We start from the raw sequence: 57,671 nt of genomic DNA, 5'->3' as shown, positions 1-57,671 counted from the left end.
ATCGAAGCGGACTGCACACGGAGAAGCCCTGGTTCCGCACCGTTGGACGCGGGTTCGATTCCCGCCATCTCCACGTCCCCGAGGGGGCAGGTACTCGCGAGCACGGCGAGCGCCTGCCCCCTCGTCGTCTTCCCCCTTCAGGACGCCGCCCGCCGGGGCGGCAGCAGGGTGAGCATCAGGGCCGCCGCGGCCGCCGTCACCGGGATGCCGTAGGCCGCCGCGGCCGACGTGTGCTCGACCGTCCAGCCGCCCGCCGCGCTGCCGCAGGCGATGCCGCCGAGCAGGCCCGTCACCGCGAGGGTCATGCCCTCGTTCAGGCGGCCCTCGGGGGTGCGCTGCTGGACCAGCGTCATGGTGGTGACCATGGTCGGGGCGGTGGCCATCCCGGCGATCAGCAGGGTGAGCGCCAGCAGCGGCAGGGAGCCGGTGAGCGAGGCCGCGAGCAGCGGCAGCGTCAGCAGGGCCGTCATCGCCGCGACGCACCACGGCAGCCGGTGTCCGGCGGGTCCGGCCGGTTTCATCGCGCCGTACAGCAGGCCGGCCGCGCAGGAACCGGCCGCCTGGAGTCCGAGGACCACGCCGGCCGCCGCGCGATGGCCCTGTGCGTCCGCGAACGCGATGGTGACGACCTCCATGGCCCCGAACACCCCGCCCATCGCGAGGCACACGACCAGCAGCGGCGGGATGCCCGGGGCGCGGAGGGGGGCCTTGGCGGTGGGGCGCGGCCCGGCCGCCGGGGGCTCGGTCGAACGCTGGGCGGTGAACAGCAGCATGCCGCTCACCAGCAGCACCACCCCGACGAGCGTGCCCGCCTGCGGGAACAACGCCGTGCACAGGAAGGCCGCGAGGATGGGCCCGAGCATGAAGCACAGCTCGTCCGCCGCCTGCTCGAAGGAGTTCGCGGTGTGCAGCCCGTCGGCGTCGCCCTTCAGCAGGTGGTTCCAGCGGGCGCGGGCCATGCCGCCGGTGTTGGGGGTCGTCGCGGTGGCGGCGTAGGAGGCGAACAGGGTCCAGGCGGGCGCGCCGTGGCGCACGCACAGCAGCAGGGCGAGCGAGCCCAGCGCGGCGATCAGGGTGGCGGGCACGGCGACCCGCGCCTGCCCGTGCCGGTCCACGAGCCGCGCGGTCCACGGGGCGACCAGGGCGGTGGCCGCCAGTCCCGTCGCGGTGACGGCGCCCGCCAGGGCGTACGAACCGCGGGTGCCGGCGATCATCACGACGGCGCTCACGCTGAACATGCCCATGGGCAGCCGCGCCATGAGGTTCCCGATCGTGAACGCGCGGGCGCCGGGTGTGGCGAGAAGCCGCCGGTACGGGCCGGGCGGCCGGCGCCGGCCGCGCGGGCGGAAGTCGGCGACGACCAGGGCGTCGGCGGTGACGGCGGGGAAGGCGACGGGAGGGGCCTGCGGGGAAGGGCGTTCGAAGGTGGGTTGCGGCATGCACCTACCGTGGCCCGGCGGCGATCAAGGGGTCCAACACCTACTCCGTCGCCATTCACGCACCCCTGTTGTAAGTTCACCGGATGCCCGCACCCGCCCACCTCGATCCCCGCCTGCTGCGCGCCTTCGTCACCGTCGCCGAGGACCTCCACTTCACCCGCGCCGCCGCCCGGCTCTACGTCGCCCAGCAGGCCCTCAGCCGGGACGTACGGCGCCTGGAGCGGGAGTTGGGCGCCGAGCTGTTCGTCCGGACCACCCGGCAGGTGACGCTGACCGCCGACGGCGAGCGGCTGCTGCCGTACGCCCGGCGCGTCCTCCAGGCGCAGGACGAACTCCTGGCCGCCGTCGGACAGGCCCGCCCGCTGCTGGTCGACCTCAACTCCCCGGGGCTGGTCACCGGCCGCCTCGTCCTGGAACGGGCGCGCGAACTCGCCCCCGGCCAGGAGCTGATGGCGCGCTACGAGAGCGGACTGACGTACGCCGCCGCCGAAGTGATCGCGGGCCGGATCGACGCCGCCTTCGGCCGGTTCGCGGGCCTGCCCCCGGCGCTGCGGGCCGGACTCGGCCACCAGCCCGTGCGCCACGAGCCGATGGCGGTCGTCCTGCCGGAGGACCATCCGCTGGCCGGGCTGGACGAGGTGCCGCTCTCCGCGCTCGCCGGGGAGCGGGTGTACGCCGGGGCCGGCAACCCGCGCACGCCGGAGTGGACCGACCTCGCGCACCGTCTGTTCGAGGGACGCGGCATCGACGTGGCGCCACCCCTTCCGCTGGCGATGGGGGAGGAGGAGTTCCAGCGGATCATGGACAGGACGCGGCATCCGATCCTGGCGGTGGTGGGCTTTCCGGCCATGGCGTCGACCGTCGTGCGCCCGCTGGTCGATCCCGTGCCGCTGTCGCCGGTCTCACTGGTCTGGCGAAAAGGACTCGTGCACCCCGCGCTGGACGCGTTGCGCCGGGCGGCGGCGCAGGTCGCGGCCGAAAACGACTGGCTCCGGGCCCCCGCCGGGGGATGGATTCCGGCCGCCGACAGCACTGTGATGTCCGCCCACAATTGACACGCGGCCACCACGGATCCTCCGCGTGCGCTACATTCTCTGCCTGAGCACGGTGTGATACAGGGGGCGCTCGAACCTGGTGGGGGCCGGTTCTACCGACGAGTGCTCGGAGTCGTATGCGCACCCGGAAGTGTCCCGTGGGGGGAAGTGCGCACGCGTGAAGAATTGGCAAAAAGACGCCCAACCGGAGTGGCCCGAGGCCGAGTCCGGGGGTCGTGATCTCTCGGAGGCAAGACCCGATGCTGACGCCACCGAGGTGCTTCCGCCGACCCGCTCCTTCCCACCCGCGGGAGGGTCTCCGATGACCGCGCCGGCGTCCGGCGGGTCCGGTCCGGGATGGTTCGGAAGCGGTCCGGGTGACGGCGCGCGCCGCCAGGGGAGTGCCGGCAACGGCGGGCCGGAGATACCCGGCTCCCGAATAGGCCGGGAGTACCAGGGCCCCGACGCCTTCGGCCGGCAGCCGCGCATAACCTGGGGCAACACCGACGCGGCCGCCCCGGCGACCCCGGCGACCCCGGCGGCTCCGGCGACCCCGGTCGCCCCCACCGCCCCGATATCCCCGGCCACCCCGATACCCTCGGCCACCCCGATGGCCCCGGACGCCCCGATGGCCCCGGCCACCCAGGTCGCTCCGACCACCCCGCCCCCTCCCGTCCCCCTCCTCCGCGACCCCTGGCAGGAGACCCCGGGCGAGGAAGAGCCCGTGGACGGCGCCGCCCCGGACGCCCCGCACACCCACGACCCGCACGAGGTGACGGTCCAGCTCGACGCCGTCCTGCTCGGCGACGGTGTGCTCCACCGGGCCGACGGCGGGCACCGCGGAACGGGCCGGGAGACCTCCGACGGGCCGGTCTTCGTCGACTCCTCCGGCCGCCGCAGCCGCCTCTACCGCCGCCTCGGCATACTCGTCGGCGTCGCCTGCGCGATCTACGCCGTCGTCATCGTCTCCACCCTGATGTCCGGCAACTCCAACGCCCCCTGGCTGCCCGTACCGGGCCAGGAGGAGGGCAAGCCCGCCGGCCAGGTCGACACCACCCCGCTGCCCTCGCGGTCCGGCCCGCCCGACGCCACCGGCACCGGCGCCCCGCAGACCGGCCCCACCGACGGCACCGGCGTGACCGGCACCCCGGGCGCCGGAGCCCCCGCGCCCGGCAGCACCGCCGGCACGGCGCCGGGGCCCGGCGCGACCGCCGACTCCGGCGTGACGGAGACCGGAACCGACAAGAAGCCGGGCGGCGGGGGAACGACGGACCCGGATCCCACCGTGACGACCCAGGCCCCGCCGCCCGTCACCACCGCCCCGTCCGCGTCGACGGACGACGGCGACACCCCGGTCGACCCGACCGCGCCCACCGGCGGTGCCACCACGGGCTCCGACCCGGGCGTGAGCGGCGCCGACGCCAACGGCTCCCGCGACACGACCCCCCTCGCGGGGGCCGCCGACGCGCCCCTCGCCGCCGGTCCGGGCAGCACCTCCACGTCCACGACCCTGTCCCCGGAGACCACCCTCTGATGGCATCCCGCACCCGCCGCCGTCACGGGGCGGCGCGCAGTCCCCGTGCGGGCGTCCGCCGCCTGCCCCTGCGCCTGCTGCTTCCCCTGCTCCTCCTGGTCGCCCTGGCGGCGATGCTCATGCTGCGCGGCTACGTGCACAGCGAGATCCTCGCCGACCACCGCGTCCAGGCCCCCGCGCCGACCACCCACGTGCCCAAGAAGATCCTGGAGGGCGGCCCGGTCATCGACGTCCGGGGCGGCCGCACCGAGAGCCTGAGCGTGCCCGACCACCGGCTCGTCCTCACCTTCGACGACGGCCCGGACCCGACCTGGACCCCGAGGGTGCTGGACGTGCTCAAGAAGCACGACGCCCACGCGGTCTTCTTCGTGACCGGCACCATGGCCTCCCGCTACCCGGAACTCGTCCAGCGCATGGTCGACGAGGGCCACGAGGTCGGCCTGCACACCTTCAACCACCCCGACCTCTCCCTGCAGTCCAAGAAGCGCATCGACTGGGAGCTGTCGCAGAACCAGCTGGCGATCACCGGCGCGGCCGGCGTCCGCACCTCGCTCTTCCGCCCGCCCTACTCCTCCTTCGCCGACGCCATGGACGACAAGTCCTGGCCGGTCACCGAGTACATAGGCAGCCGCGGCTACATCACCGTCGTCAACAACACGGACAGCGAGGACTGGAAGAAGCCCGGCGTCGACGAGATCATCCGCCGGGCCACCCCGCACGGAGGCAAGGGCGCCATCGTCCTGATGCACGACTCCGGCGGCGACCGCCACCAGACCGTCCGCGCCCTGAACAGGTTCCTGCCCGACCTCAAGGCGAAGGGCTACGAGTTCGACAACCTCACCGAGGCCCTGGACGCGCCCAGCGCCATGAGCCCGGTGACCGGCGCCGAACTGTGGAAGGGCAGGGCGTGGGTCTTCCTCGTCCAGGCATCCGAGAAGCTCACCGACGTCCTGGTGGTGGGCCTGGCGATCGTCGGCACGCTGGTCATCGGCCGCTTCCTGCTGATGCTGCTGCTCTCCGGTGTCCACGCCCGCCGGGTCCGCCGCAAGGGCTTCGGCTGGGGACCGCCGGTCACCGGACCGGTGACGGTGCTGGTCCCGGCGTACAACGAGGCCAAGTGCATCGAGAACACGGTCCGTTCCCTCATGGAGAGCGACCACCCGATCGAGATCATCGTCATCGACGACGGCTCCACCGACGGCACCGCCCGTATCGTGGAGGGCCTGGGCCTGCCGGGCGTCCGGGTGATACGCCAGCACAACGCGGGCAAGCCCGCCGCCCTCAACCGGGGCCTGGCCAACGCCCGGTACGACATCGTCGTGATGATGGACGGCGACACCGTCTTCGAACCGTCCACCGTCCGCGAACTCGTCCAGCCCTTCGGCGACCCGAGGGTGGGCGCCGTCGCCGGCAACGCGAAGGTCGGCAACAAGGACAGCCTCATCGGCGCCTGGCAGCACATCGAGTACGTGATGGGCTTCAACCTGGACCGCCGGATGTACGACATCCTCGGCTGCATGCCGACCATCCCCGGGGCCGTCGGCGCCTTCCGCCGCTCCGCGCTCGCGCCCATCGGCGGCATGAGCGACGACACGCTCGCCGAGGACACCGACGTCACCATGGCGCTGCACCGGGCCGGCTGGCGGGTCGTCTACGCCGAGGACGCCCGCGCCTGGACCGAGGCCCCGGAGTCCGTCAGCCAGCTGTGGTCCCAGCGCTACCGCTGGTCGTACGGCACCATGCAGGCCATCTGGAAGCACCGCCGCGCGGTGATCGAGAAGGGCCCCTCGGGCCGCTTCGGCCGCGTGGGCCTGCCCTTCGTCTCCCTCTTCATGGTGCTCGCCCCGCTGCTCGCCCCGCTCATCGACGTGTTCCTGCTCTACGGCATCGTCTTCGGCCCGACCCAGAAGACGATCGTCGCCTGGCTGGGCGTCCTGGCCATCCAGGCGGTCTGCGCGGCCTACGCCTTCCGGCTGGACCGGGAGCGGCTGACCCCGCTCATCTCGCTGCCGCTCCAGCAGATCCTCTACCGCCAGATCATGTACGTGGTGCTGCTCCAGTCCTGGATCACCGCCCTCACCGGCGGCCGGCTGCGCTGGCAGAAGCTGCGCCGCAGCGGCGGCGTGTCCGCGCCGCCCGGCGGCGGGGCCCCCGGCGTGCCCGCCCCGCGCGCGGGCGCCCTGGACGGGAGGCCCGTCGGATGACCACCCCGCCCTACGACCCCGCCCCTGCCTTCCCCGACCCGACCGCGACGCCCCGGAAAGCCCCGTACGTGACCGCACCACCCCCGTACGCCCCCGTCGGCGCGGACACCGCCACCGCCCCGCCCGTGCCGCCCCAGCAGCAGGTCCGGCGGGCGCCCGTCCGGGACCGGTACTTCGACCTGCTGCGGGCCGTGGCGCTCTTCCGCGTGGTGCTCTACCACCTGACGGGCTGGGCGTGGCTGCCCGTGCTGTTCCCGTCCATGGGCGTGATGTTCGCCCTGGCCGGCAACCTGATGGCCCGTTCCCTCAAGCGCCCCGCCGTGCAGGTCGTCCGCGGCCGCATGCGCCGCCTGCTGCCGCCGCTGTGGCTGCTCGGCGCGGTGGGCGTGACCGGCATGCTGCTCCAGGGCTGGGGACCGAACGACGACGGGCACCCGGGGTGGTGGTGGCTCCACCTCACCTTCTGGATCCTGCCGCTGAGCGACCCGCCGTACGCCGAGGGCCTGTCCGGCATCCACGGGCTCCTGGGAGACAACTGGGCCTCGGACCTCGCCGGGCCGCTCTGGTACATCCGTGCCTACCTCTGGTACGTCCTGCTCTCCCCGCTGCTGCTGCGCGCGCTGCGTGCGCTGCCGTGGCCGACGATCCTGGCGCCGATCGCGCTCTCGGCCGCCTTCCAGTTCGGCTACCTCGAACTGCCGGGCGAGCGGATCCCCTCCGCCCTCACCGACTTCAGCACCTTCGGGGCCTGCTGGATCCTGGGCATGGCCCACCAGGAAGGCGTCCTGAAGCGGCTGCCGCGCTACGTCGTGCCGTCGGTGGCCCCGCTGATCGGTGCGCTCGGCCTCTGGTACGCCTTCGGGGAGGGCTTCAAGTCCGGCTACGACCTGGACTCCATCCCCTTCGCCCAGGCCGTCTGGTCCTTCGCCACGGTGCTGCTGCTCCTGCACGTCAGCCCGTCGTGGACCGAGTGGCCGCGCCGGCTGCGCCGCTGGGACCGGGTGGTCACCCTGCTCAACTCCCGGGCGGTGACGATCTACCTGTGGCACAACGTGTGCATCCTGATCGCGGCCACCGTGTGGGACCGGCTGTGGGGCTTCGACGTCATGTACGAGCACTTCACCTGGCTCCTGGAGAGCCCCTGGCCGGTCCTGGTCCTCGCCTGGCTGCTCATCGGGAGCTGCGTCGTCTGGTTCGGCTGGATGGAGGACGTGGCCGCCAAGCGCAAGCCGCAGCTGTGGCCGGACGGCGCCAAGAGCGCCCCGCGCGGGCGGCCGAGGGCGCGGGCGGCACACCGGGGCTGACGGCCGTCGTACCGGCGTGCGAGACTGCACCGGTTGCGCGAGTGAACACGGTGGCGTGAGCCGGTCAGGGGGAACAGGCGGGATGAGCAAGCGGCAGACGCAGAAGATGCTGCGGTTGATGGCGAGCGGCGAGCCGGTCGAGCTGACCAGCCCGATGGCGTCCGTGAAGAAGCTCGCCAAGCTCGCCTTCGTCGCCCAGCAGTTCGGCTACGAGTACGCCGACGTCCGCCAGGGCGGCGGGAGCAACAGCTCGCTCAGGATGCTGCTCGTGCCCGACCCGAGCCCGCAGGCCCGCGCCCGCGCCGCGCAGAACTGGGCGCAGTACCCGAACGCGGGCGACGGGGTCTCGGTGCCGCCGCTCGTGCCCGACGCCTTCGAACTCCTCAAGGCACGGATCAACTTCGACCTCACCGGCAAGAGCGCCGAGAAGCGGATGGGGTACGGCGCGCTCGGCGTCACCATCGGCTGTGTGGTCCTCGCCTACCGCTCGGGCGCTTCGTCCGACGCCTTCGTCGCGGCCGCGGTCATCTGGCTGGCCCTCCTCGCCATCCTGGGCGTCGGCTTCCTCGTCACCCGCAAACGCAACGCGAAATTCGCGGCCCGGCTGCAGGCGGCCGGATTCGTCCCGACGGCCGACGAGACCGGGCGGGTGCGGTACCTGCCGCCCGGCGGGCAGTTCCCGGGCCACGGGAACCCGTTCGGCGGGGCGCCGGCGGGCCAGGCCGCGCCGGGTGGCTACGGCACCCCTGGCGGCTACGGCACCCCTGGCGGCTACGGCGCCCCCGGCGGTCACGGTGCCCCCGGCGGTTACGCGCAGCCGGTCCCCGCCCCGTACGCCCAGCCCCAGCAGCCGTACCCCCAGCAGCCCTACGCGCCGCCCCAGGGCGGGCAGCAGCCGTACCCGCCCCAGGCGTACCCGCAGCAGCAGCCGTACCCTCCGCAGCCCGCGCCCCCGCAGCAGCCCCACCCCCAGCAGAACCCCCACTGGCAGCCCCAGCACCCCCAGGGCTGACCGGCGCGACCTCTCATCCGGCACCGGTGCCGGGTGAGAGCAACGTTCCCTTCCGGTCATCCACAGCCCCACCGGCCCGAAACGCGCCCTTCCTACCGTCGGGGCAATCGAGCTGTGGAGCACCGTGGAGGCGTCATGACATACCGAGGCGGCCGCTGGATCGAGTACTGGGATCCGGAGGACGAGACGTTCTGGAAGGAGACGGGGGAGCGGACCGCCCGGCGGAACCTGTTCTTCTCCGTGCTCTCCGAGCACATCGGGTTCTCCGTCTGGACGCTCTGGTCCGTGCTGGTCCTCTTCATGGGGCCGGAGTACGGGCTGACGCCCGCCGACAAGTTCCTGCTGACGTCCGTGGTGACCCTCGTCGGCGCCGTCGTACGGGTGCCCTACACCTTCGCCGTCGCCGTCTTCGGCGGGCGGAACTGGACGATCATCTCCGCCGGGCTCCTGCTGGTGCCGACCGTCGCGGCCTTCACCGTCATGGAGCCGGGAACGTCCTTCTCCACCTTCCTCCTGGTCGGGATGCTGGCCGGCATCGGCGGCGGCAACTTCGCCTCCTCCATGACCAACATCAACGCCTTCTTCCCGCTGCGGAGGAAGGGGTGGGCGCTCGGTCTCAACGCCGGGGGCGGGAACATCGGTGTGCCGGTCATCCAGCTGGCCGCGCTCGCGATCATCGGGGCGAGCGGCGGGCCGCGGGTGCTGCTCGGCATCTACATCCCGCTGATCCTGGTGGCCGCGGTCCTCGCCGCCTGCTTCATGGACAACCTCGCCTCCGTGAAGAACGACACCGGGGCCGCGAAGGACGCCGCGCGGGACGCGCACACCTGGATCATGTCCGTGCTGTACATCGGCACGTTCGGCTCCTTCATCGGGTACAGCTTCGCCTTCGGGCAGGTGCTGACGACCCAGTTCGGGCGGACCCCGCTCCAGGCGGCCTACCTGACCTTCATCGGCCCGCTGCTCGGCTCCCTGATCCGGCCACTGGGCGGCAGGCTCGCCGACCGGTACGGGGGCGCCAGGATCACCCTGTGGAACTTCGTCGCGATGGCAGCCGCCACCGCGGTGCTGGTCGCCGCCAGCATGGCGAAGTCGCTCGGGCTGTTCGTGGCCGTGTTCGTGGTGCTGTTCGTGCTCAGCGGGCTCGGCAACGGGTCGACGTTCAAGATGATCCCCGGCATCTTCCAGAACAAGGCGCTGGGCAAGGGGCTGACGGGCGAGGCGGCGGTGGCCCACGGGCGGCGCCTCTCCGGTGCCTCCATGGGACTGATCGGCGCGGTGGGCGCGCTCGGCGGCGTCGCCATCAACCTCGCCTTCCGGCAGTCGTTCCTCTCCTCCGGCTCGGGCACCGGGGCCTTCGTCGCCTTCCTCGCCTTCTACGCGGTGTGTTTCGCGGTCACCTGGGCGGTATACCTTCGCCGTCCGGCGCCGCGGGTGCCGGACGGCCCGGCGGACCCGGCGGACACGAAGGCCCAGCTCAGCTACGCCGAGGTGTGACGTAACACTGGTGACATGAAGCGGAACCGAGCCTGTCACGCACCGTTGACAGGCTCGGTCGGCACGCGAGTACGCAGATGGGCGTGAGGATCGGAGCGCGGCGAGCGATGGACGACGAACAGCAGCGACCTGACCACGGGCCCCTGGCCGGATTCACCGTGGGTGTGACCGCCGCCCGCCGGGCCGACGAACTGGGTGCCCTGCTCCAGCGGCGCGGTGCCGCCGTCCAGCACGCACCGGCGCTGCGGATCGTGCCGCTGGCCGACGACAGTGAGCTGATGGCCGCGACCAAGCAGCTCATCGACCAGGCACCGGACGTCGTCGTCGCCACCACCGCCATCGGGTTCCGGGGCTGGGTCGAGGCAGCCGACGGCTGGGGACTCGGCGACGCCCTGCTGGAGCGGCTGGGCGCGGTCGAACTCCTCGCGCGCGGGCCCAAGGTCAAGGGCGCCGTCCGGGCGGCGGGACTGACCGAGCGGTGGTCGCCGTCGTCGGAGTCCATGGCCGAGGTGCTCGACCGGCTCCTGGAGGAGGGCGTCGACGGCCGCCGGATCGCCGTACAGCTGCACGGCGAGCCGCTGCCGGGGTTCGTGGAGGCGCTGCGGGAGGGGGGTGCCGAGGTCGTCGGCGTGCCCGTGTACCGGTGGCTGCCGCCGGAGGACCTCGGGCCCGTGGACCGGCTGCTGGACGCCGCCGTGTCGCGGGGCGTGGACGCCGTGACGTTCACCAGCGCGCCCGCCGCGTCCTCGCTCCTCGGCCGCGCCGAGGAGCGCGGTCTGCTGCCCGAACTGCTCGCCGCGTTCGGCCACGACGTGCTGCCCGCCTGCGTCGGACCGGTCACCGCGGTGCCGCTCCAGGCGCACGGTGTCGACACCGTCGCGCCCGAACGCTTCCGGCTCGGCCCGCTCGTCCAGCTGCTGTGCCAGGAACTCCCGGGGCGGTCCCGGGCCCTGCCGGTGGCCGGGTTCCGGCTGGAGATCCGGGGACACGCGGTGCTCGTCGACGGGGAGCTGCGGACCGTACCGCCGGCCGGCATGTCCCTGCTGCGGGCGCTGTCCCGGCGGCCGGGCTGGGTGGTGTCCCGCGCGGAACTCCTGCGCGCCCTGCCCGGCACCGGCCGCGACGAACACGCCGTCGAGACGGCGATGGCCCGCCTGCGCACGTCCCTCGGCGCTCCGAAGCTGATCCAGACGGTGGTCAAGCGCGGCTACCGCCTGGCCCTGGACCCGGCGACGGACGCCAAGTACACGACAGAGGACGGGTGACGGGGCACGCCACGAGCACGGGGCCACGGGCACGGGGCCACAGGCGACCGGCCCCCCCGGGCCCCCGGGACCGGCCCCCCGGGACCAGCCCCCGGGACCGGCGCCCCCCCCGGGCCCCCGGGACCAGCCCCCGGGACCGGCCCCCCCGGGACCAGCCCCCGGGACCGGCCCCCCCGGGACCAGCCCCCGGGACCGGCCCCCCCGGGACCAGCCCCCCCCGGGACCGGCCCCCCCCGGGGACCGGCCCCCCCGGGACCGGCCCCCCCCGGGACCGGCCCCCCCCGGGACCAGCCCCCGGGACCGGCCCCCCCGGGAGGGGCCCCCGGGAACGGCCCCCCGGGACCGCCCCCCCCGGGAAAGGCCCCCCGGGAAGGGCCGCGTGCGTCCGGCGATGGTGAGGGGCCATCGGGCTTGGGCGTCCGCTCGCGGTGAGGGCGCACGGGGTGCGAGGCGCCAGGTGACGGGTCACGGGGTGCGGGTGTCCGGCCAGGGTGACGGGGCACAGGCCGCGGACCTCCCCGCACGGATACGGGCCACGGCCTCGAGCCCCACCGTTCGGCCACGGCCTCGAGCCCCACCGTTCGGCCACAGGCCCGGCCACGAGGCCCCGGCGTTCGGCCGCGGGCCACGGCCCACTTCCAGGCCACGGGCCACACGAGGGCCACAGGCCACACCCAGGGCCGCGGGCACGCCATGCGCGGTGTGCCGGACGCCGCCCCCGTGCGCGGGCGCGCGCGTACGCGTCCACGCCTCACCGGTACGAGGGGTTCCGGGCGCGAGTGCGGGCAGGCACTGTAGAGGGAGCGGTCCACCTGCTCCCCTTCCCAGCCCGTGTCCCGGCGGGCCACCTCCAGGCGGTGACAGGAACATGGCAATGAGTACGGCCACCGACCCGTACGAGCTGCGCTTCGACACCGGGCGGATCTGCCTTGACCTCATCGCCACCACCCACCCCGTCGAACGCCTCGGCTCCGTGGCGGTACTGCGCGCCTGGATCGCCGGCTCCGGGCTCGTCCCGCCCGGCACCCCGCTGGCCCACGCCGACGCCACCTGGCTGACCGGCTTTCGCGAACTGCGCCGCGAGACCGCCCGGTTGGTGCGCGCCCGGCCGACCCCCCGCACCCGCCGCTACGACCTCGCGCTGGCCCGCGTCAACGACCTGGCCCTGGCCGCGCCCCCGGCCCCGCGCGCGGTGCACGGCGAGGACGGCGCGCTGACCCGTGAGCTGACCGGGCCGCCCCAGTGCGCGGCGCTGCTCGGCGCCCTCGCCCGGGACGCCGTGGAACTGCTCACCGACCCCGTGGCGCGGGCCGGCCTCAGGCAGTGCGAGGGCGACAACTGCCCGATCCTCTACGTGGACACCTCCCGCGGGCACCGCAGGCGCTGGTGCTCCAGCGAGGTCTGCGGGAACCGCGAGCGGGTCGCCCGGCACCGCCGCCGCGCCGCCCTCGCCCGATAAGTTCCGCCACGCCCCGTTCGTGACACCGTCCCGAGAAAACTGTCATCTCACTTTGAACACCCCGCACTTCGCGTCCGTACCGAATGGGCGAGCGACCGACTGGGGGAACCCCCGGACATCGGAGGTGGGCGTGCGCAAGGATTCCGTCGTGGCCAATGAACGTGGTGCGAGGGCCCGACATCGCATGTCCCAGTCGTCCTCGGAACCCGACGAGGAGCTGATGCGCGCGCTCTACCGCGAGCACGCCGGCCCCTTGCTGGCCTATGTGCTGCGGCTGGTCGCGGGGGACCGGCAGCGCGCCGAGGACGTCGTCCAGGAGACGCTCATCCGTGCCTGGAAGAACGCCGGTCAGCTCAACCGTGCGACCGGATCGGTACGCCCCTGGCTGGTGACGGTCGCCCGGCGCATCGTCATCGACGGCCACCGCAGCCGGCAGGCCCGGCCGCAGGAGGTCGATCCGTCGCCGCTGGAGGTCATCCCCGCGGAGGACGAGATCGACAAGGCGCTGTGGCTGATGACGCTGTCGGACGCGCTCGACGACCTGACCCCGGCTCACCGTGAGGTCCTCGTCGAGACGTACTTCAAGGGGCGTACCGTCAATGAGGCGGCGCAGACACTGGGCATACCCAGCGGCACCGTTCGCTCCCGGGTGTTCTACGCCCTGCGTTCGATGAAGCTGGCACTGGAGGAGCGGGGGGTGACGGCGTGATGAGCGGGTACGGGGGAGTTCAGGGATTCGGTCCGGGGGATACGGGTAATTCTGTCCCCATGGAGGGATCACCGGCGCCGAACGAACACGAGACCGTCGGCGCCTATGCCCTCGGGATCCTCGACGACGCGGAGGCAACCGCTTTCGAGGCACATCTCGCCACCTGCGAGTGGTGCGCCCAGCAACTCGACGAGCTGGCCGGGATGGAACCGATGATGGCCGCGCTCGCGGACCTGCCCGGCGCCGGTACGCCGGCCATCGCCGAGTCGCTCACCGCCCGGCCGAGCCCACGGCTGTCCGAGAAGCTCGTCGACGAGGTCGCCGAGCGCCGCGCGAGCAAGCGCCGGCGCAACTTCTACCTGGTGGGCACCGCCGCCGCGCTGATCATCGGCGGCCCGTTCGCCGCCGTGGCGACCACGGGCGGCGGCGGTGGCGACGACGACGGCGGGCGCAAGACCGAGGCCTCGCAGGAGCAGACCGGCAGCCCCGCCGAGTCCGCCTTCGCCGCGATGCCCGACCGGGTCACCGCCACCGACCCGGCCACCGAGGTCAGCGCCACCGTGGCCCTGGAGAAGAAGGCCTGGGGCACCGAGGCGGTCCTGGAGCTGAAGAACGTCAAGGGGCCCGAGAAGTGCTCCCTGATCGCCGTCGGCAAGAACGGCGAGCGCGAGACGCTCAGCTCCTGGACGGTGCCCGACTGGGGCTACGGCATCCCGGACGCCACCACGGAGAAGGCCAAGAAGCCGCTCTACGTGCACGGCGGCGCCGCCTTCGACCCCAACCAGATCGACCACTTCGAGGTCATGACCTTCGACGGCGAACGGCTGGTCGAGGTGGACGCGTAGCCGGGTTCCCAGGCGTGCCGTGGCTTCCGGGCCCCCCTTCGCGTACCTTTGACGGCTGCCCAGCACGTCAGAAGGGGGCCCGGTGGCCGCACAGGCTCAACAGGATTCAGCGGTCGGCTCGGTGCACGACCCCGTACGGGAGGACTCCGTACGGGACCGAGAGATCAGCGTGGAACAGGCACACCTCGACCGGGTGTACCGCCGCCTGGAGGAGAAGATCCACGAGGCCGAGTTCCTCATGCACGACGCCGCCCAGCGCGGTCACGTCGGCACGCCCGGCGCGCTGGCCGAGCGCGACGCGCAGGTCTTCCGGGCCGGCATCCACCTCAACCGCCTGAACAACGAGTTCGAGGACTTCCTGTTCGGCCGCATCGACCTGCTCCTCGGCAAGGACGGCAAGAAGGGCCCGGACGGCGCGTACACGGCGGTCGAGCCCGCCGAGGGCGCCCTCGGACCCGACAACACCGCCGACATCGCCGAGACCCTGCACATCGGCCGCATCGGCGTCCTGGACGCGGAGTACGCGCCGCTGGTCATCGACTGGCGGGCGCCCGCCGCGGCCCCCTTCTACCGGTCCACGCCGGTCGATCCGGGCCGGGTCGTGCGCCGCCGGGTGATCCGTTCCAAGGGGCGGCGCGTCCTCGGCGTCGAGGACGACCTCATGCGGCCCGAGGTCACGGCCCGGCTGGCCGGCGAGGAACTGGCCGTGGTGGGCGACGGCGCCCTGATGGCCGCGCTCGGCCAGGCCCGCACGCACACCATGCGGGACATCGTGGCCTCCATCCAGGCCGAGCAGGACCGCGTGATCCGCGCCCCCGCCGCCTCCGTGACCTACGTCGAGGGCGGCCCCGGCACCGGCAAGACCGCCGTCGCCCTGCACCGCGCGGCGTACCTGCTCTACCAGGACCGGCGCCGGTACGCGGGCGGCATCCTGATCGTCTCGCCGACCCCGCTCCTGGTGGCGTACACCGAGGGCGTGCTGCCCTCCCTCGGCGAGGAGGGCCAGGTCGCCATCCGGGCGATCGGCTCCCTGGCCGACGACGCGGCGGCCGGCGAGGCCACGCTGTACGACTCCCCGGCCACCGCCCGCGTCAAGGGGTCCTCGCGGATGCTCCGGGTGCTGCGCAACGCCGCGCGCGGCGCGCTGGAGCCGGCCGACTCGCCGACCCTGCTGAGGGTCGTCGCGTTCAACCGCCGACTCGAACTGGAGGCCGAGGAACTGGCCTCCGTCCGCCGCACCGTCCTCGGCGGCACCGCCCCGGTCAACCTGCTGCGCCCCCGCGCCCGCCGGCTGCTCCTGGACGCCCTGTGGGAGAAGTCCGGTGCCGGGACCCGGCACAGCGACCCGGAGCTGGCCGCCGAGCTGCGTTCCTCCTTCGACGAGGACGTCAGCTCCGAGGACTCCTTCACCGAGTTCCTGGACGCCTGGTGGCCGGAGCTGACCCCGGGCGCCGTCCTGGCGGCGATGGCGGACGAGCGGCGCCTCGGCCGCTGGGCCCGGCGCGTCCTGAACCCGGGCGAGGTCCGCAAGGTGGCCCGATCGCTGCGGCGCGAGGGCCGCTCCGTGCACGACGTCGCCCTGCTCGACGAACTCCAGGCGATCGTCGGCACCCCGGCCCGCCCCCGCAAGCGGCGCGAGGCGGACCCGCTGGACCAGCTGACCGGCCTGGACGAGCTGATGCCGCAGCGCGAGGAGACCCAGTGGGAGCGCGCCGAGCGGCTGGCGCAGGAACGCACCGAGTACGCGCACGTCATCGTGGACGAGGCGCAGGACCTCACCCCGATGCAGTGGCGGATGGTGGGCCGCCGCGGCCGGCACGCCACCTGGACCGTCGTGGGCGATCCGGCCCAGTCCTCCTGGTCCGACCCCGACGAGGCGGCCCAGGCCCGCGACGAGGCGCTGGGCTCACGGCCGCGTCGCCGCTTCGAGCTGACGGTGAACTACCGCAACCCGGCGGAGATCGCCGAACTGGCGGCCAAGGTGCTCGCCCTCGCCATGCCGGGCGCCACCTCGCCGTCGGCCGTGCGTTCGACCGGCGTGGAGCCGCGCTTCGTCGTCGCGGAGGACTCCCTCTTCGACACCGTCCGCGCGGAGGCGGCCCGGCTGCTCGGCCTCGTGGACGGCACCGTCGGCGTCGTGGTCGCCATGAACCGGCGCGAGGAGGCCAGGCGCCGGCTGGCCGGGCTCGGCGACCGGGTGGTGGCGCTCGGCAGCCTGGAGGCGAAGGGGCTCGAGTACGACGCCACGGTCGTCGTCTCCCCGGCCGAGATCGCCGACGAGTCCCCCGCCGGGCTGCGGGTCCTGTACGTCGCCCTGACCCGGGCCACCCAGCAGCTCACGGTGGTCTCCTGCGAGCGGGACGAGCCCGACGCCCGAGGGGTGCCGGACCTGCTGCGCGACTGAGGCGGACGTACGAGAGGCCCGCGCCGTTGACTGGCGCGGGCCTCTCGTCTCTTCGCTCAGGTGGCACCGACCCGCCATGCTCGCCTCGCGGCAAGTGGTCGCTCGTAGCGACGATGGTTGGGCCCGGGGGCTTGGATCGAGCCGGTGCCACGTCCAAGGTAACAAACGATCCCCGCAAGGCAATTCCCGTCCCGCGGGTTCCTTGGCGGGCCGCTCGGCGTGTTGCGGTGGCCTCTTTCCTCGACGCGCAACTTCTCGTATGGTGGAAGTTGTTTTCCGAAAGAGGGTCGCGAACACAAAGTTCGCAATCCGGGGCGGCTACCGCGTACTCGGTGGTAGGTGCGACGATCGGACGGCACAACCCAGTTACACGGTGAAAGCAGAGGAAGTCGGCCATGGCAACGGCGCCCAGCGTCTCCTACTCGATGACGGTCCGGCTGGAGGTGCCCGCGGGCGGAACCGCCGTCTCGCAGCTCACCACCGCGGTGGAGTCCGCCGGCGGATCCGTCACCGGCCTCGACGTCACGGCCTCCGGCCACGACAAGCTCCGCATCGACGTCACCATCGCCGCGGGCTCGACCTCGCACGCCGACGAGATCGTGGAGCAGCTGCGGGGCATCGACGGCGTCAGCCTGGGCAAGGTCTCGGACCGTACCTTCCTGATGCACCTCGGCGGCAAGATCGAGATGGCGTCGAAGCACCCCATCCGCAACCGTGACGACCTCTCCATGGTCTACACGCCGGGCGTGGCCCGCGTCTGCATGGCGATCGCCGAGAACCCCGAGGACGCCCGCCGCCTGACCATCAAGCGCAACTCCGTTGCGGTCGTGACGGACGGCTCCGCCGTGCTGGGCCTGGGCAACATCGGGCCGAAGGCCGCGCTGCCGGTGATGGAGGGCAAGGCGGCGCTGTTCAAGCGGTTCGCCGGCATCGACGCCTGGCCGCTCTGCCTGGACACCCAGGACACCGACGCGATCGTCGAGATCGTCAAGGCCATTGCCCCGGGCTTCGCGGGCATCAACCTGGAGGACATCTCCGCGCCCCGCTGCTTCGAGATCGAGGCCCGGCTGCGCGAGGCCCTGGACATCCCCGTCTTCCACGACGACCAGCACGGCACCGCCATCGTCGTCCTCGCCGCCCTGACCAACGCCCTGCGTGTGGTGAACAAGGGCATCGAGAACGTACGGGTCGTCATGTCCGGCGCCGGCGCCGCCGGTACGGCCATCCTCAAGCTGCTGCTCGCGGCCGGGGTGAAGAACGCCGTCGTCGCCGACATCCACGGCGTCGTGCACGCCGGACGCGCCGACCTGGTCGACGCCGCGCCCGAGTCGGCGCTGCGGTGGATCGCCGACAACACCAACCCCGAGGGTCTCACCGGCACCCTCAAGGAGGCCGTGCACGGCGCGGACGTCTTCATCGGCGTGTCGGCCCCCAACGTCCTGGACGGCGACGACGTGGCCGCCATGGCGGACGGCGCGATCGTCTTCGCGCTCGCGAACCCGGACCCCGAGGTGGACCCGGCCGTCGCCCGTCAGACCGCGGCGGTCGTCGCCACCGGGCGCTCGGACTTCCCGAACCAGATCAACAACGTGCTGGTCTTCCCGGGCGTGTTCCGCGGTCTGCTGGACGCCCAGTCGCGCACGGTCAACACCGAGATGATGCTGGCCGCCGCGCACGCCCTGGCGGACGTCGTCACCGAGGACGAGATCAACCCGAACTACATCATTCCGAGCGTCTTCAACGACAAGGTCGCCGGTGCCGTCGCGGGCGCCGTGCGCGAGGCGGCGAAGTCCGCCCAAGGGGTGGCGTAGGTTCCCCGGGCGGGGGCAGACGGCCTGTGGCGTGGTGGTGAGGATCACCACCACGGGCGGCTCCACCGGCGCGTCGCGCGGCGGCACGCCTCGGACGGCCCTCTAGTGTGGCGCAAGGCTCAGGCCCTCTCATCGTGTGACTCCCAAGGGTGTTCTCACGACTCCTGGGGGTGCCGGATTGGCTTTACCGCCGCAGGTGGAGGCAGGATGCCTCCCTGGGCGCGAGGGTCCGACGACCGACCCGGGTCCGGGGAGTGTCAGAGGCCCCTGGCAGCATCGGCATCGCTGTGCCCAACATGCGGCTCCGCCGCGTGGCACGCCTCAACGGCAAGAAGAACACGGGAGTAACAACATGAACCGCAGTGAGCTGGTGGCCGCGCTGGCCGACCGCGCCGAGGTGACCCGCAAGGACGCCGACGCCGTGCTGGCCGCGTTCGCCGACGTCGTCGGCGACATCGTCTCCAAGGGCGACGAGAAGGTCACGATCCCCGGCTTCCTGACCTTCGAGCGCACCCACCGTGCCGCTCGCACCGCCCGCAACCCGCAGACCGGCGAGCCGATCCAGATCCCGGCCGGCTACAGCGTCAAGGTCTCCGCGGGCAGCAAGCTCAAGGAAGCCGCCAAGGGCAAGTAAGCGCTCCGCCCGGAGTGCCGGGTGACTGCGGGCCGTCGTACGACCGCGGGCCGGTCGTGGCTGGTCGCGCAGTTCCCCGCGCCCCTTCGGGGCGCACAGCACAACGCCGATGGGGCGGTCACCCGGACTCCGGGTGACCGCCCCATCGGCATGGCTCGCGCTGTCTAGCCGAGTGCCTTGCCCGGCAGCTCCACCTTCGCGCCCAGCTCCACGAGCTTCTCCATGAAGTTCTCGTAGCCGCGGTTGATCAGGTCGATGCCGTGGACCCGGGAGGTGCCCTGGGCCGCGAGGGCGGCGATCAGGTACGAGAAGCCGCCGCGGAGGTCGGGGATGACCAGGTCGGCGCCCTCCAGCTTGGTCGGTCCGGAGACGACCGCCGAGTGGAGGAAGTTGCGCTGGCCGAAGCGGCAGTCGGAGCCGCCCAGGCACTCGCGGTAGAGCTGGATGTGGGCACCCATCTGGTTGAGCGCGGAGGTGAAGCCCAGCCGGGACTCGTAGACCGTCTCGTGGACGATGGACAGGCCCGTCGCCTGCGTCAGCGCGACCACCAGGGGCTGCTGCCAGTCCGTCTGGAAGCCGGGGTGCACGTCCGTCTCCAGGGCGATGGACTTGAGCCTGCCGCCCGGGTGCCAGAAGCGGATGCCCTCGTCCTCGATCTCGAAGGCGCCGCCCACCTTCCGGAAGGTGTTGAGGAACGTCATCATCGACCGCTGCTGGGCGCCGCGGACGTAGACGTCGCCCTCGGTCGCCAGCGCCGCCGACGCCCAGGACGCGGCCTCCAGGCGGTCCGACAGGGCGCGGTGGGTGTAGCCGCCCAGCTCGTCCACGCCGGTGACGCGGATCGTGCGGTCGGTGTCCATCGCGATTATCGCGCCCATTTTCTGCAGGACGCAGATCAGGTCCTCGATCTCCGGTTCGACCGCCGCGTTGGACAGCTCCGTGACGCCCTCGGCCAGCACGGCCGTGAGCAGCACCTGCTCGGTCGCGCCGACGGACGGGTAGGGCAGCCGGATCTTGGTGCCGCGCAGCCGCTGCGGGGCCTCCAGGTACTGGCCGTCCGCCCGCTTCTCGATCTTCGCGCCGAACTGCCGCAGCACGTCGAAGTGGAAGTCGATGGGCCGGCCGCCGATGTCACAGCCGCCCAGGCCCGGGATGAAGGCGTGGCCGAGACGGTGCAGCAGCGGGCCGCAGAACAGGATCGGGATGCGCGACGAACCCGCGTGGGCATCGATGTCGGCGACGTTCGCGCTCTCCACGTGCGTCGGGTCCATCACCAGCTCGCCGGGCTCGTCGCCCGGACGGACCGTCACCCCGTGCAGTTGCAGCAGTCCGCGTACGACCCGCACGTCGCGGATGTCCGGCACGTTGCGCAGCCGGCTCGGCGCACTGCCCAGCAGGGCGGCCACCATGGCCTTCGGCACGAGGTTCTTCGCACCGCGGACCCGGATCTCGCCCTCCAGCGGGGTTCCGCCGTGGACAAGCAGTACGTCATCAGCGCCGTTGACGGTCATGAATCTCGCGTTCCGTGGGTTCGGGCAGGGGCCAGAAGGGAAAGGGTAATCGCCTTGTACCCCCCTTCTGTAAGCCTGTGCATGGTCGGGCTACGTCATGGATTCGTCACAACACGCGGCGTTCCCCGGCGCGCACGGGGGGTCACGGCCGTGGAGCGTGCGCGGGGTGCGTGTTCACCCCCGTGCCCCCGATTGCCTCCCCACGGGAGGGGAACATGCGGGATCATGTCAGGCATGACCGAGGTGTCCTCGCTCACGGGGCGGCTGCTCGTGGCAACGCCCGCCCTGGCGGACCCGAACTTCGAGCGTGCGGTGGTGCTCCTTCTCGACCACGACGAGGAGGGCTCCCTCGGTGTCGTCCTCAACCGTCCCACACCGGTCGGCGTGGGCGACATCCTGGAGGACTGGGCGGACCTGGCCGGCGAACCGGGCGTGGTCTTCCAGGGCGGCCCGGTGTCGCTCGACTCGGCCCTCGGGGTCGCCGTCGTCCCGGGCGGGGCGTCCGGCGAGCGCGTGCCGCTGGGCTGGCGCCGGGTGCACGGCGCGATCGGCCTGGTCGACCTGGAGGCGCCGCCGGAGCTGCTGGCGCCCGCCGTGGGCGCCCTGCGCATCTTCGCGGGGTACGCCGGCTGGGGGCCGGGCCAGCTGGAGGACGAGCTGGCGGAGGGTGCCTGGTACGTGGTCGAGTCCGAACCCGGCGACATCTCCTCCCCCTTCCCGGAGCGGCTGTGGCGCGAGGTCCTGCGCCGCCAGCGGGGCGACCTGGCGATGGTGGCCACGTATCCGGACGACCCGTCGCTCAACTGAAGCGTGTGAGCTTCAGTACCCTTGGCGTCTATGAGCACTCTCGAGCCCGAGCGCGGGACTGGTACGGGGACCCTCGTTGAGCCGACGCCGCAGACGTCCCACGGCGACGGCGACCACGAGCGCTTCGCCCATTACGTCCAGAAGGACAAGATCATGGCGAGCGCCCTCGACGGCACTCCCGTCGTGGCGCTGTGCGGCAAGGTCTGGGTGCCGGGCCGCGACCCCAAGAAGTACCCGGTCTGCCCCATGTGCAAGGAGATCTACGAGTCCATGAGCGGCGGCGGGGACGAGGGCAAGGGCGGCGACAAGAAGTAGCGGTCCCCCCCCCCGCAGAGACTGCCCCGAAGGCCCCCGGAGTGTGCCCGCGCGCACTCCGGGGGCCTTTGTGCGTTCCGGGTGCGGTGCCCCCGCGTCACTAACTGGTTCAGACCTCTTGTGGACATGTTCATGTACTCCCTACCCTCCTGACTGTTGTGCAGAGCGAAACCGTCATTGCATATGTTGCAACGCACGTCCGGAGGAAACACTCCATGAAGCTCGCCCCACGCCTGGCCCTCCTGCTCGCCGTCGCCGTCGTCTCCGCGACCGCCTGCGCCCCCCAGACATCCGACAACTCCTCTTCCGGCAAGGACGAGAAGAGCGGCACGCTCCGGGTCTGGCTCTTCCAGGAAGTCGACACCAAGCCCAAGGAGAAGGTCGTCGACGCGGTCCTCGCCGAGTTCGAGAAGGCACACGCGGACACCGACGTCACGGTCGAGTACATCCCCGTGGAGACCCGCGCCCAGCGCATCAAGGCCGCCTTCAACGACCCCAAGAGCGCCCCGGACGTCATCGAGTTCGGCAACACCGACACGGCCGGCTACGTGAAGGACGGCGGACTCGCCGACGTGACCGAGGAGTTCGGGGACTGGGACGAGGCCAAGGACACCGACCCCACCGCCCGCCAGTCGGTCACCGTCGACGGCAAGGTCTACGGCGCCCCCTACTTCGTCGGCGTCCGCGCCCTCTACTACCGCACCGACGTCTTCGAGGAGCTGAACCTCGACGTCCCCCGGACGCTGGCGGAGGTGGCGTCCACCGCGAAGCAGGTCAGGGCGGCCGAGCCCGGCCTGTACGGCCTCGCGGTCGGCGGCGCCTACACCTACGGCGCGATGCCCTTCATCTGGGCCAACGGCGGCGAACTCGCCACCGGCAAGGGCGGCTCGTACGCCTCGGCGATCGACAGCGCCGCCGCCCGCAAGGGCATCGAGGCGTACACGTCCCTGTTCGGCGACGACAACTGCCCGGCCGCCAAGTGCGCCGGCATGGGCGGCAACGACACCGTCACCGCCTTCGCCTCCGGCAAGGCGGCCATGGCGATCGGCGGCGACTTCAGCCACCAGGCCGTGGAGGCCGGCAAGGTGAAGGGCAAGTACGCGGTCGTGCCGCTGCCCGGCGTCGAGCCCGGCTCCATAGCCCCGGCCTTCGCGGGCGGCAACAACATCGGCGTCCTCAAGAGCACCTCGCACCGCACCCTCGCCGTCGACCTGATGAAGCGGCTCGCGTCGAAGAAGGCGCAGGCCGAACTGTTCGACGCGATGGGCTTCCTGCCGACCTTCACGGACGTGCGGCAGCAGGTGGCGAAGGAGGAGCCGTTCGTCAAGCCGTTCGTCGAGACGCTCGGCGCCGGTACGAAGTTCGTTCCGGCTTCGCCGGCCTGGGCGACGATCGACTCCTCGCAGGTGTTGCCGACGATGTTCCAGGAGGTCGTGAGCGGCAAGAAGGACGTGGGCGCTGCCGCTGGGGACGCGGCTCGGAAGATGGACGACGCGTTTGGCTCCGCCGGATGACGGTTTCGCCTCACAGCTCGGGTGGTGCTGTTCGGGGGCGGGTGCGAGTGCGTCGGGGTACTTCGCGCAGTTCCCCGCGCCCCTTCGGGGGCGCGTCCAGGACCCCTTGGATCTATCTCGCGCCCGCTCTCGTCGTCCTCGGCGGGCTGCTCGTCTACCCCGTCTACCAGCTCGGGCTGATCTCCTTTCTGGAGTACACGCAGGCGCAGGTGTCCGGTGGGGAGGCGACCACCTTCCGGGGGTTCGGGAACTACGCGGAGCTGTTCGGGGACGGGGAGTTCTGGCGTGTGCTGCTCGCCACCGTCGTGTTCGCCGCCGCCTGCGTGGTGTCCACGCTCGCCGTGGGGTGTGCGCTGGCCGTGCTGCTCACGCGGGTGCGGGCCGTGCCGCGGCTCGTGCTGATGCTGGCCGCCCTCGGCGCGTGGGCGACCCCGGCGGTGACCGGGTCGACCGTGTGGCTGCTGCTGTTCGACCCGGACTTCGGGCCGGTCAACCGGATGCTGGGGCTCGGCGACCACTCCTGGACGTACGGGCGCTACAGCGCCTTCCTGCTCGTCCTGCTCGAAGTGGTCTGGTGCTCCTTCCCGTTCGTCATGGTGACCGTCTACGCCGGGATCCGGGCCGTGCCCGCGGAGGTGCTGGAGGCGGCCGCGCTGGACGGCGCCTCGCAGTGGCGGATCTGGCGCTCGGTGCTGGCGCCGATGCTCCGGCCGATCCTGGTGGTCGTCACCATCCAGTCGGTCATCTGGGACTTCAAGGTCTTCACCCAGATCTACGTCATGACGAACGGCGGCGGCATCGCCGGCCAGAACCTGGTCCTCAACGTCTACGCCTACCAGAAGGCGTTCGCGTCCTCGCAGTACAGCCTCGGCTCGGCGATCGGCGTCGTGATGCTGCTGATCCTGCTCGCCGTGACGCTGGTCTACCTGCGGCTGCTGCGCCGCCAGGGGGAGGAACTGTGAATCTTCCACCGCGTCTTGTGCGTCTCCCGCGCGCGCGTGTGCGCCGTCCGTGGCGGCTGGCGGCCGAGGCGTCGGCGCTGCTGATCGCGGTCGTGGTGGCCTTCCCGCTCTACTGGATGGTGCTCAGCGCCTTCAAACCGGCCGGTGAGATCGAGTCGACCGAGCCGCGGCCGTGGACGCTGACGCCCACGCTGGATTCCTTCCGGCGGGTCTTCGGGCAGCAGGAATTCGGCCGTTACTTTCTCAACAGTCTGCTCGTGGCGGGCACCGTCGTGGTCGCCTCGGCGCTGATCGCGTTCCTCGCGGCGACGGCGGTGACGCGATTCCGGTTCCGTTTCCGGACCACCCTGCTGATCATGTTCCTGGTGGCCCAGATGGTGCCCGTGGAGGCGCTCACGATCCCGCTGTTCTTCCTCATGCGGGACGCCGGTCAGCTGAACACCCTGGGGTCGCTGATCCTGCCCCACATCGCCTTCTCGCTGCCCTTCGCGATCTGGATGCTGCGGGGCTTCGTGAAAGCGGTGCCGGAAGCCCTGGAGGAGGCGGCCTACATGGACGGGGCGAGCCGGTCGCGATTCCTCTGGCAGATCCTTTTCCCGCTGGTCTTCCCGGGCCTGGTGGCGACCAGTGTCTTCTCCTTCATCTCGACCTGGAACGACTTCCTGTTCGCCAAGTCGTTCATCATCAGCGACACCTCGCAGTCGACGCTGCCGATGGCGCTGCTGGTCTTCTACAAGCCGGACGATCCCGACTGGGGCGGCGTCATGGCCGCGTCCACGGTGATGACGATTCCGGTGCTGGTCTTCTTCGTACTCGCGCAACGACGACTCGTCTCCGGCCTCGGCGGAGCGGTAAAGGACTGAAGTGACGGACGTGACGGACGTGATTCCCCAGCCCGTGCAAGTGACGTCCGGCGAGGGCGGCTTCTTCACCCTCGGCCCGGACACCAGGGTGAGGGCGGACGAGGGCACCGGATCCACCGAGCGGTGGCTGCGCGCCACGCTGGGCGCGGCCACCGGCCTGCCGCTGGCCCCCGGTACGGCGGACGACGGTGTGGTCCGCCTGTCCCTCGACGCCGCACTGCCCGACGAGGGCTACCGCCTCGACGTCACGCCGGCCGGCGTGCGGCTGACCGGCGGCGGTCCGGCCGGCCTCTTCTGGGGCGCCCAGACGCTGCGGCAGCTGCTCGGCCCCGACGCCTTCCGGCGCGCGCCGCTGCCCGACCGCCGGTGGCGGCTGCCGGCGGTCCGTATCGAGGACGCGCCCCGCTTCCGCTGGCGCGGGCTGATGCTGGACGTCGCCCGGCACTTCATGCCGAAGGACGGCGTCCTGCGCTACCTGGACCTGATGGCCGCCCACAAACTCAACGTCCTGCACTTCCACCTGACGGACGACCAGGGCTGGCGCGTCGAGATCAGGCGGCACCCGAAGCTCACCGAGACCGGCTCCTGGCGGGCCCGCACCAAATACGGCCACCGTGCCTCGCCGTTGTGGGAGGACAAACCCCACGGCGGCTACTACACCCAGGAGGACATCCGGGAGATCGTCGCCTACGCCGCCGAACGGCACATCACCGTCGTCCCCGAAATCGACGTACCGGGGCACTCGCAGGCCGCCATCGCCGCGTATCCGGAACTCGGCAACACAGATGTGATCGACACCACCGCCCTCTCCGTCTGGGACACCTGGGGCGTCTCCCCGAACGTCCTCGCCCCCACCGAGAACACACTGCGCTTCTACGAGGGCGTGTTCGAGGAACTCCTGGAGCTTTTCCCCTCGGAGTTCATCCACATCGGCGGTGACGAATGCCCCAAGGAGCAGTGGCGGCGTTCGGCGACCGCGCAGGCCCGCATCGAGGAACTCGCCCTCGCCAACGAGGACGAACTGCAGGCCTGGTTCATCCAGCACTTCGACACCTGGCTGAGCGAACGCGGACGCCGGCTCATCGGCTGGGACGAGATCCTGGAGGGCGGACTCGCCAAGGGCGCGGCCGTGGCCTCCTGGCGCGGGTACGCGGGCGGGATCGCCGCCGCACGCGCGGGACACGACGTGGTGATGTGCCCCGAGCAGCAGGTGTACCTGGACCACCGGCAGCATGCCGGCGCGGACGAGCCGGTGCCGATCGGCTTCGTGCGCACCCTGGAGGACGTGTACCGGTTCGAACCGGTTCCCGCGGAACTGACACCGGACGAGTCCGGACATGTGATCGGCACCCAGGCGAACGTGTGGACCGAGGTGATGGAGAACCAGGCACGCGTCGACTACCAGACCTTCCCGAGGCTGGCCGCCTTCGCCGAGGTGTCCTGGAGCGCCCTGCCCGGCCCGGCCGACCGGGACTTCGGCGCCTTCGAGGAGCGGATGGCCGCCCACTACCGGCGACTTGACGCCCTGGGCGTCGGCTACCGGCCGCCCGGCGGCCCGCTGCCCTGGCAGCGGCGGCCCGGCGTGCTCGGCCGGCCGCTCGACGGGCCACCGCCGAACAAGTAAGGAGAACAAGTAAGGAGAAAGCCCCTTAACGTCACCTGAGAGTGGCAACTCGCACGCATCGCGCGTAGTTCCGATCACCGGAGATCCACCGGTAAAACGCCCTCCTTGTGGACGAGTCGGGCGAATGCCTCCTAGCGGACCCCTGCGTTCGGGCCCTGCAAAGATGTGCCAGAGTTGCCACGTCCGCCCTGTCAGGTCGTACCGTACGGCCACATGGGCGGGACCAGGTGGGACAGCGGGAAGGGGCAGTCGGTTTGACCACGCACGCACCGCAGGCGGCGCAGGCCGTCACGCTGCCCACGACTCTGGACGAGGCCGTGGCGGCGCTGGCCGCCATGCCCGCCGCCGTGCCCGTCGCGGGCGGCACCGACCTGATGGCCGCGGTCAACTCCGGCCAGCTCAGGCCCGCCGCGCTGGTGGGTCTCGGCCGGATCAGCGAGATCCGCGGCTGGCAGTACCAGGACGGCCACGCGCTGCTCGGCGCCGGCCTCACGCACGCCCGCATGGGCCGCCCCGACTTCGCCGCGCTCATCCCGGCGCTCGCCGCCGCCGCGCGGGCGGCCGGACCGCCGCAGATCCGCAACGCCGGCACCCTGGGCGGAAACATCGCCTCGGCCGCCCCCACCGGGGACGCGCTGCCGGTGCTGGCCGCCCTGGAGGCCACGCTGATCATCGCGGGCCCGGACGGCGCCCGGCGGGAGATGCCGGTCTCGCACCTGCTGGCCGGCATGGAGATGCTCCGCGCGGGCGAGCTGATCGGCTACGTGCGCATCCCGTTGCTGCATGCGCCGCAGGTCTTCCTGAAGGCCACCGGCCGCACCGGACCGGGCCGCGCCACGGCCTCCGTGGCGCTGGTCCTCGACCCCGCCCGGCGCGGGGTGCGCTGTGCCGTGGGCGCCATCGCGCCGATGCCGCTGCGGCCCCTGGAGGCCGAGCAGTGGGTGGCCTCGCTCATCGACTGGGACAACGGCCGCGCGATCCTCCCGGAGGCGCTGCACGGCTTCGGCGAGTACGTCGCCGCCGCCTGCATCCCCGACGCGGCCCCGGCCGAGGACGGCTCCGTGGCGCAGCTCCCGCCCGCCGTACTGCACCTGCGGCGCACTGTCGCCGCGCTGGCCCGACGAGCACTGGGGAGGGCGCTGTCGTGACCGACGACCAGAACGGCGACCGGCACGGGGACCGGTACGACGACCAGCACGACGGCCAGTACGGCGACCAGCGCGACGGCCGGCACGGAGAGGGCACGCCCCCGAGCGGGGGCCGCTGGGACCCGCTGCCCCAGGGCGACTACGACGACGGGGCCACCGCCTTCGTGAAGCTTCCCGAGGGCGGCGTGGACGCGCTCTTCGCCTCCTCGGACAGCCCGCTGGCCGCACCCGGCCACGGCTACGTGCCGCCGCAGATCACGGTCACGCCCGCCACCGGCACCGACCCGGCCGCCACCGGCTCCTGGACCATGCCGTCCGCCCCCGTGGACGGCACCCAGTGGCAGCTGCCGGACACCGGACAGGAGCACGCCGCTCAGCAGGGCCATGCCGACTACCCGCCGCCGCACGACCCCTACGGCGGAGCCGCGCCCTACGACGCGAACGCCGGGCAGGGCGACGGCGAACGGTTCACCTACCGCCCCGGCGCCACCGGCCAGTGGGACTTCTCCGAGGCCGCGCCCCCCGAGGACGCGCAGCCGGGGTCCGGCCAGGACGTGACCGGGCAGTGGTCCATCCCCGTCGCCGGCGGCGACCTTCCGGACGAGTCGGGCGAGTTCACCACCTCGTCCCTGGCCGAGCAGTGGGGCACCGGCGCTCCGGCCACCCTGCCGGGCGGCGCCCCCGCGCCCTGGGCGCCCCAGCCCGCCGGGCAGCCGTGGGGCGACGACACGGCGGAGGGCGGCCCCGGCACGGGCGAGCAGCTGACGTCCAGTACGTCGCGCCCGCCCCGGCACCCGGCCGATCCGTACGCCCATGCACCCGCCGTACCCGCCGTACCGGCCGAACCCGCCGAGGAGACGGACCCCGTGGCACCGGCGGCCGAAGCCACGGCGACCGACGGTCCGGATGGTGCCGAGGAGGCCCCTGAGGGCCCCGCTGAGCGCTCGGAGGGCGCCGCGGAGGGCGGGACCGCGGAATCCGTGCCGGAGACCGCGGAGGAGCCCGTGACGGGCCCGGCCGCCACGACCGGCGACCGGACCGAACCGGCCGACGGAGCCGACCCCGCCGAGGCCGCGAGCGACACGCCCGCCCACGTACACACCGACGACGTACCGGCCGCCGTCCCGCCCGCAGCCGACGAACACCCCCCGGCCGCCGCGCACGACGAGCACCCCCTCGCCTCGTACGTGCTGCGGGTCAACGGCGCCGACCGGCCCGTCACCGACGCCTGGATCGGCGAGTCGCTGCTCTACGTGCTGCGGGAGCGGCTCGGCCTCGCGGGCGCCAAGGACGGCTGCTCGCAGGGCGAGTGCGGCGCCTGCAACGTGCAGGTCGACGGACGTCTCGTCGCCTCCTGCCTGGTCCCGTCCGTGACCGCGGCCGGCAGCGAGGTGCGCACCGTCGAGGGCCTGGCCGCCGACGGACAGCCGTCGGACGTGCAGCGGGCGCTCGCCCGGCGGGGCGCCGTGCAGTGCGGCTTCTGCGTGCCCGGCATGGCGATGACCGTGCACAACCTCCTGGAGGGCAACCCGGCGCCGACCGACCTGGAGGCCCGCCAGGCCCTGTGCGGCAACCTGTGCCGCTGCTCCGGGTACCGCGGTGTCCTGGAGGCGGTCCAGGAGGTCGTCGCCGAACGCGAGGCACACGCCGGCGCCGACGCGCACACCGGCGCGGACGGCGACGAGCCCCGCATCCCGCACCAGGCCGGCCCGGGCGCGGGCGGCGTCAACGCGTCGGCCTTCGAACCCCAGCCACCGCCCGGCGCGCCGGACCCGGCAGCGGGACCCCACGACCGGTCCTTCGGTGACCACGGCCAGGACGGAGGCCACGCGTGAGCAACGACACCGCGACCGCGGAGGCCGCGGGACCCGCCGAGGCGGCACCCCCCGTCGCCGAGCCGATCCCGCACGGCCTCGGCGTGTCCCTGCCGCCCGCCGACGCCCGCGCCAAGACGGAGGGCACCTTCCCGTACGCCGCCGACCTGTGGGCCGAGGGCCTGCTGTGGGCGGCCGTACTGCGCTCACCGCACCCGCACGCGCGCATCGTGTCCATCGACACCACCCACGCGCGGGAGATGCCCGGCGTCCGCGCGGTCGTCACCCACGAGGACGTGCCCGGCACCGTGCTGCACGGACGCGGCCGGGCCGACCGCCCGGTCTTCGCCTCCGAGGTGGTACGCCACCACGGCGAGCCCCTCGCCGCCGTCGCCGCCGACCACCCCGACACCGCGCGGATGGCCGCCGCCGCCGTCATCGTCGAGTACGAGGTGCTCGACCCGGTGACCGACCCCGAGCAGGCCTTCGAGGCCGAACCGCTGCACCCCGACGGCAACCTGATCCGCCACATCCCGCTGCACCACGGCGACCCGGACGCGGCCGGCGAGATCGTCGTCGAGGGCCTCTACCGCATCGGCCGCCAGGACCCGGCGCCTATAGGAGCCGAGGCCGGCCTGGCCGTGCCGCGCCCGGACGGCGGCGTGGAGCTGTACCTGGCCTCCACCGACCCGCACGGCGACCGGGACGCGGCCGCCGAGTGCTACGGCCTCACGCCCGAGCAGGTGAAGATCGTCGTCACCGGGGTGCCCGGCGCCACCGCCGACCGCGAGGACCAGGGATTCCAGCTCCCCCTCGGCCTGCTCGCGCTGAAGACCGGCTGCCCGGTGAAACTCACCGCCACGCGCGAGGAGTCCTTCCTCGGCCACGCCCACCGGCACCCCACCCTCCTGCGCTACCGCCACCACGCCGACGCCGAGGGCCGGGTGGTGAAGGTCGAGGCGCAGATCCTGCTCGACGCGGGCGCCTACGCCGACACCTCGTCGGACGCCCTGGCCGCAGCGGTGGCCTTCGCCTGCGGGCCGTACGTCGTCCCGAACGCCTTCATCGAGGGCTGGGCCGTACGCACCAACAACCCGCCCTCCGGCCACGTGCGCGGCGAGGGCGCCATGCAGGTCTGCGCCGCCTACGAGGCGCAGATGGACAAGATCGCCAAGAAGCTCGGCCTCGACCCGGCCGAGGTGCGCCTGCGCAACGTCCTGGCCACCGGGGACGTGCTCCCCACCGGCCAGACGGTCACCTGTCCCGCCCCCGTCGCCGAACTCCTCCAGGCCGTCCGCGACTTCCCCCTCCCCGCCCTCCCCAAGGACACGCCCGAGGACGAGTGGCTGCTGCCCGGCGGCCCCGAGGGCGCGGGCGAACCGGGCGCGGTGCGCCGGGGCGTGGGCTACGGCATCGGCATGGTGCACATGCTCGGCGCCGAGGGCGCGGACGAGGTCTCCACCGCCACCGTGAAGGTCCAGGACGGCGTGGCGACGGTGCTGTGCGCCGCGGTCGAGACCGGCCAGGGCTTCACCACGCTCGCCCGGCAGATCGTGCAGGACACCCTCGGTGTCGACGAGGTGCAGGTGGCGCCCGTCGACACCGACCAGCCCCCGGCCGGGGCGGGCTGCCGCGGCCGCCACACCTGGGTGTCGGGCGGCGCGGTGGAACGGGCGGCCAAGATGGTCCGCACCCAGCTCCTCCAGCCCCTGGCGCACCAGTTCGGGATGTCGACCGAACTGCTCCAGATCGCCGACGGCAAGATCACCTCGTACGACGGCGTGCTGTCGACGACGGTCGCCGAGGCGCTGCACGGCAAGGAACTGTGGGCCACCGCCCAGTGCCGCCCGCACCCCACCGAACCGCTGGACGAGACCGGCCAGGGCGACGCTTTCGTCGGCATGTCCTTCTGCGCGATCCGCGCGGTGGTCGACGTGGACATCGAGATCGGCTCGGTACGGGTCGTGGAGCTGGCCGTGGCGCAGGACGTCGGCCGGGTGCTCAATCCGGCCCAGCTCACCGCCCGGATCGAGGCGGGCGTCACGCAGGGCGTCGGCATCGCGCTCACGGAGAACCTCCGCACCCCGCGCGGCCTGATCCGCCACCCCGACCTGACGGGCTACGCTCTGCCGACCGCGCTCGACACCCCGGACATCCGGATCGTGAAGCTCGTCGAGGAGCGCGACGTGGTCGCCCCCTTCGGCGCGAAGGCGGTCAGCGCGGTGCCGGTGGTGGCCTCCCCGGCCGCCGTCGCCTCCGCCGTGCGCGCGGCCACGGGCCGCCCGGTGAACCGGCTCCCGATCCGGCCCCAGGCCGCGGTGGTCACGGCGAACTGACCCCCTTCCCGAGGTCCTTCGCCCGGGAGGCAACGCGCGCGGCACGGAACGCGTCCTACGTGAGGGGACGGACGGGCCCCGTGCGACGGGGCGTTGTCAGTGGCGGGCCCTAGGCTGCGAAGCGGTGGGGACGACTGCCGCTCCCACCGCGCATGAGCACACCCGGGGGAGACGATGCAGGCGGTCACGAAGGACCCGAAGGACCCGAAGGACCCGAAGGACCCGACGGCCACGACGGCCACGACGGACGCGACTGAGGCACCACAGCGCCTGCCGTCCCTGCCGTCTCTGCTGACCCTCGCCCGCCTCACGACGGCCTCGGCGCGGGAGCCCTCCCGCTGCCCGGTGCCGCCAGGGCGCGAGACGCCGCTGTTCTGGACGTCGGCGGCGCTGATCGGCTCTCTGCTCCTGTCGGCGGGCCGGCGCACGACGTCCGGCCTCGCCCTGGACCTGCCCCACCGGCTGCTGACCCGCGAGTTCGGCCGGGGCCGGGTCGCCCGCTTCGAGGACATCGACTTCCCGCCGTCCCTCACCCACGAGCCCACCCGCCGCTTCCTGCGGGAGACGGGCCTGCCGGAGGACACCTGCCAGCTCGCCGCGGACACCGACGGGATGGCACTGCCGACCCTCGCCGAGTACTACGGCACTCAGTCCCCGGACGGACCGCCCGCCCACCTCGTCCGGCTGGGCCGGCTCCCCGACGGCGCCGACGTGGTGGTCGACGGCGCCACGGGCGCGGTATCGACCTGGCACCCGTCCGACACGGACGACCCACGCCCCCTCACCCCGGACGTCTCGACCCTCGTCTTCAGCGTCTGGCTGCTGCACCGCGCCTCAGCCCTGGACACAGCACAGGAAGGGTGCTGAACCACTCGGGCCGACCCCGTCGGTCGTACGACCAAGGTCCCGGTCCGGTACCGCCTCCCGACAGGGGTCAAGTGGTGCTGTGGCCCTTACGCTGGCGACCATGACCGCCCCCGAGCCCCGCGACACCGATGTCGCCGTCCCCGCCGCGCCCGCAGGCGCCCCCGCCGCTCCCTCCGTTCCCGACGAGACCGTGCTGAGCCGCGCCTACCGGGCGCTGAGTATCGGCATCGTCTCCGTCATCGTGCTGATCGCCTTCGAGGCGACGGCGGTCGGTACGGCGATGCCGGTGGCGGCGCGGGAGCTGGACGGGGTGTCGCTGTACGCGTTCGCGTTCTCGGGGTACTTCACGACGAGTCTGTTCGGGATGGTGCTCTCCGGCCAGTGGTCGGACCGGCGAGGCCCGCTGGCCCCGCTGACCACCGGTATCGCCTCCTTCGCGGTCGGGCTGGTGCTCTCCGGGACGGCCGGCGCGATGTGGCTGTTCATCCTCGGGCGGGCCGTGCAGGGGCTCGGCGGCGGCCTGGTGATCGTCGCCCTGTACGTCGTCGTCGGACGGGCCTACCCGGAGCGACTGCGGCCCGCGATCATGGCGGCGTTCGCGGCGGGCTGGGTCGTCCCGTCGATCGTCGGCCCGCTCGCCTCCGGCGCGGTGACCGAGCAGCTCGGCTGGCGCTGGGTGTTCGTCGGTATCCCGGTGCTGGTCGTCGTCCCGCTGGCGCTCGCGCTGCCGCAGATACGCGCCCGCGCGTCCGGTGCCGTCGACGGCGGGAACGCGCCCGCCTCCTTCGACGGCCGCCGCATCCGGCTCGCCCTCGCCATCTCACTGGGCGCGGGTCTGCTCCAGTACGCCGCCCAGGACCTGCGCTGGGTCTCGCTCCTGCCCGGCGCGGCGGGCGTCGCGCTGCTCGTCCCGGCCGTCCTCGGCCTGCTGCCGCGCGGCACCTACCGGGCGGTGCGCGGGCTGCCCTCCGTGGTGCTGCTGCGCGGGATCGCCGCCGGGGCGTTCATCGCCGCCGAGTCCTTCGTACCGCTGATGCTGGTCACCCAGCGCGGCCTCAGCCCCACGCTGGCCGGCCTGTCCCTCGCGGCGGGCGGCGCGACCTGGGCCGCGGGGTCCTGGCTCCAGTCCCGGCCGCGCCTGGAACCCCACCGCGAGCGCCTGATGTCCCTCGGCATGCTCCTGGTGGCCGCGGCCATCACCACGGCACCCAGCGTGCTGATCGACGCCGTACCCGCCTGGACGGTGGCCGTCGCCTGGGGCTTCGGCTGCTTCGGGATGGGCCTGGTGATCTCCTCCACCAGCGTGCTCCTGCTCAAGCTCTCCGCCCCCGAGGAGGCCGGCAGCAACTCCGCCGCCCTGCAGATCTCCGACGGCCTCTCCAACGTCGTCCTGCTGTCGGTCGGCGGAGCCGCCTTCGCCGCCCTCGGCGGCGGCACGGTCAGCCACGCGGCCACGCAGGCGACCGGCTCCCATCCGGCGGCCTTCGCGGCGGTGTTCCTGCCGATGGCGGGCGTGGCGCTGGTGGGGGCGTGGGTGGCGACGCGGCTGCGGGCGGCGCGGTGAGCCCGGCACCGGTGCGAGGCCGACCGTCGCGGTGACGCGGGTGCTGCGCGTGGGTGCGCCGGGGCGGCTGTGACGTCCGTCCCACCCGGGGGTGACCCGCCCCGGTGCGCGCGTCGATCCTGCCGGGGCGCCGGTAGGGTGGCCCGGTTGTCATACGTGGCCGAGCCGTTCTACCCCCTTCGGAGACCGTGACTACCACCGCCAGCTCCAGCACCTCGCACCACCTGTCCCCGGCCTTCCCCGGCCGTGCCCCCTGGGGCACCGCCAGCAAGCTGCGGGCCTGGCAGGAGGGGGCGATGGAGAAGTACCTCCAGGAACAGCCCCGGGACTTCCTGGCGGTCGCCACCCCCGGCGCCGGAAAGACCACGTTCGCGCTGACGCTGGCGTCCTGGCTGCTGCACCATCACGTCGTGCAGCAGGTGACCGTGGTCGCGCCGACCGAGCACCTGAAGAAGCAGTGGGCGGAGGCCGCGGCCCGGATAGGCATCAAGCTCGACCCCGAGTACAGCGCGGGCCCGCTCAGCCGCGAATACCACGGCATCGCGATCACCTACGCCGGTGTCGGCGTACGCCCGATGCTGCACCGCAACCGCTCCGAGCAGCGCAAGACCCTCGTCATCCTCGACGAGATCCACCACGCCGGCGACTCCAAGTCCTGGGGCGAGGCCTGCCTGGAGGCGTTCGAGCCGGCCACCCGGCGCCTCGCGCTCACCGGCACGCCCTTCCGGTCGGACACCAACCCGATCCCCTTCGTCCAGTACGAGGAGGGCAACGACGGCATCCGCCGCTCCGCCGCCGACTACACCTACGGGTACGGCTCCGCGCTCGCCGACGGCGTCGTGCGCCCCGTCATCTTCATGAGCTACAGCGGCAACATGCGCTGGCGCACCAAGGCGGGCGACGAGATCGCGGCACGGCTCGGCGAGCCGATGACCAAGGACGCCGTCAGCCAGGCCTGGCGCACCGCGCTCGACCCGCGCGGCGAGTGGATGCCCGCCGTACTGCGCGCCGCCGACCAGCGGCTCACCGAGGTCCGCAAGGCCATCCCGGACGCCGGCGCGCTCGTCATCGCAGCCGACCAGGACGCTGCCCGCGCCTACGCCAAGCTGATCCGCGAGATCACTGGCGACAAGGCCACCGTCGTACTGTCCGACGACGTCGGCGCGTCCAAGAACATCGACACCTTCAGCCAGGACAACTCACGCTGGATGGTTGCCGTCCGCATGGTGTCCGAGGGCGTCGACGTGCCGCGCCTGGCGGTGGGCGTCTATGCCACCACGATCTCCACGCCCCTCTTCTTCGCCCAGGCGGTGGGCCGCTTCGTACGGTCCCGCCGCCGCGGCGAGACGGCATCCGTCTTCCTCCCCACCGTGCCCGACCTCCTCACATTCGCGAACGAGATGGAACGCGAGCGCGACCACGTCCTCGACAAGCCCAAGAAGGACGGCGACGAGGACCCGTACGCCGAGTCCGAGAAGGAGATGGACGAGGCGAACCGGGAGCAGGACGAGGACACCGGCGAGCAGGAGCAGTTCTCCTTCGAGGCGCTGGAGTCCGAGGCCACCTTCGACCGCGTCATGTACAACGGCGCCGAGTTCGGCATGCAGGCCCACCCGGGGAGCGAGGAGGAGCAGGACTACCTCGGTATCCCGGGGCTCCTCGAACCCGACCAGGTCCAGCTCCTCCTCCAGAAGCGCCAGGCCCGCCAGATCGCGCACAGCCGCAAGAAGCCCGACGACGAGGCCGACCTGCTCGAACTGCCCGCCGAGCGGCGCCCGGTCGTCTCCCACAAGGAGCTGATGGAGCTGCGCAAGCAGCTCAACACCATGGTCGGCGCCTACGTCCACCAGAGCGGCAAGCCGCACGGCGTGATCCACACCGAACTGCGCCGCGTGTGCGGCGGCCCGCCCAGCGCCGAGGCCACCGGCGGACAGCTGCGCCAGCGCATCGCCAAGGTGCAGGAGTGGGCGACGCGCATGAAGTGACGCCGGCGGCGTGTGCGGTACGTACCGGGACAAACACCGGCAGTGGATAACGGTTGCCGCCCGGATTCTGGACGGAGCCTTCCGCTGAGCGGACCTGGTCGTTACTGTCCCGCTACGCACACGCCCCGTGGCAGCGCCGCCGCGGAGCGCAGCCGTGAAGCGACGGGGCCCGGGTTAGAGGCCGGACCGTCAGCCGATCGGCGGCCTCTGAAGCGCGTCACTGACGGGACTCGGTGACGCATCCGACGCGAGGGGGCCGCCGACCTCACCACTAAGGAGTGGGCGTCGTGACCGCGGAGACCTCTCAGACGCTCGACCGGGGACTGCGGGTCCTCAAGCTGTTGGCCGACACGGACCACGGGCTGACCGTCACCGAGCTTTCACACAAGCTGGGGGTGAACCGGACTGTCGTCTACCGGTTGCTCGCCACGCTGGAACAGCACGCACTGGTACGCCGTGACCTGGGCGGCCGCGCCCGGGTCGGACTCGGCGTACTGGGCCTGGGCCGCCAGGTGCACCCCCTCGTCCGCGAGGCCGCCATGCCGGCCCTGCGCTCGCTGGCCGAGGACATCGGGGCGACGGCCCACCTGACCCTGGTCGACGGGGCCGAGGCACTGGCTGTGGCCGTCGTCGAACCCACCTGGACCGACTACCACGTCGCCTACCGCGCGGGCTTCCGCCACCCCCTGGAACGCGGCGCCGCCGGAAAGGCCATCCTCTCCGCCCGCCAGCCCGGCGAGGCCATGGACGACCCCGGCTACACCCTGACCCACGGCGAACTGGAGGCCGGCGCCTGCGGGGCGGCCGCGCCGCTGCTCGGGGTGACGGGCGTGGAGGGCAGCGTGGGCGTGGTCATGCTCTCGGAGGTGGTCCCGGAACGCGTGGGCGAACGCGTGATGCACGCGGCCCGGGAGGTGGCGGAGGCCCTGCGGTGACGTGCCTCGCCTCAGCCGTGCGAGGCGTAGGCGACGAAGTCGCGCCAGGCGGCGGGGGAGAGGGCGAGCTGGGGGCCACGCCGGTCCTTGGTATCGCGGACGTGGATGCTGGCGGGACATGCGGCGACCTCGACGCAGTCTCCGTCCCCGCCGCTGCTGTAGCTGCTCTTGAACCAGGCGACAGCCACTTCCACGCAGTCACCGTCTCCGCTGCTGCTGTAGCTGCTCTTGAACCATGCCAGCTCAGTGCTGCTCATCGGGCTCCTCGCATCTCCTGCAACAGGCCCAGGGAGTCTTCGAGTGAGAGAGCCTGTGAGCGCATCCTGGCATACCTCATCTGGAGGACGCTCACTTCCTTCGGGTCGGAGACGAACAGGCCTCCGCGCTGGACCTCGTTGTAGGCGAACCAGCGGGCCTCGGGGGTCTCCAGCAGTTGCATGGGACCGGCCAGGCCGACATGAGCCGCCCGCACCAGCGGCATCACCTGCACTTCGACATTGCGCAGAGCTGCCAGCTCCATTACGTGGTCGATCAGTTGCCGGGTCGCATCTGCTCCGCCCGTGCGGCGCAGGAACAAATGCTCCTCAACGATGAAGCTGAACGCCGTGTTCGGCCGCTCCCGCAGCAGCTTCTGCCGTTCCGTCCTCGCCACCCATCGTGCCTCGATCTGTTCATCGCTCAGAGGAGGCAACTGATTCTCGAAAAGCGTGCGCGCATACGCCTCTGTCTGCAACAGACCCGGGACCAGTCGGCATTCATACGTACTGAGGCTGATGGCGGCGGCCTCCAGCCCAGCCCACTGCCGAAACCAACTCGCGAGCCCCGGCTGCCGCGACAGATGCCGCACGGCCCCACTGAGGATTCCGGCCGCATCCAGCACGTCCTCGGCCCGCCGTACGTACTCCGCCGTGGGAAACCGCCGCCCCTGCTCAACCGATGCCACGGTCTGCACGGAGTACCGAACCCGCTCGGCCAACTCCTCCTGCGTCATCCCGGCCCGCTTCCGGAAGCCCTGGACCACCGCCCCGAACGTCCTGAGGCTGTCGGACACATCGGGCTCAACGCCCCCGCCGACCACGCCCGCATCCACCGCACCGTCCGCCATGGCGGCCACCTTCCGCACGCTCTCCCCGCCGCACACTTTGAAGACGCCCAGGCTTACAGCCCTTCACCACCACTGTCCACTCTTCGTACTCGTACGCTGACGGAGCGTACGAGTGGCTGACCTGGTGAAGTACGCGGCCGAACGCCACGGTGACCCCATGACGTCACTCCCGCCCCACCAACTGCCAGTAACTGTACGTATGTTCACCCAGCGCTTCAGATCCACCCCACTCGGCGCCCGTCTCGCCCGGCACCTCACGGCCACCCAGCTCCACGCGTGGGGCATCCCGTACAGGACCGCCCTCTCCGACGCCGCCACCCTCATCGCCGCGGAGCTGGCGGCCAACGCCGTGACCCACGGCCGAGTCCCGGGCCGCGACTTCGAACTGCGCCTCATCCACGCCCCGCACGTCCACCTCCACATCGAGGTCTCCGACACCCGGGCCGAACGCAGGCCACCCGCACGCGGGGAAGCGCCGCCCCTGATCCCGCTGACCGACACCGGCCGGGGCCTGCTCCTGGTCGACGCCCTCGCCGACCGCTGGGAGGTGGTGGACCGCGTCTCACGGGGCGTCGCGCTGCCCGGCAAGACGGTCCGGGCCGAGCTGGACCTCCGGCCGTCCGCCTGAACCCGGCTCACCTTCCACTCGAACACTCGCACCTTGTAAGTTCACTTGTGCATACGGTTGTTGCTGATGTGCGTGCGTCGACGGGGGTTGCGTGATGGTGGGCCACAGGCCGAGTGACTGGCATGTCCTGGACCTGGACAAGGACCCGACCCCGGGCGACCCGCAACGCGTCCGCACGCTCGCGAAGACGTTGCACGATTTCGCGGACGACGTGTCCGAGGCGCTGCGTCTGGTCAAGGGCATGGCGGGGGAGGGCACGCTCGCGGAGTGGGCGGGCAAGTCGGCGACGGTCTTCAAGGAGGAGTTCTCCGGCGTCCCGAAGAACCTGAAGAAGCTCGAGAAGTCGTACGGGATGTGCGGCGACGCGCTCGCGGACTTCTGGCCGAAGCTGGAGCGCGCCCAGGCCCTGGCCGACAAGGCCCTCGCCAAAGCCCGCGAAGCCCGCCAGGACCTGACCTCCGCGCAGTCGAAGCTGTCGTCGGCGGACTCGTGGGTGACGCGGGCGACGAAGGAGGCGGACAAGTACAAGGACGATCCGACGGGCAGCAAGTCGGACGGGGACAAGCCGGACGAGGCGAAGGTCCGCGCCGCCACGCGTGACGCGCAGCACGCGAAGACGGCGCAGACGAACGCGCAGTCGGCGGTCGACTCGGCGCAGAGCGCGCTGGACGCGGCGAAGAAGATGGCCGAGGACGCGCGCAAGATGCGTGAGGACGCGGCCCGGGACGCGAAGAACAAGATCGACGAGGCGTCGGACGCGGGTATTCAGAACCGGTCGTGGTGGGAGGACGTGGGCGACTGGTTCTCCGACAACTGGGACACGATCGTCGCGGTCTGCAAGGTGGTCGTCGCGATCGTGGGCATCGTCGCGATGATCATCGGCGGCCCGATCCTGGGCGCGATCGTGCTGGTCGCCGCCCTGGTCGTGCTCGCGGACACGCTCTACAAATACAGCAAGGGCCAGGCATCCCTATGGGATGTGGGGCTGGCGGCTCTTGACTGCATACCCGGCATGAAGGGGCTGACCTCCCTGGGAGGACTTGCCAAGGGGCTCAAGGCGCTTGGCAAGACCGGACTCAAGGGAATGGCCACGGCCGTGCGCGGAGGCATGGGGAAGCTCCGCCGCCAAGCGCAGATGATGGCCGAGCGAGTATGCAAGAGCGACCCAGTCGACGTGGTGACCGGCGACATGGTCGCGTCAGCCGTGGATGTGGAACTCCTGGGCACTCTTCCCCTCACCTTTGAGCGCCACCATTGCTCCTCGTTCCGTGGCGGGCAGTGGTTCGGGCCCTCTTGGGGTTCCCTTCTGGATGAGAGACTGCTGCTTGACCCCGACGGCGTCCGTCTGGTGACTGCGGACGGCATGGTCCTGCAGTACCCGGTGCCGGAAGCAGACTCGTCGGTACTTCCCGTCGCAGGACCGAAGTGGCCGTTAACGTGGCCCGACGGCCCAGGCGGTGAAATGCAGGTGCTGCGCCCGAGCGACGGAGAGACCTATCGGTTTCGAGCGCTGTCCGGCCTGCCGTTGGCGGAACTGCGCCTGACGGGGATCACTGACCGCAACGGAAATTCGATCACGCTTGAGCACGAAGCGGACGGGACGCCGCGAGCGGTCGTCCGTGAGAACGGCTACCGAGTGGGAATTGAGGTCTCGGACCGGCGTGTCACGGCGTTGCGACTGGATAGCGACCCCGCGGCGCCCGTGATCTGCCGCTACCGCTACGACGACCGTGGCAATCTTTCAGAGGTCTCCGACTCTGCGGGACGGCCCCTGACGCTTTCGTACGACGACTGGCACCGCATTGTCGGGTGGCGGGACCGCAACGGAACCGACTACCGGTACGAGTACGACACTCACGGTCGTTGTGTCCGGACCGTCGGTTCTGACGGCTACCAGAGCGGCACATTCCACTACGACACCGTGGCCGGGGAAACCATTCACCACGACTCGCTGGGATGGGCTACGACCTTCCAGTACAACAAGAACCTTCGAATTGTTCGCGAAGTGGACGCGCTGGGGCAGAGCACTACGACTGAGCGGGACGTGGACGACCGCATACTGGCGGAGACGGACGCCCTGGGCCGCACAACCCGCTTTGCGTACGACGCGCGTGGCAATCTCCGGGCCGTAGTCCGTCCCGACGGACGTCGGACGGTAGCGGAACTCAGCAGCCTCGGACTCCCGGAACGCGTCATTGAGGCGGATGGGGCTGAGTGGTACTTCGACTACGACGCAGCCGGCAATCTGATCGCCGTCACAGACCCGGTCGGTGCCACCACCAGTTACGCCTACGGGGAAGCCGGACAACTGCTCACTGCCACGAATGCGTTGGGCCATGAGCGGCACTACGCGTACGACCATGCTGGCCGAGTCATCTCTCACCGCGATGCCCTCGGAGCAGTAACTCGGTTCACGTACGACTCCTTCGGGCGGACCGAGTCCACGACTGACGCGAGGGGTGACGTCACTCGCTACGGTTGGACGACGGAAGGATTGATGGCGTGGCGTACCGCCCCGGACGGTGCACGCGAGCAGTGGACCTACGACGGTGAAGGAAATGAAACAGAGCACCGCGATGCGGTGGGAGGGATCACCACTTCCGAGTACACGCACTTTGGTCTACTCGCCTCCCGCACACAACCGGACGGCACCCGGCTGACCTTCCGGCATGACACAGAGCTCAGGCTGACCTCCGTGACAGATGGGCGGGGCCGTGAGTGGTGCTACGCGTATGACGCCCTGGGCAACCTGGTGGGAGAGAGTGATTTCTTCGGCCGCACCCTCGAATACACGTACGACGCCGCGAACCAGCTCGTGACTCGTACGAACGCGCTGGGGCAGACCACCCACTATCTCCGTGACCTGTTGGGCAACATCGTCGAACAGCGCAGCGGGGAGGGAGTTGCCAGGTATGCCTATGACGCCCTCGGTCGTACGGTGACGGCGGAGAATTCTGATGCGATCGTCACCCTTGAGCGTGACATGCTCGGGCGAGTCGTGGCTGAATCGTGCAACGGACGCACACTGCGCAACGGCTATGACGTGCTGGGAAGACGCATTCGCCGTCTCACGCCTGACGGAGCACACAGCGTCTGGGAGTACGACGCGGCAGACCGGCCGACGGCCTTGCACGCAGCCGGGCAGTCGCTCGCCGTCCGTTACGACGCGGCTGGGAGAGAAGCGGAGCGTCGTGTCGGGCGCATGATCTTGTCCCAGAGCTGGGACGGACACGATCGGCTGGTCGAACAGAGCCTTGCCGGCGTTCAGGGAGGGCAGTCCCCCTTGCAACGGCGTTACCACTATCGCGCGGACGATCACCCCGTCGAGGTCATCGACAGTGTCAGCGGACGTCGGCAGTTCGATCTCGATGCGGAATCACGCATCACCGCAGTCCGTGCCCAAGGGTGGACAGAACAGTATGCCTACGACGCAGCCGGCGACCTCATTCGCGGTGACTGGCCGTCGACACCCACAGGGGATGGCGCGCACGCTGCGGCCGGTGACCGCGACTTTGGTCCGCTTGGCGTACGCATGGCAGGTCGGACTGCGTACGAGTACGACGCCCAAGGGCGGATCACGAGGCGAAGGACCCGCTTGCTCTCCGGCGGATCCCGAGTATGGAAGTACGGCTGGGGCGATCAAGACCAGTTGCGAGAGGTCGTAACGCCTGACGGTTCCTGCTGGCGCTATCTGTACGACGGGTTCGGCAGGCGTATCGGCAAGCACCTCATGGGCGACGAGGGCACCCCATCGGCCCGGATCGATTTTACCTGGGACGGCACCGAACTGGCTGAACAGACGTCGACTCTCGAAAAGCGTGCTGTGACCTGGGACTGGTCGCCCCATACGGGCGAGCCATTGGTGCAGTCCGAAAGGCGATACACCGCCACCACGTCGCAAGATGATATCGACACCCGATTCTACGCCATCATCACGGACCTCATCGGTGCGCCGACTGAACTCGTAAGTCCTGACGGGGAAATCGATTGGCGGCTGCGCACCACGCTCTGGGGCGTTCCCACGGTCGGTTCTGGAGGCAGGATCGAGTGTCCCCTGCGCTTCCCCGGGCAGTATCACGATTCCGAGAGCGGACTGCATTACAACTATTTCCGTTACTACGACCCCGGCCTCGGGCGTTATTGCAGTCTGGACCCTCTGGGGCTGGGCGGTGGACCGAACCCCGCCTGGTACGCCCCCAACCCCACAGTATGGATCGATCCGTTCGGCCTTGCGCTGTGCCGTAAGCGACCTCGCCTTGAGACGGGCGACCTCAAGAAGGGCTGGCTGCACATCGAGAGCCGGCACATCACGGGAACGAACCCGTCGACCAAGCACGCAGACATGCTTCCGCCCGGGACGACCCGGGAACAGGTGCACGCTGCGGCGAAGAAAGCCGTGCGCAACGGGACGAGGATCTCTGACCCCGGCAGGCGCATCCAGAACTTCCAGAAGAGGATGAAGGTCAACGGCATGTATGCACGCTTCCAGGTGACGGTCGATTCCCACGACGGAAACAACATCATCACCTTTTTCCCCGTTGACAAGACCGCTGTCTGACCTAGGAAGGACTCTGCTCGATGGAGTTCGAATTCTCCGTGGACGAGGCCGAGACACCTCCCCCGTCCGGTTTCGATCTCGGGCATATTGATGTCCGAGGAAGCAACGGGTCAGTGAGTTCACGCGACCGCGGTCCCGATGGGGCGATGATGATCTACCTTACGGTGCCCCTGCTTCTCGACGGCCTGCGTCCGTTTCTGGCCGGGAAACAGCGCTCGTACGAGTCGGCGGCGGTCGATTCTTCGTTTTCGCTCACATTCACGCGAGGGCGGAACGGGTCTGTCGACACGACCTACCAGGGATCGCTCGTTGACCACTCGCCCGCCGCGGATGTTGCCGCCGCCGTTCATGTCGCGGCCAAGCGGTTCGCCGACGCGCATCTGCACCAGCTCCCGCCGGACGATCCCGGTCGTGAGGACCTGCAGCATGCTGTCGCCGAGTTTGAACGCTTCATGGAGCAGGTGCGATGAGCGCGCCGCCGTCCCCCGCGGTCGCGTGTATCTCCCGACGGGCGAGGGACATCAGCTACGAGTACGACGACCCAGGGCGAGGGGACCGCGTCGGCACGCACAGATTCTTGCAAGAACGCACCTGAGTAACTGGCGACCACGGCGGTGACGTGATGAAGAGCGAAGAGATTCCCGAAGAGTGGTCGCCTTTGACCTACCGAGTCCTGCGGTCGGCCGGATGGTATCCCGGTCGGTCTGTTCCACTTGGCAAGTATGAAATCCCTCTTAGGGAGTTCAGTGGACTCGAAATGCACGATGCGGCGAGGGAGTTCCTCGGCGAGTTCGCTGGCTTGTCGACGGCCGCTTGGACTCCCGGTCCGCTGATGCCGCAATCTCCGTTCAGGCTGGATCCCTGCGATGCCAACACGGACCGCGAGGGGGCCGCAAAGATCCGCGAGGTCGTCCTTCGCATGAGTGACAGCGTAGGCACTCCTCTGTATCCCGTCGGTCGCGTGGACGACGGGGAGAGCTGCCTGGCGATGGCCTCCGACGGTTCTGTCTACGTCGGCGAACACGCGGAACTGTTGGCGCGACACGCCTACGCAGCGCTGGAAGTGCTCGGGGTAGAGCGGCGCACCGATGCTCCACTGCCCTTCGTGCTCGTGGGGGATCACCTTGAGTTGCCATCTGACTTCGTTGCCACCCAAGGGCCTGATGGTTCGCCCAGGTGGTCGCCCGAGACGGAGCGCGTACTGCGGTTGGCGGGTTGGCGGCCGGGGCGGGCAGTCTCCGCTGACGTCTGGGAACTAGCCATGCGTGAAGCTGACGATGGTTATGTCATGCACGAAGCCGCCCGGCAATTTCTCAGTGAATTTGGTGGCCTGGAGGTGCGCGAGAGAGGGCCGGGGGTAAATGCGGCGCGAATTCCGTTCCGGCTGGATCCGTCGCTGGCGAAGTGGGATTTCGAAATCATCGAGTCTCTCAGCGAGGACGCCGAAGCTCAACTGTACCCGGTAGGTGATATTTCTCAGGGGAATGTCTACCTGACCGTGGCGGACGACGGAAAGGTCTACCTCGGAATGGACGAAGTCGAGTTGCTGGCAGACACTGTGGACGCTGCGCTGGACAAGCTCGTTCGAGGAATCCGGTGATGCGCATCTTGGATGGTGCGGCGACGAATGGCCGACTTTGACATTACTGACACTTCGGATCCCTGGGTCGTTTTCGTGACTCATGGGTCCGCCGTGGTTCAGAAGCAAATTTCTGGATTGGAGGGGAAAGGGGGTCGTTGCTACTACTTCGACTCCCGTCGGCTTCTGGATGAGCCGGGGATCCACCAGTCCTTCGCCGAAGCGCTCCGCTTCCCCGGGTACTACGGGAACAACTGGGACGCACTGGTGGACTGTCTGGACGACCTGTGTGCGGAGGTCACGGGCGGCAGTGGGATAGTGGGTGTGATCCAGGAGGCGGACCGGCTTCTGGACGCGGACCATTTCCCCCTCTTCGTGTCCGTCCTCTGCCAGGGTGCGGAGCGGGCGAACTCCTGGCTCGACCGCGACGGCTTTCCGCTGGATCGGCCCGCGATCGCGGAGCACTTCGTCTTCGAGTTCCGCGCATTCGATCCCGGCAGGATCGTGCGACTGGTGGAGCAGCCGGATCTGATCGTTACGCAGGGGGACGGCTTCGTCGGCGCGGTGCTCGATCCCGCGGAATGGCATGGAGGGCCGGCCCTCCCCGGCGCCGCCGCCCCGCCCCCACCCCGAGCGGCAGCGCCCCCGCGTTAGATTGACCCCGTGCTCTCACGTCTCTCCCGTCCCCAGTTCCTCGCCGCCTGCGGTGTCCCCGTCGTGGGGCTGCTGGCCGCCGCCCTGTTCGCGCCGTTGCCGTTCTCCGTGGCGCAGCCGGGGCTGACGGCGGACGTGCTGGGGAAGAACCAGGGGGCCGAGGTGATCACCATCAAGGGGGCGCCGACGCACGCGACGAGCGGGCAGTTGCGGATGACGACCATCGAGGCGACCGGGCCGGACGCGAGCGTGCGCCTCGGGGACGTGCTCGGGAGCTGGTTCGACACCGACCGGGCCGTGATGCCGCGCGACGCCGTCTACCCGAGCGGCGACGACGTGGGCGAGATCGAGCAGTACAACCGGGAGCAGATGAAGGAGTCGCAGGACGCGGCGACCACGGCCGCCCTGGACTACCTTCGCCTCGGTAACGAGGACATCGACGTCGACCTGCGGCTGGAGGACGTCGGCGGGCCCAGCGCCGGGCTGCTCTTCTCCCTCGGCATCGTCGACAAGCTCGCCGCCGGCGATCTCACCGGCGGCGAGGTCGTCGCCGGGACCGGCACCATCACCACCGGCGGGAAGGTCGGCGCGGTGGGCGGCGTACCGCTGAAGACGCAGGCCGCGCGGCGGGACGGGGCGACCGTCTTCCTCGTACCGAAAGCCGAGTGCTCCGACGCGCAGGCCGAGCTGCCCAAGGGGCTGCGGCTGATCCCGGTCACCACCCTCAAGGGTGCCGTCGACTCCCTGACCGCCCTGGAGAGCGGCAAGGGCAGCGTGCCCGCCTGCTGAGGCCGGGCACCCGTTAGGAGGACCTAGCCCTCCACCACGAACCCCTTCTCCTTCATCCAGTCCAGCGCCACCTGGTGCGGATCCTCGCCGTCCACGTCGACCTTCGCGTTCAGGGTCTGCGCGACGTCGTTGGTCAGCGCCTTCGTGACCGGGTTCAGGACCGAGGCGATCGCCGGCCAGGCCTTCAGGGTGGCGGTGCGGACCATGGGGGCCGCGTTGTAGTTCGGGAAGAACTTGCGGTCGTCCTCCATCACCACCAGGTTCATCGACTTGATCCGGCCGTCTGTGGTGTAGACCTCGCCGTAGGTGCAGGCGCCCTTGGCGGTCTGGGTGTAGATGATGCCGGTGTCCATCTGCGTGATGTTCCCGGCCGGCAGGGACATCCCGTACGCCTTCTCCAGGCCCGGCAGTCCGTCCGCGCGGTTGGCGAACTCGCCCTCCACGCACAGCGTCACCGCGCCCGGGTCCGACTTCGACAGCCGGGCGACCTCGGAGAGCGTCTTCGTCCCGTACTTCTTGTAGTTCGCCTGGTTCATCGCCAGCGCGTACGTGTTGTTCAGCGGCGCCGGCGGCAGCCAGGTCAGGCCCTTCTTCGCGTCCGCGTCCTTCACCGCCTGCCACTGCTGCCGGGGGTCGGGGATCGGCTTGCTGTTGCCCAGGTACGTGATCCAGGCGGTGCCCGTGTACTCGTACGTGGCGTCCGCGTCGCCGTTCTCCACCGCCGCCCGGGTGCCGACGGAGCCCTGGATGCCCGTGCGGTCGAGTACCTCCGCGCCGGCCGCCTCGAAGGCGATGCCCATGATCGCGCCCAGCACCAGCTGCTCGGTGAACTCCTTGGAGGTGACCGTGAGGTCGGCGTCCGCCAGCGGCCGGCCCTGCCCGATGGAGCCGGGCCCGACGTCGTCGACCATCGGGGAGCCGCTGGTCAGCCCGCACCCGGCGGAGGCCACCAGGACGGACGCGGCCAGCAACAGACACGTACGCCTGCTCACGGCGCCGGCTCGGGGCCGTCTCATGTCCCCACCTCCAGGCCCCGCGGCCGCAGCAGCAGTTCCGCCAGCGAGGCCAGCCAGTCCACCAGCAGCGCCAGCGCCACGGTGAGGATCGAGCCGAGTACGAGCACCGGCATCCGCTGGCTGGTGATGCCGGTGGTGATGAGCACGCCGAGGCCGCCGCCCCCGCCGAAGGTCGCCAGTGTCGCCGTACCGACGTTCAGGACGAGGGCCGTGCGCACGCCGGCCAGGATGAGGGGGACGGCGAGGGGGAGTTCCACCCGGGTGAGGACGCCCATCGGGGACATGCCGATGCCGCGGGCCGCCTCCAGGAGTGTCGGGTCGTTCGCCTTCAGGCCGGCGATGGTGTTGGAGAGCACGGGCAGCACCGCGTAGATGATGATGCCGATCAGGGCTGCCCGGCGGCCGATGCCCAGCCAGATCACCAGCAGTGCGAGCAGGCCGATCGCGGGGGTGGCCTGGCCCATGTTGGCGAACGCCATCGCCACCGGTGTGGCCTTCCGGAACATCCGCCGGGTCAGCAGGATGCCCAGCGGGATCGCGATGATCAGCACGAAGAAGGTGGAGATCACCGTGAGCTGGACATGCTGCCACAGTGCCTTGGTGACCTGGCCGTTCGACAGCGCGTTCCGGCTGAGCGCGTCCAGGTCGGCCTGCCGGAACCACAGCCAGGTCGCCAGCAGTACGGCGATCACGGCCACCGGCAGGAAGGTCAGCTTCCGCCAGCCGACCCGGAGCTGGGCCGCCGAGGGGGACGCCCGCCCGGGCTCCCGCTCGGCCTCGTGCTCCGCCTCATCCGCGGCGTCGCTCCCGGCGTCGTCCCCGGCGTCGTCCCTGAAGGCCACGCCGCCGGCCTCGGGCTCGTCCCCCGGACGCCGGCCGCCGGGGGAGCGGGAGGATCCGCTCATGCCCGGCCCCCGATCCCCCCGAAGCCCTCCTGCTCGGCATGGGTCTGGTCGGTCCGGGTCTCCTCCAGGTCGTGCTGGTGCTCCAGCGCGTCCAGCCGGTCGGCCTCGAGCAGCTCGTGCACGGAGTTCATCAGCGTCTCCATGTCGACGACGCCCGTGTACTCCCCGCGCCGCCCGGTCACCGCGACCCGCCCCGCGTTGTCGGTGAGCACCGCCTCCAGCGCGTCCCGCAGCGTCGCGTCCCGGGTCACCGTGTCGTGGACCAGCGTCCCGGCCCGCGCCAGCGAACCCCGCGCCCGCATCAGGTCGCCGCGCCGCAGCCACTTGTAGGGCCGGCCGCGCCGGTCGAGGAGCAGGATCTCGTTGGTGCCCGCGTCCCGGAGCCGGTCGAAGATGTGCTGGAGCGGGTCCTCCACGGTCACCGTCGGGTAGTCGGTGATCGCCACGTCCCGCACCCGGCTCAGGTTCAGCCGCTTCAGCGCCGCACCCGCGCCCACGAAGCCGGAGACGAAGTCGTCCGCCGGGTTGGTGAGGATCGCCTCCGGGGTGTCGAACTGCGCGATGTGGGAGCGTTCGCGCAGCACGGCGATCCGGTCGCCCAGCTTGATCGCCTCGTCGAAGTCGTGGGTGACGAAGACGATCGTCTTGTGCAGCTCGTGCTGGAGCCGGATCAGCTCGTCCTGGAGGTGGTCGCGGGTGATCGGGTCGACCGCGCCGAACGGCTCGTCCATCAGCAGGACGGGCGGATCCGCCGCCAGCGCCCTGGCCACGCCCACCCGCTGCTGCTGGCCGCCGGAGAGCTGGCGCGGATAGCGGTTGTGGAACTCCCCGGCGTCGAGGCCGACCAGGTCCAGCATCTCCTCCACCCGCGACCTGATCCGCGCCTTGGACCAGCCGATCATCCGCGGCACCAGGGCGATGTTCTGGGCGACGGTCATGTGCGGGAAGAGGCCGGAGGCCTGGATCGCGTAGCCGACCTTGCGGCGCAGCTTGACCGGGTCGATGTCGGTGACGTCCTCGCCGTTGATGCGGATGCGTCCGCCGCTGGGCTCGATCAGCCGGTTGATCATCTTCAGGGTGGTGGACTTCCCGCAGCCCGACGGGCCGACGAAGATCACCGTCTCGCCGGCCTTGATCTCCATCGACACGTTCTCGACGGCCGGCTGCGGGTTGCCGGGGTAGAGCTTGGTGAGGGACTCCAGCTCGATGGTCGCCCCGGTGGCGGTCCGGGTGGTGGCACCGTTCCCCTCGGGCGCGGTGGTGGGCTCGGTCGTCTCAGGCACGGATCCCCCTGGGAATGGTCAGGCGTCCGAGCAGGACGTACGCGGCGTCGAACAGAAGCGCCAGGACGATGATCCCGAGCGTGCCCGCGAGCACCTGGTTGAGCGCGTTCTTGCTGCCCAGCGAGGCGATGCCGCGGAAGATCTCGTTGCCGAGGCCGGGACCCGAGGCGTAGGCGGCGATCGCGGCGATGCCCATCAGCATCTGCGTCGAGACCCGGATGCCGGTGAGGATCGGCGGCCAGGCCAGCGGCAGCTCCACCCGCAGCAGCCGGGCCGGGCGCGACATCCCGATGCCCGTGGCCGCGTCCACCAGCGCCGGGTCGACCCCGCGCAGGCCGACGATCGAGTTCCGGACGATCGGCAGCAGCCCGTACAGGGTCAGGGCCGTCACCGTCGGCGGCACGCCCAGACCGACGATCGGGATGAGCAGACCGATCATGGCCAGCGACGGGATGGTCAGGATGGTCGACGTGGACAGGGTCGCCAGGTTGCCCGCCCACTCGCTGCGGTAGGTGACCACGCCGATCAGCACCCCGAGCAGCGTCGCCACCACCATGCACTGGAAGACGGCGCTGGCGTGCTGATAGGCGTCCGCGAGCAGCTGCTGGTGGCGGCTGCCCAGGAAGTCCCAGAAGTTCACGTCCGCTCACCTCCGGGATCGGGTCGGTCTCAGTCGCCTCTGCCGGTGTCCTCGGCCGCCTGCTCCACCAGCGGGATGATCCGCAGCGGGACGGGGTTCTCCATGACGATCGCCGTGGAGGCCCGGACGATGCCATCAAAACCGACGACCAGGTCGATCACACGCTGGAGATCGGCGTTCGAGCGGGCCACCAGACGGCACAGCATGTCCCCGGTGCCGGTGGTGGTGTGCAGCTCCAGCACCTCCGGCACCGTCGCCAAGTGCGCCCGGACATCGGCCCCTTGACCCTGCCGGATCTGCAGCGTCGCGAACGCGGTGACCGGGTAGCCGAGGGCCGCCGGGTCCACCTCGGGACCGAAGCCGCGGATGACTCCGTTCGACTGAAGCCGGTCGAGGCGGGCCTGCGCGGTGCCCCGCGCGACCCCGAGCCGACGCGACATCTCCAGCACCCCGATCCGCGGCTCCCGGGCCAGCAGCCCGATGATCCGCCCGTCCAGCCGATCGATCCCCGCACCCGCCGCACCGGCCATACCCGCACCCTCCCGTCCGGTCATCCCGGCTAGTCGCCCCGCTGGTCATCCTGTACACATCGCCCGCACCGCCCAGCGATTCACTAGTCAGAATGCCCACTGAAAACGCGAACTATTGCGCACCTTGCAGGCAGGGGAGAACCTGCGGCTATGACGCAGACCACACACCACACTCCCGACACCGCCCGGCAGGCCGATCCCTTCCCGGTCAAGGGAATGGACGCGGTCGTCTTCGCCGTGGGCAACGCCAAGCAGGCCGCGCACTACTACTCCACCGCCTTCGGCATGAAGCTGGTCGCGTACTCCGGACCGGAGAACGGCAGCCGGGAGACCGCGAGCTACGTCCTGGAGAGCGGCTCCGCCCGCTTCGTGTTCACCTCGGTGATCAAGCCGTCCACCGAGTGGGGCACCTTCCTCTCCCAGCACGTGGCCGAGCACGGCGACGGCGTCGTCGACCTCGCCATCGAGGTGCCGGACGCCCGCGCCGCCCACGCGTACGCCGTCGAGCACGGCGCCCGCTCGCTCGCCGAGCCCCACGAGGTCAAGGACGAGCACGGCACCGTCGTCCTCGCCGCGATCGCCACCTACGGCGAGACCCGCCACACGCTCGTCGAGCGCACCGGCTACGACGGCCCCTACCTGCCCGGCTACGCCGCCGCCGACCCCATGGTCGAGCCGCCCGCCCGGCGCACCTTCCAGGCCGTCGACCACTGCGTCGGCAACGTCGAACTCGGCCGGATGAACGAGTGGGTCGGCTTCTACAACAAGGTCATGGGCTTCACGAACATGAAGGAGTTCGTGGGCGACGACATCGCCACCGAGTACAGCGCGCTGATGTCGAAGGTCGTGGCCGACGGCACGCTCAAGGTCAAGTTCCCGATCAACGAGCCCGCGATCGCCAAGAAGAAGTCCCAGATCGACGAGTACCTGGAGTTCTACGGCGGCGCCGGCGTCCAGCACATCGCGCTGAACACCAACGACATCGTGCAGACCGTCCGCTCCATGCGCGCGGCCGGCGTCCAGTTCCTGGACACCCCCGACTCGTACTACGACACGCTCGGCGAGTGGGCCGGCGAGACCCGGGTGCCGGTCGAGACCCTGCGGGAGCTGAAGATCCTCGTCGACCGGGACGAGGACGGCTACCTGCTGCAGATCTTCACCAAGCCGGTCCAGGACCGCCCGACCGTCTTCTTCGAGATGATCGAGCGGCACGGCTCGATGGGCTTCGGCAAGGGCAACTTCAAGGCCCTGTTCGAGGCGATCGAGCGCGAGCAGGAGAAGCGCGGCAACCTCTGACCGCCGCCGCCACCGGGCCCGTCAGCTGGGCGGGCCCTCCTCCGAGGGCTCGCCCAGCTCCTTCAGCGCCCGCTCGGCCTCCCGCGCCCCCAGCGGCGAGAAGTGCGGGTTGATCACCAGCGCCTCCCGCAGATGCCGCCGCGCGGGCCCGTACCGCTCCAGCTCCTTCTCGATCACACCCCGGTGGAACACGTACAGCGCGCTGCGCACCCCGCCGCCCTTCTCGCCGTCCGTTGCGAGGGTGGCGAACTCCAGCGCCTCCTCGTGCTCACCGCTGCGGTGCAGCGCCCAGCCCAGCGCGTCGGCGACCGCGGTCCCCGGCTGCCGCCCCCACTCCGCCCGCAGCCGCCGCACCGCGGCCGCCGGGTCCCCGTGGTCCGCCTCGAACCGCCCCAGCACCAGCTCCTCGTCGGCCCCGGCCGCCTGGGCGCCGCGCACCCGCGCGCGCAACAGGTCGTACTGCACCCGGGCGGCCTGCTCCAGCCCGAGCGACTCGTACAGCTCGCCCAACTCCAGGGCGTACTCGGGGCTCGGCCGCTTGGCCAGCGCCGCCTGGTACGCGGTCAGCGCGTCCGTCGTCCGGCCCAGCGCCGCCATCGCCCGGCCCTCCCCGGCCTGCGCCGCCCGCTGGTCGGGATCGGTGCGCAGCGCCTCCTGGAAGAACCGCAGGGCTCCCTGGAGGTCCCCGCGCTCGAACGCCAGCCGCCCGGCCTGCTCCAGATACGCGGCCCGCTCGGCCGGCGCCCGAGCCGCGGCCGCCGCGTCGGAGATCTGCGCCGCCGCGTCCTCCCGCCAGCCCCGGTCCCGGTACACGGCCGCGGCCCGCGCCTTCACGGCCGGTGTGCCCGCCCGCAGCTCCAGCATCCGGTCCAGGGCGCGGCCGACGCCCTTGTGGTCGCCGAGCCCGGTGTAGGCGTCGATCAGCACCGCGTGCGCCGTCCACCGCATCGGCGCCGCCTCGGCCGCGCGCTCGCCCCACTTCTTCGCCGCGGGGAAGTCCCGGCGCGCGACGGCCAGTGCCGCCAGCCCTTCAAGGGCCTGCGGGTTGCGCTCCGCCCCCACCTTCAGCGAGGCGTTCAGCGCCTTCTCGGCCTTCGCCCAGTTCGCGAAGGACTCCGTCCGGCGGCCCTGCTCGACGTAGGCCGCCCCCAGCACCGCCCACGACGCCCCGTCCAGCGGATGCGCCCGCAGGTGCGACTCCCGGTCCCCGATCAGCACCGCCAGGTCAGGGAGCGCGGCCGGCACCCCGGTGGTCACCGCCCCCCGGGCCATCGCCGCGGGCCCCGGCGCGGGCGGGGGAGCGTCGTCCCCCTCCCGGGGCAGCAGCACCAGGACCCCGCCGAGTACGACGGCTCCGGCGACCGAGGCGATCAGTACCCGGCGTGTGCGGCGGGAACGCCACCCGTGTTCGATCTCCATGGCGCCCACTGTGCGCCCATATGACGAGCACACCGTGCTTGCGCCGGGCAGGGCCCACGGGGTTCACACCGATGGCCCCGGGTGCAACCCTGTGATCATGAGCCGTATCGAAGCGCCTCAAGACGCAGCCGACGGAGCCGACGGAGCCGACGCAGCCGACGGAGCCCCGGCGGTCACCAGCCCCCTCGTCGAGCGGCTGCTCGCCGGGCTGCCCGTCGAGGCCGTCCTCACCGACCCCGACATCACGGCCTCCTACGCCCACGACATGGCGAGCTTCTGCCCGTCCGGCGTCCCCGCGGTGGTCGTCCTGCCGCGCACCGTCGAGGACGTCCAGCACGTCATGCGCACCGCCACCGAGCTGCGCGTCCCGGTCGTCCCGCAGGGCGCCCGCACCGGGCTGTCCGGCGCGGCCAACGCCACCGACGGCTGCGTCGTGCTCTCCCTGACCAGGATGGACCGCATCCTGGAGATCAACCCGGTCGACCGCGTCGCCGTCGTCGAGCCGGGCGTCGTCAACGCCACGCTCTCCCGCGCGGTGAACGAACACGGCCTGTACTACCCGCCGGACCCCTCCAGCTGGGAGATGTGCACCATCGGCGGCAACATCGGCACCGCCTCCGGCGGCCTGTGCTGCGTCAAGTACGGGGTGACCGCCGAGTACGTCCTCGGTCTGGACGTCGTCCTCGCCGACGGCCGCCTGATGTCCACCGGCCGCCGCACCGCCAAGGGCGTCGCCGGCTACGACCTCACCCGCCTCTTCGTCGGCTCCGAGGGCTCCCTCGGCATCGTCGTGCGGGCCGTGCTCGCGCTGCGCCCCAAGCCGCCCGAGCAGCTGGTGCTGGCCGCCGAGTTCGCCTCCGCGTCCGCCGCCTGCGACGCGGTCTGCCGGATCATGGAGGGCGGCCACGTGCCGTCCCTCCTCGAACTGATGGACCGTACAACCGTCAAGGCGGTCAACGACCTCGCCCACATGGGGCTGCCGGAGACCACGGAAGCCCTACTGCTGGCCGCCTTCGACACCGACGACCCCGCCGCCGACCTCGGCGCCGTCGGCGCGCTGTGCGAGGCCGCCGGTGCCACCCAGGTGGTGCCCGCCGACGACGCCGCCGAGTCCGAACTCCTCCTCCAGGCGCGGCGCCTGTCCCTCACGGCGCTGGAGGCGGTCAAGGGCACCACGATGATCGACGACGTGTGCGTGCCGCGCTCCCGGCTCGGCGACATGCTGGAGGGCATCGAGCGCGTCGCCGCGAAGTACGGCCTCACCATCGGGGTCTGCGCCCACGCGGGCGACGGCAACACCCACCCCACCGTCTGCTTCGACGCGCGGGACCCCGACGAGTCGCGGCGGGCCCGCGAGTCCTTCGACGAGATCATGGCCCTGGGCCTGGAACTGGGCGGCACCATCACCGGCGAGCACGGCGTGGGCGTCCTGAAGAAGGAGTGGCTGGCCCGCGAGATCGGCCCGGTGGGACTGGAGATGCAGCGGGCCGTCAAGCAGGTCTTCGACCCGCTGGGCATCCTCAACCCCGGCAAGCTCTTCTGACCCGCGGCGGGGCTCACCGGGCGAGCAGTTCGGCCAGTCCGTCGTCGATGCCGAGCTGTCCGCCCTCGGTGCCCGGCGGCACGGCGCGCAGCGTCCGCTCCAGCCAGGCGGACACCTGGGCGGTGGGCGCCTCCAGGAGGGCGTCCCCGTCGGGGCTGCTCAGCGCCATCAGCACGACGCTGCGGCCCTCCGCCTTCGACGGCCACACCCGCACGTCCCCGTGCCCGGACGGCCGGAAGACCCCCTCCACCAGGAGTTCGCGCGCGAACGTCCAGTGCACCGGGTGACCGGAGTCGATGTGGAAGGTGATGTGCACGGCGTAGGGGTCGTCGGTGTGGTAGCCGAGCAGGGCCGGCACGGCGATGCCGTGTTCGGGGGACAGGATGAGCCTCAGCTCCAGTTCGCGTTCCACGACGGTGGGGTGCATGGCGGGTTGTTCCTCTCTCGTACGGATCCGCACGGGCCGCCCGGAGCGGGCCCGCACGAGTGAGAGCGGCCGGAGACGCGAGCGTTACGCGGGTTCGCGGAACTTTTTTCCCACCACCTCTGTCCCAGGTGTGAAGGTCCATGCACGAGGTTGCCCGGAAAGGGGTGGGTCCGGCGGGACCGGCGGTGCGGATTGCGCCCGTCTGATAGATGTTTGGTGCCCCTCTATCAACCCCCGAGCAGATACGGGACGACGGACATGAGCGCCCCAACCCCGGCCCCCGGCGACGACAGGCCCCGCGAAGGGTATTACCCGGACCCGTCCATTCCTGGATATGTCCGGTACTGGAACGGCGCCTCCTGGGTGTCGGGCACCAGTCGGCCCGCTCCGAAGGACGGCGAGTCGCTCGTGCCGCCCCCCGGCGCGCCGGCCTCGGCCTCCGTCGAGGAGACCGGCCCGCACTTCTTCGACGAGGACCCGGTCGCGGAACAGCCGCCCGCGGCGTCCCAGCACGGCAGCCGTCCCGAACCCGCGACGGCCTGGGGCGCCGACCGCGCCCAGCGCTCCGGCCACCCGGACGCCCCGGGCCGGTCCGTCGCCTGGCCGGGCCCGGCGCAGGGGACCGACCCGAGGATTCCGCACGCCCGGCAGGAGGGGCCGCCCGCCGAGGCCGCCCCCGCCGACGCGCGTTCCGGCGCGGGTGCCGGTGCCGGTGCCGGTGCCGGTGACGCGCGGGCGGGCGTCCCGGCGGAGCCCGCGTCCGGCGAGGCGGAGGACCGGGGCGGCAACACCTTCGTCTTCCGCCGCCCGACGGCGGGCCCGCAGGACGCCCCGGCCGCGGGCGGCACTCCCGCCCCGGCCCCGTCGCCCGCCCCGGCCCCCGCCCCCGCTCCCGCTCCCGGGCCCGCGTCTCGCGCCGATGACGACGAGGGCACCATGACCTTCCGCGCCGTCAAGCCCCGCGCGGGCGCGCAGCCCGGCGGTGGAGCCGGTGCGGACGGACCCGGATTCGGCGCCGGGAAGGCGGCCGCCGCCCGGGCCGCCTCCCCGCAGGCTCCGTCCCCGCAGGCGCCCGCGAGCCCGGCCGGTCCGGCCGTCCCCCCGCAGGCGCCCGCCCCTCACCAGGCACCCGCGCCGCAGCCCGCCGCGCCGGTCGCGGCCGGTCCCGGCGGCGGTCAGTCTTCGTGGGCGCAGCAGGTGCACCGGCTGGCCGGGGCTGGCGGCGAGGAGCAGCCCGTCGCGCCGTGGAAGCCGCCGGTCGATGACGTGTTCCAGGCCGCCGCCCGGCGCCAGGCGGCGGCCCGGCCCGCCGGTCTCGGCAAGCGGCTGGCCGCCCGGCTGATCGACACCGTCGTCCTCGCGGGCGTCACCGCCGTGGCCGCCGTACCGCTCGGCACCAAGGCGGTCGACCACGTCAACGACAAGATCGACCAGGCGAAGCTCTCCGGCGAGACGGTCACGGTCTGGCTGCTCGACGGCACGACCTCGCTGTACCTGGGGATCGTGCTGGCCGTGCTGCTCGTCTTCGGCGTCGTCTACGAGGCGCTGCCCACCGCCAAGTGGGGCCGCACCCTGGGCAAGCGGCTGCTCGGCCTGGAGGTACGGGACATCGAGGCCCACGAGGCGCCGTCCTTCGGCGCCGCGCTGCGCCGCTGGCTGGTCTACAGCGTGCCCGGCCTTCTCGTCGTCGGTGTGGTGGGCGTCGCCTGGTGCCTCTTCGACCGGCCGTGGCACCAGTGCTGGCACGACAAGGCCGCCGGCACGTTTGTCGCGGGCTGACTGGGCGGGGGCGGGGTCGGGGGCGGGGGGCTTGCGTCTCGTCGCCGGGTGCGGGTGCGCTGTGGTTGCTCGCGCAGTTCCCCGCGCCCCTTGAGGTACGTGCACTGGACGCGCCCCAAAGGGG

General features: G+C 71.6%; 46 protein-coding genes and 1 other RNA gene (1 of these 47 running past the window's edge). 36 read left to right on the top strand and 11 right to left on the bottom strand.

Annotated features, from left to right (window positions below; translation table 11 throughout):
* Positions 1-76, top strand: a transfer-messenger RNA (tmRNA) gene (gene ssrA / locus ACFW01_RS31305) (it extends 324 nt beyond the left edge of the window).
* A 61-nt stretch (positions 77-137) separates the two neighbouring features.
* Here ssrA and ACFW01_RS31300 read toward each other — a convergent pair.
* The gene (locus ACFW01_RS31300) at positions 138-1,439 is read right to left on the bottom strand and encodes an MFS transporter (protein WP_384509263.1); all 1,302 of its coding nucleotides are present in this window, start codon (positions 1,437-1,439) and stop codon (positions 138-140) included.
* An 83-nt stretch (positions 1,440-1,522) separates the two neighbouring features.
* Between ACFW01_RS31300 and ACFW01_RS31295 the strand changes: the two genes are divergently transcribed.
* The 13 genes from ACFW01_RS31295 to ACFW01_RS31235 all read left to right on the top strand — a co-directional run bounded on the left by ACFW01_RS31295 (position 1,523) and on the right by ACFW01_RS31235 (position 19,151).
* Complete coding sequence (locus ACFW01_RS31295; protein ID WP_384509260.1) at positions 1,523-2,494, top strand: LysR family transcriptional regulator; 972 nt, start codon at positions 1,523-1,525, stop codon at positions 2,492-2,494.
* A gap of 301 nt (positions 2,495-2,795) precedes the next feature.
* Positions 2,796-4,007, top strand: a complete 1,212-nt coding sequence (locus ACFW01_RS31290) for a hypothetical protein (RefSeq protein ID WP_384509257.1) — start codon at positions 2,796-2,798, stop codon at positions 4,005-4,007.
* Complete coding sequence (locus ACFW01_RS31285) at positions 4,007-6,211, top strand: polysaccharide deacetylase family protein (RefSeq protein WP_384509254.1); 2,205 nt, start codon at positions 4,007-4,009, stop codon at positions 6,209-6,211. The genes ACFW01_RS31290 and ACFW01_RS31285 overlap by 1 nt, the downstream gene beginning before the upstream one ends.
* Positions 6,208-7,515: an acyltransferase family protein gene (locus tag ACFW01_RS31280; protein ID WP_234961138.1), complete on the top strand. Its 1,308-nt coding sequence runs from the start codon at positions 6,208-6,210 to the stop codon at positions 7,513-7,515. Before ACFW01_RS31285 ends, ACFW01_RS31280 begins: the two co-directional genes overlap by 4 nt.
* A gap of 82 nt (positions 7,516-7,597) precedes the next feature.
* On the top strand, positions 7,598-8,527 hold the full coding sequence (locus ACFW01_RS31275) for a hypothetical protein (protein ID WP_384509250.1): 930 nt from the start codon (positions 7,598-7,600) through the stop codon (positions 8,525-8,527).
* Positions 8,528-8,662: 135 nt separating this feature from the next.
* Positions 8,663-10,024, top strand: a complete 1,362-nt coding sequence (locus tag ACFW01_RS31270) for a nitrate/nitrite transporter (RefSeq protein WP_384509247.1) — start codon at positions 8,663-8,665, stop codon at positions 10,022-10,024.
* Between the two features lie 107 nt (positions 10,025-10,131).
* The gene (locus ACFW01_RS31265) at positions 10,132-11,289 is read left to right on the top strand and encodes a uroporphyrinogen-III synthase (protein WP_234961185.1); all 1,158 of its coding nucleotides are present in this window, start codon (positions 10,132-10,134) and stop codon (positions 11,287-11,289) included.
* Between the two features lie 868 nt (positions 11,290-12,157).
* Positions 12,158-12,748, top strand: coding sequence for an ABATE domain-containing protein (locus ACFW01_RS31260; protein WP_234961135.1), 591 nt, complete (start codon positions 12,158-12,160; stop codon positions 12,746-12,748).
* A 184-nt stretch (positions 12,749-12,932) separates the two neighbouring features.
* Positions 12,933-13,457 (top strand): sigma-70 family RNA polymerase sigma factor, encoded by a 525-nt coding sequence (locus tag ACFW01_RS31255; protein WP_007450155.1) that lies wholly within the window; start codon positions 12,933-12,935, stop codon positions 13,455-13,457.
* A 59-nt stretch (positions 13,458-13,516) separates the two neighbouring features.
* Complete coding sequence (locus ACFW01_RS31250) at positions 13,517-14,302, top strand: zf-HC2 domain-containing protein (RefSeq protein ID WP_234961134.1); 786 nt, start codon at positions 13,517-13,519, stop codon at positions 14,300-14,302.
* Positions 14,303-14,384: 82 nt separating this feature from the next.
* Positions 14,385-16,706: a UvrD-helicase domain-containing protein gene (locus tag ACFW01_RS31245; RefSeq protein WP_234961133.1), complete on the top strand. Its 2,322-nt coding sequence runs from the start codon at positions 14,385-14,387 to the stop codon at positions 16,704-16,706.
* A gap of 395 nt (positions 16,707-17,101) precedes the next feature.
* On the top strand, positions 17,102-18,517 hold the full coding sequence (locus tag ACFW01_RS31240; RefSeq protein WP_234961132.1) for an NAD-dependent malic enzyme: 1,416 nt from the start codon (positions 17,102-17,104) through the stop codon (positions 18,515-18,517).
* A gap of 352 nt (positions 18,518-18,869) precedes the next feature.
* Entirely contained in the window at positions 18,870-19,151 is a 282-nt protein-coding gene (locus ACFW01_RS31235; RefSeq protein ID WP_003990598.1) for an HU family DNA-binding protein, read from the top strand.
* A 164-nt stretch (positions 19,152-19,315) separates the two neighbouring features.
* Here ACFW01_RS31235 and murA read toward each other — a convergent pair whose 3' ends face one another.
* Entirely contained in the window at positions 19,316-20,662 is a 1,347-nt protein-coding gene (murA, locus tag ACFW01_RS31230; RefSeq protein WP_234961131.1) for a UDP-N-acetylglucosamine 1-carboxyvinyltransferase, read from the bottom strand.
* Positions 20,663-20,896: 234 nt separating this feature from the next.
* Between murA and ACFW01_RS31225 the strand changes: the two genes are divergently transcribed.
* The 13 genes from ACFW01_RS31225 (at position 20,897) to ACFW01_RS31165 (ending at position 37,396) form a co-directional block, all read left to right on the top strand.
* Positions 20,897-21,469 (top strand): YqgE/AlgH family protein, encoded by a 573-nt coding sequence (locus ACFW01_RS31225; protein ID WP_234961130.1) that lies wholly within the window; start codon positions 20,897-20,899, stop codon positions 21,467-21,469.
* 30 nt (positions 21,470-21,499) lie between these two features.
* Positions 21,500-21,784 (top strand): DUF3039 domain-containing protein, encoded by a 285-nt coding sequence (locus ACFW01_RS31220; RefSeq protein ID WP_030402030.1) that lies wholly within the window; start codon positions 21,500-21,502, stop codon positions 21,782-21,784.
* Positions 21,785-21,999: 215 nt separating this feature from the next.
* Positions 22,000-23,298 carry an extracellular solute-binding protein gene (locus ACFW01_RS31215; RefSeq protein ID WP_384509238.1) on the top strand — a complete coding sequence of 433 codons (1,299 nt, stop codon included), beginning with the start codon at positions 22,000-22,002 and terminating at the stop codon, positions 23,296-23,298.
* Entirely contained in the window at positions 23,295-24,260 is a 966-nt protein-coding gene (locus tag ACFW01_RS31210) for a carbohydrate ABC transporter permease (protein ID WP_161328405.1), read from the top strand. Before ACFW01_RS31215 ends, ACFW01_RS31210 begins: the two co-directional genes overlap by 4 nt.
* On the top strand, positions 24,257-25,123 hold the full coding sequence (locus tag ACFW01_RS31205) for a carbohydrate ABC transporter permease (protein WP_384509235.1): 867 nt from the start codon (positions 24,257-24,259) through the stop codon (positions 25,121-25,123). The genes ACFW01_RS31210 and ACFW01_RS31205 overlap by 4 nt, the downstream gene beginning before the upstream one ends.
* Before the next feature lies 1 nt (position 25,124).
* Positions 25,125-26,747 carry a beta-N-acetylhexosaminidase gene (locus tag ACFW01_RS31200; RefSeq protein WP_384509232.1) on the top strand — a complete coding sequence of 541 codons (1,623 nt, stop codon included), beginning with the start codon at positions 25,125-25,127 and terminating at the stop codon, positions 26,745-26,747.
* Positions 26,748-27,001: 254 nt separating this feature from the next.
* A complete protein-coding gene (locus ACFW01_RS31195; protein WP_234961125.1) occupies positions 27,002-27,895 on the top strand; it encodes an FAD binding domain-containing protein in 894 nt (297 codons plus the stop codon).
* A gap of 125 nt (positions 27,896-28,020) precedes the next feature.
* Entirely contained in the window at positions 28,021-29,730 is a 1,710-nt protein-coding gene (locus ACFW01_RS31190; protein WP_384509276.1) for a 2Fe-2S iron-sulfur cluster-binding protein, read from the top strand.
* Positions 29,727-32,045: a xanthine dehydrogenase family protein molybdopterin-binding subunit gene (locus tag ACFW01_RS31185; protein ID WP_384509228.1), complete on the top strand. Its 2,319-nt coding sequence runs from the start codon at positions 29,727-29,729 to the stop codon at positions 32,043-32,045. Before ACFW01_RS31190 ends, ACFW01_RS31185 begins: the two co-directional genes overlap by 4 nt.
* Positions 32,046-32,219: 174 nt before the next feature.
* Complete coding sequence (locus ACFW01_RS31180) at positions 32,220-32,912, top strand: SUKH-4 family immunity protein (RefSeq protein ID WP_384509225.1); 693 nt, start codon at positions 32,220-32,222, stop codon at positions 32,910-32,912.
* 100 nt (positions 32,913-33,012) lie between these two features.
* Positions 33,013-34,476, top strand: coding sequence for an MFS transporter (locus ACFW01_RS31175; protein WP_234961122.1), 1,464 nt, complete (start codon positions 33,013-33,015; stop codon positions 34,474-34,476).
* Between the two features lie 188 nt (positions 34,477-34,664).
* Positions 34,665-36,461: a DEAD/DEAH box helicase gene (locus ACFW01_RS31170; protein ID WP_234961121.1), complete on the top strand. Its 1,797-nt coding sequence runs from the start codon at positions 34,665-34,667 to the stop codon at positions 36,459-36,461.
* 287 nt (positions 36,462-36,748) lie between these two features.
* A complete protein-coding gene (locus tag ACFW01_RS31165; RefSeq protein WP_234961120.1) occupies positions 36,749-37,396 on the top strand; it encodes a helix-turn-helix domain-containing protein in 648 nt (215 codons plus the stop codon).
* An 11-nt stretch (positions 37,397-37,407) separates the two neighbouring features.
* Here ACFW01_RS31165 and ACFW01_RS31160 read toward each other — a convergent pair whose 3' ends face one another.
* Complete coding sequence (locus tag ACFW01_RS31160; protein ID WP_234961119.1) at positions 37,408-37,653, bottom strand: DUF397 domain-containing protein; 246 nt, start codon at positions 37,651-37,653, stop codon at positions 37,408-37,410.
* Positions 37,650-38,501 (bottom strand): helix-turn-helix transcriptional regulator, encoded by an 852-nt coding sequence (locus ACFW01_RS31155; protein ID WP_234961118.1) that lies wholly within the window; start codon positions 38,499-38,501, stop codon positions 37,650-37,652. The genes ACFW01_RS31160 and ACFW01_RS31155 overlap by 4 nt, the downstream gene beginning before the upstream one ends.
* A 157-nt stretch (positions 38,502-38,658) precedes the next feature.
* On the opposite strand from ACFW01_RS31155, the gene ACFW01_RS31150 reads away from it, so the two are divergent.
* From ACFW01_RS31150 to ACFW01_RS31125, 6 genes are all read left to right on the top strand, one after another.
* Positions 38,659-39,129, top strand: a complete 471-nt coding sequence (locus ACFW01_RS31150; RefSeq protein ID WP_234961183.1) for an ATP-binding protein — start codon at positions 38,659-38,661, stop codon at positions 39,127-39,129.
* Between the two features lie 94 nt (positions 39,130-39,223).
* Positions 39,224-43,687: an RHS repeat-associated core domain-containing protein gene (locus ACFW01_RS31145; RefSeq protein WP_384509272.1), complete on the top strand. Its 4,464-nt coding sequence runs from the start codon at positions 39,224-39,226 to the stop codon at positions 43,685-43,687.
* A 20-nt stretch (positions 43,688-43,707) separates the two neighbouring features.
* Entirely contained in the window at positions 43,708-44,157 is a 450-nt protein-coding gene (locus ACFW01_RS31140; protein ID WP_234959541.1) for a hypothetical protein, read from the top strand.
* A gap of 152 nt (positions 44,158-44,309) precedes the next feature.
* Entirely contained in the window at positions 44,310-45,287 is a 978-nt protein-coding gene (locus tag ACFW01_RS31135; protein WP_384509219.1) for an SUKH-3 domain-containing protein, read from the top strand.
* A 27-nt stretch (positions 45,288-45,314) separates the two neighbouring features.
* On the top strand, positions 45,315-45,920 hold the full coding sequence (locus ACFW01_RS31130; RefSeq protein WP_384509216.1) for a barstar family protein: 606 nt from the start codon (positions 45,315-45,317) through the stop codon (positions 45,918-45,920).
* A 9-nt stretch (positions 45,921-45,929) separates the two neighbouring features.
* Positions 45,930-46,709, top strand: coding sequence for a S16 family serine protease (locus ACFW01_RS31125; protein WP_384509213.1), 780 nt, complete (start codon positions 45,930-45,932; stop codon positions 46,707-46,709).
* Between the two features lie 23 nt (positions 46,710-46,732).
* On the opposite strand, the gene ACFW01_RS31120 is transcribed toward ACFW01_RS31125, so the two are convergent.
* The 5 genes from ACFW01_RS31120 to ACFW01_RS31100 are packed head-to-tail and all read right to left on the bottom strand — an operon-like array spanning position 46,733 to position 51,083.
* A complete protein-coding gene (locus ACFW01_RS31120; RefSeq protein WP_234959545.1) occupies positions 46,733-47,725 on the bottom strand; it encodes a glycine betaine ABC transporter substrate-binding protein in 993 nt (330 codons plus the stop codon).
* On the bottom strand, positions 47,722-48,630 hold the full coding sequence (locus ACFW01_RS31115) for an ABC transporter permease (RefSeq protein ID WP_384509210.1): 909 nt from the start codon (positions 48,628-48,630) through the stop codon (positions 47,722-47,724). Before ACFW01_RS31115 ends, ACFW01_RS31120 begins: the two co-directional genes overlap by 4 nt.
* Entirely contained in the window at positions 48,627-49,913 is a 1,287-nt protein-coding gene (locus ACFW01_RS31110; protein WP_384509208.1) for a betaine/proline/choline family ABC transporter ATP-binding protein, read from the bottom strand. The genes ACFW01_RS31115 and ACFW01_RS31110 overlap by 4 nt, the downstream gene beginning before the upstream one ends.
* Positions 49,906-50,553 (bottom strand): ABC transporter permease, encoded by a 648-nt coding sequence (locus tag ACFW01_RS31105; RefSeq protein WP_234959547.1) that lies wholly within the window; start codon positions 50,551-50,553, stop codon positions 49,906-49,908. Before ACFW01_RS31105 ends, ACFW01_RS31110 begins: the two co-directional genes overlap by 8 nt.
* Before the next feature lie 29 nt (positions 50,554-50,582).
* A complete protein-coding gene (locus ACFW01_RS31100) occupies positions 50,583-51,083 on the bottom strand; it encodes an Lrp/AsnC family transcriptional regulator (RefSeq protein WP_161330856.1) in 501 nt (166 codons plus the stop codon).
* 150 nt (positions 51,084-51,233) lie between these two features.
* Here ACFW01_RS31100 and hppD point away from each other — a divergent pair, with 150 nt between their 5' ends.
* Entirely contained in the window at positions 51,234-52,379 is a 1,146-nt protein-coding gene (gene hppD, locus ACFW01_RS31095) for a 4-hydroxyphenylpyruvate dioxygenase (RefSeq protein WP_161330850.1), read from the top strand.
* Between the two features lie 21 nt (positions 52,380-52,400).
* On the opposite strand, the gene ACFW01_RS31090 is transcribed toward hppD, so the two are convergent.
* Positions 52,401-53,798: a tetratricopeptide repeat protein gene (locus ACFW01_RS31090; protein ID WP_234959548.1), complete on the bottom strand. Its 1,398-nt coding sequence runs from the start codon at positions 53,796-53,798 to the stop codon at positions 52,401-52,403.
* Between the two features lie 91 nt (positions 53,799-53,889).
* Between ACFW01_RS31090 and ACFW01_RS31085 the strand changes: the two genes are divergently transcribed.
* Positions 53,890-55,341 carry an FAD-binding oxidoreductase gene (locus tag ACFW01_RS31085; protein ID WP_384509203.1) on the top strand — a complete coding sequence of 484 codons (1,452 nt, stop codon included), beginning with the start codon at positions 53,890-53,892 and terminating at the stop codon, positions 55,339-55,341.
* A 13-nt stretch (positions 55,342-55,354) separates the two neighbouring features.
* Here ACFW01_RS31085 and ACFW01_RS31080 read toward each other — a convergent pair whose 3' ends face one another.
* Entirely contained in the window at positions 55,355-55,768 is a 414-nt protein-coding gene (locus tag ACFW01_RS31080) for an SsgA family sporulation/cell division regulator (protein WP_234959550.1), read from the bottom strand.
* A 258-nt stretch (positions 55,769-56,026) separates the two neighbouring features.
* On the opposite strand from ACFW01_RS31080, the gene ACFW01_RS31075 reads away from it, so the two are divergent.
* Positions 56,027-57,547 carry an RDD family protein gene (locus ACFW01_RS31075; protein ID WP_384509200.1) on the top strand — a complete coding sequence of 507 codons (1,521 nt, stop codon included), beginning with the start codon at positions 56,027-56,029 and terminating at the stop codon, positions 57,545-57,547.
* The last annotated feature ends 124 nt before the right edge of the window (positions 57,548-57,671 follow it).

This window comes from Streptomyces sp. NPDC058985 (genome assembly GCF_042740985.1).
Lineage (GTDB): Bacteria > Actinomycetota > Actinomycetes > Streptomycetales > Streptomycetaceae > Streptomyces.
This window is presented reverse-complemented; position numbering and strand designations above follow the sequence as displayed.

What these genes read in the sequence shown, in the direction of transcription:
- ACFW01_RS31300 (WP_384509263.1), bottom strand. Translation starts at nt 1,439, where the DNA reads ATGCCGCAACCCACCTTCGAACGCCCTTCCCCGCAGGCCCCTCCCGTC.
- ACFW01_RS31295 (WP_384509260.1), top strand. Translation starts at nt 1,523, where the DNA reads ATGCCCGCACCCGCCCACCTCGATCCCCGCCTGCTGCGCGCCTTCGTC.
- ACFW01_RS31290 (WP_384509257.1), top strand. Translation starts at nt 2,796, where the DNA reads ATGACCGCGCCGGCGTCCGGCGGGTCCGGTCCGGGATGGTTCGGAAGC.
- ACFW01_RS31285 (WP_384509254.1), top strand. Translation starts at nt 4,007, where the DNA reads ATGGCATCCCGCACCCGCCGCCGTCACGGGGCGGCGCGCAGTCCCCGT.
- ACFW01_RS31280 (WP_234961138.1), top strand. Translation starts at nt 6,208, where the DNA reads ATGACCACCCCGCCCTACGACCCCGCCCCTGCCTTCCCCGACCCGACC.
- ACFW01_RS31275 (WP_384509250.1), top strand. Translation starts at nt 7,598, where the DNA reads ATGAGCAAGCGGCAGACGCAGAAGATGCTGCGGTTGATGGCGAGCGGC.
- ACFW01_RS31270 (WP_384509247.1), top strand. Translation starts at nt 8,663, where the DNA reads ATGACATACCGAGGCGGCCGCTGGATCGAGTACTGGGATCCGGAGGAC.
- ACFW01_RS31265 (WP_234961185.1), top strand. Translation starts at nt 10,132, where the DNA reads ATGGACGACGAACAGCAGCGACCTGACCACGGGCCCCTGGCCGGATTC.
- ACFW01_RS31260 (WP_234961135.1), top strand. Translation starts at nt 12,158, where the DNA reads ATGGCAATGAGTACGGCCACCGACCCGTACGAGCTGCGCTTCGACACC.
- ACFW01_RS31255 (WP_007450155.1), top strand. Translation starts at nt 12,933, where the DNA reads ATGTCCCAGTCGTCCTCGGAACCCGACGAGGAGCTGATGCGCGCGCTC.
- ACFW01_RS31250 (WP_234961134.1), top strand. Translation starts at nt 13,517, where the DNA reads ATGGAGGGATCACCGGCGCCGAACGAACACGAGACCGTCGGCGCCTAT.
- ACFW01_RS31240 (WP_234961132.1), top strand. Translation starts at nt 17,102, where the DNA reads ATGGCAACGGCGCCCAGCGTCTCCTACTCGATGACGGTCCGGCTGGAG.
- ACFW01_RS31235 (WP_003990598.1), top strand. Translation starts at nt 18,870, where the DNA reads ATGAACCGCAGTGAGCTGGTGGCCGCGCTGGCCGACCGCGCCGAGGTG.
- murA (WP_234961131.1), bottom strand. Translation starts at nt 20,662, where the DNA reads ATGACCGTCAACGGCGCTGATGACGTACTGCTTGTCCACGGCGGAACC.
- ACFW01_RS31225 (WP_234961130.1), top strand. Translation starts at nt 20,897, where the DNA reads ATGACCGAGGTGTCCTCGCTCACGGGGCGGCTGCTCGTGGCAACGCCC.
- ACFW01_RS31220 (WP_030402030.1), top strand. Translation starts at nt 21,500, where the DNA reads ATGAGCACTCTCGAGCCCGAGCGCGGGACTGGTACGGGGACCCTCGTT.
- ACFW01_RS31215 (WP_384509238.1), top strand. Translation starts at nt 22,000, where the DNA reads ATGAAGCTCGCCCCACGCCTGGCCCTCCTGCTCGCCGTCGCCGTCGTC.
- ACFW01_RS31210 (WP_161328405.1), top strand. Translation starts at nt 23,295, where the DNA reads ATGACGGTTTCGCCTCACAGCTCGGGTGGTGCTGTTCGGGGGCGGGTG.
- ACFW01_RS31180 (WP_384509225.1), top strand. Translation starts at nt 32,220, where the DNA reads ATGCAGGCGGTCACGAAGGACCCGAAGGACCCGAAGGACCCGAAGGAC.
- ACFW01_RS31175 (WP_234961122.1), top strand. Translation starts at nt 33,013, where the DNA reads ATGACCGCCCCCGAGCCCCGCGACACCGATGTCGCCGTCCCCGCCGCG.
- ACFW01_RS31160 (WP_234961119.1), bottom strand. Translation starts at nt 37,653, where the DNA reads ATGAGCAGCACTGAGCTGGCATGGTTCAAGAGCAGCTACAGCAGCAGC.
- ACFW01_RS31155 (WP_234961118.1), bottom strand. Translation starts at nt 38,501, where the DNA reads ATGGCGGACGGTGCGGTGGATGCGGGCGTGGTCGGCGGGGGCGTTGAG.
- ACFW01_RS31150 (WP_234961183.1), top strand. Translation starts at nt 38,659, where the DNA reads ATGACGTCACTCCCGCCCCACCAACTGCCAGTAACTGTACGTATGTTC.
- ACFW01_RS31145 (WP_384509272.1), top strand. Translation starts at nt 39,224, where the DNA reads ATGGTGGGCCACAGGCCGAGTGACTGGCATGTCCTGGACCTGGACAAG.
- ACFW01_RS31140 (WP_234959541.1), top strand. Translation starts at nt 43,708, where the DNA reads ATGGAGTTCGAATTCTCCGTGGACGAGGCCGAGACACCTCCCCCGTCC.
- ACFW01_RS31135 (WP_384509219.1), top strand. Translation starts at nt 44,310, where the DNA reads ATGAAGAGCGAAGAGATTCCCGAAGAGTGGTCGCCTTTGACCTACCGA.
- ACFW01_RS31130 (WP_384509216.1), top strand. Translation starts at nt 45,315, where the DNA reads ATGGCCGACTTTGACATTACTGACACTTCGGATCCCTGGGTCGTTTTC.
- ACFW01_RS31120 (WP_234959545.1), bottom strand. Translation starts at nt 47,725, where the DNA reads ATGAGACGGCCCCGAGCCGGCGCCGTGAGCAGGCGTACGTGTCTGTTG.
- ACFW01_RS31115 (WP_384509210.1), bottom strand. Translation starts at nt 48,630, where the DNA reads ATGAGCGGATCCTCCCGCTCCCCCGGCGGCCGGCGTCCGGGGGACGAG.
- ACFW01_RS31100 (WP_161330856.1), bottom strand. Translation starts at nt 51,083, where the DNA reads ATGGCCGGTGCGGCGGGTGCGGGGATCGATCGGCTGGACGGGCGGATC.
- hppD (WP_161330850.1), top strand. Translation starts at nt 51,234, where the DNA reads ATGACGCAGACCACACACCACACTCCCGACACCGCCCGGCAGGCCGAT.
- ACFW01_RS31090 (WP_234959548.1), bottom strand. Translation starts at nt 53,798, where the DNA reads ATGGAGATCGAACACGGGTGGCGTTCCCGCCGCACACGCCGGGTACTG.
- ACFW01_RS31080 (WP_234959550.1), bottom strand. Translation starts at nt 55,768, where the DNA reads ATGCACCCCACCGTCGTGGAACGCGAACTGGAGCTGAGGCTCATCCTG.
- ACFW01_RS31075 (WP_384509200.1), top strand. Translation starts at nt 56,027, where the DNA reads ATGAGCGCCCCAACCCCGGCCCCCGGCGACGACAGGCCCCGCGAAGGG.